46 protein-coding genes are annotated in these 57,671 nt (G+C 53.6%); 23 read left to right on the forward strand and 23 right to left on the reverse strand.

Translation table 11 applies throughout. From position 1 onward, the window contains the following. The first annotated feature begins 209 nt into the window (after nt 1-209). Entirely contained in the window at nt 210-5,081 is a 4,872-nt protein-coding gene (locus FH603_RS04930) for a CheR family methyltransferase (RefSeq protein WP_186736353.1), read from the forward strand. Nucleotides 5,082-5,253: 172 nt separating this feature from the next. Further along, nucleotides 5,254-5,688, forward strand: a complete 435-nt coding sequence (locus FH603_RS04935) for a response regulator (RefSeq protein WP_186736354.1) — start codon at nt 5,254-5,256, stop codon at nt 5,686-5,688. A 90-nt stretch (nt 5,689-5,778) separates the two neighbouring features. Here the strand turns inward: FH603_RS04935 and FH603_RS04940 are convergent, their stop codons facing one another. Next, a complete protein-coding gene (locus FH603_RS04940; protein ID WP_186736355.1) occupies nt 5,779-6,267 on the reverse strand; it encodes a response regulator in 489 nt (162 codons plus the stop codon). A gap of 205 nt (nt 6,268-6,472) precedes the next feature. Between FH603_RS04940 and FH603_RS04945 the strand changes: the two genes are divergently transcribed. From FH603_RS04945 to FH603_RS04965, 5 genes are all read left to right on the forward strand, one after another. Continuing rightward, nucleotides 6,473-7,744 carry a glycosyltransferase family 1 protein gene (locus FH603_RS04945; RefSeq protein WP_235985347.1) on the forward strand — a complete coding sequence of 424 codons (1,272 nt, stop codon included), beginning with the start codon at nt 6,473-6,475 and terminating at the stop codon, nt 7,742-7,744. A gap of 174 nt (nt 7,745-7,918) precedes the next feature. Next, entirely contained in the window at nt 7,919-8,662 is a 744-nt protein-coding gene (locus FH603_RS04950) for an OmpA family protein (RefSeq protein WP_186736356.1), read from the forward strand. A 122-nt stretch (nt 8,663-8,784) separates the two neighbouring features. After that, nucleotides 8,785-9,546, forward strand: a complete 762-nt coding sequence (locus tag FH603_RS04955; RefSeq protein ID WP_186736357.1) for an oxygenase MpaB family protein — start codon at nt 8,785-8,787, stop codon at nt 9,544-9,546. A gap of 24 nt (nt 9,547-9,570) precedes the next feature. Further along, entirely contained in the window at nt 9,571-10,953 is a 1,383-nt protein-coding gene (locus FH603_RS04960) for an L-serine ammonia-lyase (RefSeq protein ID WP_186736358.1), read from the forward strand. A 387-nt stretch (nt 10,954-11,340) separates the two neighbouring features. Continuing rightward, a complete protein-coding gene (locus FH603_RS04965) occupies nt 11,341-12,408 on the forward strand; it encodes an AI-2E family transporter (RefSeq protein WP_186736359.1) in 1,068 nt (355 codons plus the stop codon). Between the two features lie 167 nt (nt 12,409-12,575). Here the strand turns inward: FH603_RS04965 and FH603_RS04970 are convergent, their stop codons facing one another. Together FH603_RS04970 and FH603_RS04975 are read right to left on the reverse strand one after the other, a co-directional pair. Further along, nucleotides 12,576-15,116 carry a GIN domain-containing protein gene (locus FH603_RS04970; RefSeq protein ID WP_186736360.1) on the reverse strand — a complete coding sequence of 847 codons (2,541 nt, stop codon included), beginning with the start codon at nt 15,114-15,116 and terminating at the stop codon, nt 12,576-12,578. Nucleotides 15,117-15,141: 25 nt separating this feature from the next. Next, a complete protein-coding gene (locus FH603_RS04975; protein WP_186736361.1) occupies nt 15,142-15,549 on the reverse strand; it encodes a PadR family transcriptional regulator in 408 nt (135 codons plus the stop codon). Between the two features lie 139 nt (nt 15,550-15,688). Between FH603_RS04975 and porU2 the strand changes: the two genes are divergently transcribed. Next, a complete protein-coding gene (gene porU2 / locus FH603_RS04980) occupies nt 15,689-19,108 on the forward strand; it encodes a putative type IX secretion system sortase PorU2 (RefSeq protein ID WP_186736362.1) in 3,420 nt (1,139 codons plus the stop codon). Further along, nucleotides 19,105-20,346, forward strand: a complete 1,242-nt coding sequence (locus FH603_RS04985) for a hypothetical protein (RefSeq protein WP_186736363.1) — start codon at nt 19,105-19,107, stop codon at nt 20,344-20,346. The genes porU2 and FH603_RS04985 overlap by 4 nt, the downstream gene beginning before the upstream one ends. 7 nt (nt 20,347-20,353) lie before the next feature. On the opposite strand, the gene FH603_RS04990 is transcribed toward FH603_RS04985, so the two are convergent. The 5 genes from FH603_RS04990 to moaC all read right to left on the reverse strand — a co-directional run bounded on the left by FH603_RS04990 (nt 20,354) and on the right by moaC (nt 23,455). After that, nucleotides 20,354-21,016 (reverse strand): thiamine diphosphokinase, encoded by a 663-nt coding sequence (locus FH603_RS04990; protein WP_186736364.1) that lies wholly within the window; start codon nt 21,014-21,016, stop codon nt 20,354-20,356. 156 nt (nt 21,017-21,172) lie between these two features. Further along, the gene (locus FH603_RS04995; RefSeq protein WP_186736365.1) at nt 21,173-21,646 is read right to left on the reverse strand and encodes a nucleoside deaminase; all 474 of its coding nucleotides are present in this window, start codon (nt 21,644-21,646) and stop codon (nt 21,173-21,175) included. 131 nt (nt 21,647-21,777) lie between these two features. Further along, on the reverse strand, nt 21,778-22,386 hold the full coding sequence (locus tag FH603_RS05000; RefSeq protein WP_186736366.1) for a DUF6992 family protein: 609 nt from the start codon (nt 22,384-22,386) through the stop codon (nt 21,778-21,780). 33 nt (nt 22,387-22,419) lie between these two features. Continuing rightward, complete coding sequence (locus tag FH603_RS05005) at nt 22,420-22,992, reverse strand: NTP transferase domain-containing protein (protein ID WP_186736367.1); 573 nt, start codon at nt 22,990-22,992, stop codon at nt 22,420-22,422. Then, a complete protein-coding gene (gene moaC, locus FH603_RS05010; RefSeq protein WP_186736368.1) occupies nt 22,985-23,455 on the reverse strand; it encodes a cyclic pyranopterin monophosphate synthase MoaC in 471 nt (156 codons plus the stop codon). Before moaC ends, FH603_RS05005 begins: the two co-directional genes overlap by 8 nt. An 83-nt stretch (nt 23,456-23,538) precedes the next feature. Here moaC and FH603_RS05015 point away from each other — a divergent pair, with 83 nt between their 5' ends. Then, complete coding sequence (locus tag FH603_RS05015; protein WP_186736369.1) at nt 23,539-24,738, forward strand: molybdopterin molybdotransferase MoeA; 1,200 nt, start codon at nt 23,539-23,541, stop codon at nt 24,736-24,738. A 112-nt stretch (nt 24,739-24,850) separates the two neighbouring features. Next, complete coding sequence (gene trxA, locus FH603_RS05020) at nt 24,851-25,195, forward strand: thioredoxin (RefSeq protein ID WP_186736370.1); 345 nt, start codon at nt 24,851-24,853, stop codon at nt 25,193-25,195. A 167-nt stretch (nt 25,196-25,362) separates the two neighbouring features. On the opposite strand, the gene FH603_RS05025 is transcribed toward trxA, so the two are convergent. Both FH603_RS05025 and FH603_RS05030 read right to left on the reverse strand, forming a co-directional pair. After that, nucleotides 25,363-27,114 (reverse strand): pyruvate dehydrogenase complex dihydrolipoamide acetyltransferase, encoded by a 1,752-nt coding sequence (locus tag FH603_RS05025; RefSeq protein WP_186736371.1) that lies wholly within the window; start codon nt 27,112-27,114, stop codon nt 25,363-25,365. A 291-nt stretch (nt 27,115-27,405) separates the two neighbouring features. After that, entirely contained in the window at nt 27,406-28,623 is a 1,218-nt protein-coding gene (locus FH603_RS05030) for a class I SAM-dependent rRNA methyltransferase (RefSeq protein WP_186736372.1), read from the reverse strand. 126 nt (nt 28,624-28,749) lie between these two features. Here FH603_RS05030 and FH603_RS05035 point away from each other — a divergent pair, with 126 nt between their 5' ends. Continuing rightward, nucleotides 28,750-29,601 (forward strand): sugar phosphate isomerase/epimerase family protein, encoded by an 852-nt coding sequence (locus tag FH603_RS05035; protein WP_186736373.1) that lies wholly within the window; start codon nt 28,750-28,752, stop codon nt 29,599-29,601. Between the two features lie 76 nt (nt 29,602-29,677). On the opposite strand, the gene FH603_RS05040 is transcribed toward FH603_RS05035, so the two are convergent. Next, a complete protein-coding gene (locus FH603_RS05040; protein WP_394366371.1) occupies nt 29,678-30,637 on the reverse strand; it encodes a zinc dependent phospholipase C family protein in 960 nt (319 codons plus the stop codon). A gap of 192 nt (nt 30,638-30,829) precedes the next feature. Between FH603_RS05040 and FH603_RS05045 the strand changes: the two genes are divergently transcribed. From FH603_RS05045 to radC, 3 genes are all read left to right on the forward strand, one after another. Further along, nucleotides 30,830-31,228, forward strand: coding sequence for a Dabb family protein (locus FH603_RS05045; RefSeq protein ID WP_186736375.1), 399 nt, complete (start codon nt 30,830-30,832; stop codon nt 31,226-31,228). A 104-nt stretch (nt 31,229-31,332) separates the two neighbouring features. Beyond that, on the forward strand, nt 31,333-31,599 hold the full coding sequence (rpsT, locus tag FH603_RS05050; protein ID WP_186736376.1) for a 30S ribosomal protein S20: 267 nt from the start codon (nt 31,333-31,335) through the stop codon (nt 31,597-31,599). Nucleotides 31,600-31,714: 115 nt separating this feature from the next. Then, entirely contained in the window at nt 31,715-32,410 is a 696-nt protein-coding gene (radC, locus tag FH603_RS05055) for a RadC family protein (protein WP_186736377.1), read from the forward strand. 47 nt (nt 32,411-32,457) lie between these two features. On the opposite strand, the gene FH603_RS05060 is transcribed toward radC, so the two are convergent. The 3 genes from FH603_RS05060 to FH603_RS05070 form a co-directional block, all read right to left on the reverse strand. Then, nucleotides 32,458-33,042, reverse strand: coding sequence for a pseudouridine synthase (locus FH603_RS05060; RefSeq protein ID WP_186736378.1), 585 nt, complete (start codon nt 33,040-33,042; stop codon nt 32,458-32,460). A gap of 4 nt (nt 33,043-33,046) precedes the next feature. Then, entirely contained in the window at nt 33,047-33,811 is a 765-nt protein-coding gene (locus tag FH603_RS05065) for an exodeoxyribonuclease III (protein WP_186736379.1), read from the reverse strand. Nucleotides 33,812-34,025: 214 nt separating this feature from the next. Next, complete coding sequence (locus tag FH603_RS05070; RefSeq protein WP_186736380.1) at nt 34,026-35,249, reverse strand: nucleoside permease; 1,224 nt, start codon at nt 35,247-35,249, stop codon at nt 34,026-34,028. Between the two features lie 418 nt (nt 35,250-35,667). On the opposite strand from FH603_RS05070, the gene FH603_RS05075 reads away from it, so the two are divergent. The 4 genes from FH603_RS05075 to FH603_RS05090 all read left to right on the forward strand — a co-directional run bounded on the left by FH603_RS05075 (nt 35,668) and on the right by FH603_RS05090 (nt 41,405). Further along, nucleotides 35,668-36,387, forward strand: a complete 720-nt coding sequence (locus FH603_RS05075; RefSeq protein WP_186736381.1) for a LolA-like protein — start codon at nt 35,668-35,670, stop codon at nt 36,385-36,387. A 125-nt stretch (nt 36,388-36,512) separates the two neighbouring features. Continuing rightward, the gene (locus FH603_RS05080) at nt 36,513-38,711 is read left to right on the forward strand and encodes a M28 family peptidase (protein ID WP_186736382.1); all 2,199 of its coding nucleotides are present in this window, start codon (nt 36,513-36,515) and stop codon (nt 38,709-38,711) included. Nucleotides 38,712-38,847: 136 nt separating this feature from the next. Next, nucleotides 38,848-41,127 (forward strand): heavy metal translocating P-type ATPase, encoded by a 2,280-nt coding sequence (locus FH603_RS05085; protein WP_186736383.1) that lies wholly within the window; start codon nt 38,848-38,850, stop codon nt 41,125-41,127. 68 nt (nt 41,128-41,195) lie between these two features. Continuing rightward, entirely contained in the window at nt 41,196-41,405 is a 210-nt protein-coding gene (locus tag FH603_RS05090) for a heavy-metal-associated domain-containing protein (RefSeq protein ID WP_186736384.1), read from the forward strand. Nucleotides 41,406-41,523: 118 nt separating this feature from the next. Here the strand turns inward: FH603_RS05090 and FH603_RS05095 are convergent, their stop codons facing one another. From FH603_RS05095 to mutS, 4 genes are read right to left on the reverse strand one after another with little or no spacing between them, the layout of a single operon-like run. Continuing rightward, nucleotides 41,524-42,027 carry a Rad52/Rad22 family DNA repair protein gene (locus FH603_RS05095; RefSeq protein WP_186736385.1) on the reverse strand — a complete coding sequence of 168 codons (504 nt, stop codon included), beginning with the start codon at nt 42,025-42,027 and terminating at the stop codon, nt 41,524-41,526. A 59-nt stretch (nt 42,028-42,086) separates the two neighbouring features. After that, a complete protein-coding gene (locus FH603_RS05100) occupies nt 42,087-42,401 on the reverse strand; it encodes a DUF2442 domain-containing protein (RefSeq protein ID WP_186736386.1) in 315 nt (104 codons plus the stop codon). After that, a complete protein-coding gene (locus tag FH603_RS29215; RefSeq protein ID WP_186736387.1) occupies nt 42,343-42,630 on the reverse strand; it encodes a DUF4160 domain-containing protein in 288 nt (95 codons plus the stop codon). The genes FH603_RS05100 and FH603_RS29215 overlap by 59 nt, the downstream gene beginning before the upstream one ends. Nucleotides 42,631-42,648: 18 nt before the next feature. Next, complete coding sequence (mutS, locus tag FH603_RS05110) at nt 42,649-45,294, reverse strand: DNA mismatch repair protein MutS (RefSeq protein ID WP_186736388.1); 2,646 nt, start codon at nt 45,292-45,294, stop codon at nt 42,649-42,651. A 453-nt stretch (nt 45,295-45,747) separates the two neighbouring features. Between mutS and FH603_RS05115 the strand changes: the two genes are divergently transcribed. The 3 genes from FH603_RS05115 to FH603_RS05125 all read left to right on the forward strand — a co-directional run bounded on the left by FH603_RS05115 (nt 45,748) and on the right by FH603_RS05125 (nt 47,908). Next, on the forward strand, nt 45,748-46,287 hold the full coding sequence (locus FH603_RS05115; RefSeq protein WP_186736389.1) for an RNA methyltransferase: 540 nt from the start codon (nt 45,748-45,750) through the stop codon (nt 46,285-46,287). 67 nt (nt 46,288-46,354) lie between these two features. Next, on the forward strand, nt 46,355-46,816 hold the full coding sequence (locus tag FH603_RS05120; protein ID WP_186736390.1) for a hypothetical protein: 462 nt from the start codon (nt 46,355-46,357) through the stop codon (nt 46,814-46,816). A 234-nt stretch (nt 46,817-47,050) separates the two neighbouring features. Beyond that, complete coding sequence (locus FH603_RS05125) at nt 47,051-47,908, forward strand: sensor histidine kinase (RefSeq protein WP_235985346.1); 858 nt, start codon at nt 47,051-47,053, stop codon at nt 47,906-47,908. A 120-nt stretch (nt 47,909-48,028) separates the two neighbouring features. On the opposite strand, the gene FH603_RS05130 is transcribed toward FH603_RS05125, so the two are convergent. The 3 genes from FH603_RS05130 to FH603_RS05140 all read right to left on the reverse strand — a co-directional run bounded on the left by FH603_RS05130 (nt 48,029) and on the right by FH603_RS05140 (nt 54,060). After that, nucleotides 48,029-51,916, reverse strand: coding sequence for a PVC-type heme-binding CxxCH protein (locus FH603_RS05130; protein WP_186736392.1), 3,888 nt, complete (start codon nt 51,914-51,916; stop codon nt 48,029-48,031). Between the two features lie 100 nt (nt 51,917-52,016). Next, nucleotides 52,017-53,135, reverse strand: coding sequence for a Gfo/Idh/MocA family protein (locus tag FH603_RS05135; protein ID WP_186736393.1), 1,119 nt, complete (start codon nt 53,133-53,135; stop codon nt 52,017-52,019). Nucleotides 53,136-53,175: 40 nt separating this feature from the next. Continuing rightward, nucleotides 53,176-54,060 carry a sugar phosphate isomerase/epimerase family protein gene (locus FH603_RS05140; protein ID WP_186736394.1) on the reverse strand — a complete coding sequence of 295 codons (885 nt, stop codon included), beginning with the start codon at nt 54,058-54,060 and terminating at the stop codon, nt 53,176-53,178. Between the two features lie 134 nt (nt 54,061-54,194). Here FH603_RS05140 and FH603_RS05145 point away from each other — a divergent pair, with 134 nt between their 5' ends. Then, the gene (locus FH603_RS05145; protein WP_186736395.1) at nt 54,195-55,166 is read left to right on the forward strand and encodes an AraC family transcriptional regulator; all 972 of its coding nucleotides are present in this window, start codon (nt 54,195-54,197) and stop codon (nt 55,164-55,166) included. Between the two features lie 57 nt (nt 55,167-55,223). On the opposite strand, the gene FH603_RS05150 is transcribed toward FH603_RS05145, so the two are convergent. Continuing rightward, nucleotides 55,224-56,114 carry an alpha/beta fold hydrolase gene (locus FH603_RS05150; RefSeq protein ID WP_186736396.1) on the reverse strand — a complete coding sequence of 297 codons (891 nt, stop codon included), beginning with the start codon at nt 56,112-56,114 and terminating at the stop codon, nt 55,224-55,226. Between the two features lie 124 nt (nt 56,115-56,238). After that, on the reverse strand, nt 56,239-57,624 hold the full coding sequence (radA, locus tag FH603_RS05155; RefSeq protein ID WP_186736397.1) for a DNA repair protein RadA: 1,386 nt from the start codon (nt 57,622-57,624) through the stop codon (nt 56,239-56,241). Nucleotides 57,625-57,671: the final 47 nt, after the last annotated feature.

Genomic DNA, 57,671 nt, shown 5'->3' on the forward strand with positions numbered 1-57,671 from the left:
ATTCCGAGACGTAGACAAAACCATAGAAAGTTCGGAGGCTATGCTACGAATTGGCTTTATTTCAATCCTGCTCAATAGGCTGGCCAAATAATAGTCCCAAACATACTCTAACAACGTTAAAATTTGTTTAGTTTTTGTGTCTAAGCTAATTCACTACGGCAAGCTACAGCCAGTTCCTCATAACCTATCCTATTTACTACCTTTTTTTTATGGCATTAGAAACGTCCAAATCACCGACAGAACTTACGTCTGTTCAGGTTCCCGTTGTTGCTATTGGCGCATCGGCGGGTGGACTGGAAGCCTTTTCGGAACTACTGACCAACCTTCCGTCGACAACGGGCTTCGCCTACATTTATATTCATCATGATGATGGTGGGACGACTGATGGTTCCACCCGGGAGGGTACTATTTCCAGTAGCGATGCCTTATCCTTTCTTGCCCGCGCTACCCAAATGCCCGTAGCAGCGGTCGAAGAGAAGCTACCCGTACTGGCCAACCATGTATATGTGTACCAAGCCGGACCCCGTACCGTTGTCTCAGACCAGCGCGCGTGGAAGGAGTCGGAGTTTGGAATAAACCAGAAAGAACAAGACCCTGAGGTCATCGATGGTTTACTGACTTTTTTGCCCCGCCGACAATCCAGCCCGTCGTCCTCCAACCAGCCTATCGATCGGTTTTTCATGTCGCTCGCTTACCGGCAACGGAGTGGTGCTATTGGTATTTTGCTGTCGGGCGGAGTGTCGGACGGAACCCTCGGTATGCGTGCCATCCGGTCGGCCGGCGGTTTAACGTTTGCCCAGGATGAAACGGCCCGCTTTCGGAGTACACCCCAGTCAGCCATTTCTGAAGGAATGGTCGATCAGGTACTGTCGCCGGCTCAGATAGCGCAGGAGCTTGACCTGTTGAGCCGACAGCGGGAAGCGTTCCAGCAAGCGGCAGGTGCCGATGCGCCCGAGCATGCCCAACTGGCAACCGTGGAGGATGACGATTCTTCTCAGTTATCAGATCTAATGAGGGCCATAGACCAGGATAATACCGACCTGATCCAGGACGTAGCCTTATCGGAAAGCCTGGAAATAGGTAGCGAAGACGATCTGGGGCGAATAATCCAGATGGTTCGCAAAGCGACCGGTACAGATTTCAAGCACTACAAGATGACGACCATTCGCCGGCGGATAATTCGCCGGATGCTGCTCTTCAAACTCGACACCCTCAATGACTACGCCCATTACCTTCACCTGAACCCCGACGAAATTCGGTCGCTTTACGATGATCTGCTGATCAACGTAACCACGTTCTTCAGGGATACCGACACGATGGACTACCTCCAGAAAGTGCTGCTACCCCAGATGGTTCAAAATAAACCACCCTCCGAGTCGCTGCGTATATGGGTACCAGCCTGCTCGACGGGGCAGGAAGCGTATTCCATTGCTATGCTTTTGCTGGAGGTGCTGGGCGACCGGGCCAGTAGCCTGGCCATTCAACTGTTTGCAACGGACCTGAGTGAGCCAGCGGTAGCCAAAGCCCGGCTTGGCTCCTACACGCGGGGCGAAATTATGGATGTGTCGCCCTGGCGGCTAAGCCGTTTTTTCACTAAAGTGGATGATCATTACCGCATCAATAAAGCCGTTCGTGACCTGTGCGTGTTTGCGCCCCACAACCTGCTGAAAGATCCGCCTTTTTCGCGACTCGACTTTGTGAGTTGCCGTAACCTGCTCATTTATCTCGACACGCAGCTACAGCGCAAAGCCATCGCTACCTTTCATTATGCGCTCAACCCCAATGGTTTCCTGCTTCTGGGGAAATCAGAAACAGTAGGCTCTTCGCCAAGCTTTTTCTCGCCCGTAGAAACGAATTATAAACTGTATGCCCGTAAAAACGACATAGTAGGACGGGCGCTGTTCGAGATAAATGCCCGGTCTGGACTAACCCAGCCACGGTCTCCGGGAATCGGAAGCGGCTCAGCCGACGTCTCTAAACATACAGACACGACGGGAGAGCCACCCCGTTTTGATGAAGTGACGCGGCCCCGACTCGTATTCGGTTCCCGAACCCCGAGATCAGTACGGCCTACCAATGACCTGGATAAGGCCGTAGATAGTCTCCTGGGGCAGTATGTACCCGCCAGCGTGGTGGTCAATGCTGACCTCGATATCATCCAGTTCCGGGGATCTACGGGCCTTTATCTGGAACCATCACCTGGTCGGGCTAGCCTGAACCTGCTTAAAATGGCTCGTCCGGCTTTAACGTTCGAACTGCGGAACATCATTCATAAAGCCGGGCTGTCAAACCAGCCCGTACGCCGGAGTGGACTGGAGGTCAAAGTCAATGACCGGCTCCACTATGTTGCTATTGAAGCGGTACCGTTTACTACCAATGCCGATGAAGGGCTGTTCCTGATCCTGTTTGAAGAAGTAACGGCCATTGTAGCAACTGATAGTAACTCAACCGACGCACAGAGCCGACGGATTCGGCAACTGGAAGAAGAACTGGCCACGCTTCGTGAAGATATGCGCTCCGTGATCGATGAACAGGAAGCCGCCCACGAAGAATTGCAATCGGCCAACGAGGAGGTGATCAGTTCCAATGAGGAGCTGCAGAGCATCAACGAAGAACTCGAAACCAGCAAAGAGGAAATCGAGTCTACTAATGAAGAACTGCTGACGATCAACCAGGAGCTACAGATACGAAATGACCAGCTGTCGGAAGCTAACGCCTTCGCAGAAGCTATCTTCGGTACCATTCGTGAGGCAACCCTGATCTTAACACCCGATCTGCGGGTCAAGAGCGCCAACTCAGTTTTTTATTCCCTCTTTGGATTGAACGAAGTCGACACGGAAGCGCGGCTGATCTACGAGCTGGCCAACCGCCAGTGGGATATTCCACAGCTTCGTTCGCTACTGACAGACGTGGCCACGCGCGATGTGCAGGTAGAAGGGTTTGAACTTACCTACGAGTTTCCCGGAATTGGCGAGAAAGTGTTATCGCTCAACGCCCGCCGGGTTATGCGCCAGCAGGGAGCAATTCTGCTGGCTATTGAAGATATTACGGAGCATCGACGGTCGCAACGGCTGATTGAGGAGCGGGAAGCCTGGTTCCATCAGATTGCCGACAATGCACCGACGCTGATTTGGGTAGCCGGTACGGAGGGCCGATACAGCTTCCTTAATAGAGTATGGCTGGAGTACACGGGTCTCTCGCAGACCGACGTTGTAGCGAGTGAATGGGCACAGCTCATCCATCCTGATGACCGGGCCGCGTATGAGCAAACCTACCAGACCAACCTGCTTCAACAGCATCCGTTTAAAATCGAGTACCGCCTGCGCCGACAGGATGGGGTTTACCGCTGGATGCTCGAAAACGCTGAACCAACCTTCACGTCCGATGGTCAGTTCAGCGGTTTTATCGGTACGGCTGCCGATGTCAATGGGCAGAAAGAACTGAACTCGGAACTGGATCGGCTCGTGGCCGAACGAACCTCGGAGCTGACCCAGACCAACGATCGACTCCAGCAATCTAAAGATCAGCTGCAAAGTGTTCTCAACGGGGTACCCGCTTTTATTACCCTGATGGAAGCCATTTTGCCGCCAAATACCTCGCCCGCCGATGATCCGATCGATTTCAGAACGGTCACCTTCAACCGGCAGGCCAGGGAACTCATCGGCGAAAACATCGATGCTGAACGCAACGGTTCTCTCGTGGAGATAATGCCGTTCGTCAGGGAGAACGGCCTGCTCGATGCCTATATCGACGTGTACAAAAGTGGTAAGTCGGCTTATCGGGAAGTAGGTCTCGCTGTCCACGGTGAAGACCGGTGTTTCGTCTTCTACATTACCCGCCAGATCGATCAGCGGGGCGTAGTTGTAACCGCCCTCGATATTACCGACCGGAAGCAGGCCGAGGAAGCGGTGAGGAAAACGGCCGAAGCCCTACAGGTAGTGCTCGACAGTTCACCCGCTTCGATTGGCCTGCTGAAAGTCATTCGTTCAACAGAAGGCCTTATTGTCGACTTCCGGGTAGCGGCCGGCAACCAGCGGTTTGCGGAGTTGGTTGGTCAGCCGGTAGAGCAGTTGCTCCTGTTGCAGGTCGAACAACTTGCCCGTGTCTTATGGAACGAAATGACATTGCCAAATCTGAAGCATGTTGTCGAAACCGGCGAACCATTTTACATAGAACAGACCCATCCGAAATTCGGCTGGATAGCGCTGTCGGTTATGAAGCAGGACGATGGCGTAGTACTGACGGGACTCGACATCACCGATCTCAGGCAGATGCAGCAGCAGCAGGAGAATCTTCTGGCTCAGGCTAAAGTTTCGGGAGAAACGGTGATGCAGCTGACAGCCCTGCAACAGCAGGTGCGGGCGCGGGGCGAATTGCTGCGTGCCTCATCCCACGATTTGCGGGGTAGTCTGGGCATTATTCAGGGTGCCGCCGACATGCTGTCCTATACCGATTCTGACGAAGAACGGGCCCAGATGCTGAGTATGATTCAACGGAACGTGCAGGAAACTACCCGCCTGGTTACCGAACTCCTGGATTTTTCGCGCCTGGAAGCAGGCCAGCATCAGGTAATCTTCGCTTCTTTCAATGCCGCCGAGCTGCTGAAAAAACTCGGCGAAAACGTCAGACCGCTGGTGGAAGGAAAAGGGCTGCACCTAGACCTGGTAGGACAGGCGCATTTACTCATCAACAGCGATGCCCTCAACGTGTTGCGCATAGCCCAGAATCTGGTGCTCAATGCGCTCAAATACACACAGCAGGGAAGCATTACGGTACGCTGGGGAAGTATCGGGCAAGACGAATGGTTTTTCAGTGTGGAAGATACCGGGCCGGGGATGGATCAGGTCCTGGCCGATAAACTCTCCCTGGTACCCAAACTGACTACTGGCTCCGGTGCATCCACTACGGCCGTACCAGATACGTTGCTGGGCGACGAGGTCGTGCTGAATTCAGCGCATGGTGAGGGAATAGGGCTCGTTATTGTCCGACAGCTGTGCAGCCTGTTACAGGGGCGGCTGCTAGTCGAAAGCCAGCCGAATGTAGGGTCCACCTTCCGGGTGCTGCTGCCCCAGCGCTATTGAACCCCCGCAATAAGCAGTTACTTTATCAGGCAAATTTCACGTTAATTAAGTAACAGCAACAACCCTTAATCTATATTTTAGTTAACATAGAATCCAGTGTCTATCTATTTTCCGTAAATAGGTTCTGTAACTGCGATGACTACAGGCAGATCGACGTTTAATCATAAGCAATATGAACCAGGAACCGGCACGGGCTATAGCTACGGTCTATGTGGTAGATGATGAAGCCGATTACCGGTTTCTGGTGCAGCAAGTGTTTACGCGCTTTTTACCGCACTACTCGGTGTCTTTATTTGCGGGTGGTGAAGCGCTGCTGGAGCATATGCAGTCAACTACAGCGCACCCGGCCCTTATTTTAATTGACATACATATGCCCGGAATGAGCGGTCAGCAAACACTCCTGAAGCTCAAGCAGGCGTCGCACCTGAAATCGATTCCTGTAGTGGTAATGACCAGTTCAACATCAGCCCTGGAAATTCAGGCTTGCTACGAAGCCGGTGCGAACTCATGCCTGGCCAAACCTATTGGTCTCAACCCGCTCCGGCAACGGCTGACCCTTACCTGCGATTACTGGATACACGCCCATCGTTCAATGACGTACGTGTAAGATCAGACCAGCGTCTGCCAGCCGTTCTTTTTGTATGCACTTTTTTTCCTGGTCAGGCCTTTCGATAGCCTGCGAAAGGGCCCCGGCTATTCATAACTGGGACACCCCTGGCTTGGGCAACGTGACAGTTTCCCACCAGTAATTGCGAAGCATCTGAAAATAGACGATCCATTCATCGAACCCACCTGGTTTGACCAGATACGAAGCACAACCCCGGTCGTAGGCCGCCGTAATGTCGCAGCGGCTGTTGGAGGAACTGAGCAGCACCACGGGAATTTTGGTCAGGACCGGCGAACCGTTTTTGATATGCTCCAGAATTCGCCAGCCATTGGCGGAGTCAGGCAGGTACAGATCCAGCAGAACAAGCCTGGGCACCTCCCATTCTTCGGCCTCGCACTGATCCAGATACGCATGGGCATCGTCTTCAGTGGTAATGATTATGAGCTTCACTTCCGGTAAACACTGGCGAGCAGCATTCGTAATCACCACGCCGTGGTCGGCATTGTCTTCGATGACAAGCAGACGGGCATTACGAAAATTTTCCTGATTTGCTGAGTTTATATAACTGGAAGGTGTCATTCATCCATCTTGTTAAAAGTAGATAACAAAAGTATTGCCTATCAATTTAATAGAGAAACAACCAGCTGAAATATCCGGGGCCGTTTCCTCATTATCGATCAGCTTTCTTCTACGTATATACCCATGATTCGTGTTGGATGAAGCAATGACGGTTTATTGACGGGACGCGGTAGCGACCGGATAAGCCGTTAGTAACGACTCAACTATGGATGATCTTCGGGAAATATTCGTATCACCTAACAAACAGCGAACGGAAACCATCAACGTAACCAGTCAGCTAGCTACACCAGCCCGGCCTACGGCAACTCAATCGCCTTCATCGGCAACCAACGAGTTCGACGATTTGATCTGCTTTTCGCACCTGCGCTGGAATTTTGTGTATCAGCGTCCGCAACACTTGCTTAGCCGCGCTGCCCAGCGCTGGCGAGTCTGGTATATCGAAGAACCGGAATGGAGCGATGCGCCTGGCCTATCGATTCGTTCGGTAAGTCCGCGCCTGTCGGTGGTCGTTCCCCAGCTGCCCCACGGCACTAGTCCCGAGCAGGCCATTGAGCTACAACGGACCCTGATCGATACCCTGCTGGCCGAGCAGCATATCCAGCAGTATGCACTCTGGTATTACACGCCCATGGCCCTTCCGTTCAGCCATCATCTGCGGCCCCAGCTCACGGTCTACGACTGCATGGATGAACTATCTGCGTTTCTGGGTGCCCCCAAGCCGCTGCTGGATCAGGAGCGGCAATTGATGAGCCGGGCCGACCTTGTTTTCACGGGTGGCTATAGCCTTTACGAGGCTAAGCAGCAACGGCATCCGCAGGTATTTGCCTTTCCCAGCTGCATCGACTATAACCACTTTTCCAAGGCCAGAACCAGCGCAACAGCCAGCGGTTTACCGGACCCCGCCGATCAGCAGGCCATCCCCGGGCCGCGCATCGGCTACAGCGGAGTTATCGACGAACGACTCGATCTGGTCCTGCTGGGCGAACTGGCCCGCCGTAATCCTAACTGGCAGTTTGTGTTACTGGGCCCCATTGTTAAAATCAACCCCGATCACTTGCCTAAGGGACCCAACCTGCACTATCTGGGAATGAAGGCTTACGACGAACTACCTACTTATTTCAGCAACTGGCAGGCCGCCATGATGCCGTTTGCTATCAATGAAGCCACCCGCTACATTAGCCCAACCAAGACCCCTGAGTATCTGGCAGCGGGTCTGCCGGTCGTATCGACCCCCATCCGGGATGTGTTACGGACCTACGGTGCCTGGGAACAGGTAGTCATTGCAGACTCCGTTTCGGCTTTCGAGAGCGGCCTGTCAGCGATGTTGACCGGGAGCGCTAACCAGGACGCTGAACCGGCAGAACTGGATCGCTTCTTACGGGATCAGTCCTGGGACAATACCTGGCAGCAGATGCAGCGTATTTTGCGTAGTCAGCTCAACTCCTCAGCCCGTCAGCGCACATCGTCTACGGTATAATTGTAGCCAGTAGGCCAGCAACAATCAGCTTTAGCCAACGCATCCGTTGCCCTGCTACCAACCCGGTAACAGGGCAACGGATGAAAAAACAGCGCAGGGTTAGCTGGTCTGATTTGCCGGCTAAACCCGGCACCTTATTTGCAGACGGCAGGGGTAACTCCACCGTTGTCTGCCATGCGATTCTTACTAATATCACTCTTCTGCCTGCTGACGGTTACGGGTCTGTACGGCCAGAAAATCGTACCCAACCCGCCCACCCGCACTTTTTTTTCCATTCGGGCAGTCGATGATGAGTCGTCGGCTGAGGTAGCGGCTCAATTTACGATCAAAGCGCTAACGGCAAAAAGAAGCGTCAACGGACAGAGTAAGGCCGGAGGAGCCTTCGTTTTTTTGCTCACCCAAACCGATACGCTTACCGTGGTAGCCAGTGCACCGGGCTATTATGAATCGGAGGAAACGATGGTTATCTCCTGCGACACCTGCCCCGATTATGCGTATGTCATCCGGCTAGAAAAAGAGGAAAAGCGGCTGGACGAGACAAAGCCCGACAGCATATTCAGAAATCTGGCCGTAAACCAGGTATTCCGGTTAGACAATGTCTACTTCGACCAAAGCAGCTACGTCCTTCGAGCCGAATCCTATCCACAACTCAGGAAACTGGCCGCAACCCTGAAGTCGATGCCCGGGTTACAGATCGAAATTGCGGGCCATACCGACAATGTGGGTGACCGGCGACTCAATCAGGCACTGTCGGAAAATAGAGCCCGGGTTATCCGTAACTACCTGATTCGTAACGGCATTTCTGAAAACCGTCTACGACCAAATGGCTACGGCGATTCACGTCCTGCCGCTCCGAACGATTCAGAAGAAAATAAACGAAAGAACCGGCGGGTCGAATTCGTTGTACTAGCGTTGTAACGGATTACCAGCAACGGTCATTGGCGGTGTATCTCCTTTGGGTAAGCGTAACAGGCTGACAGAGAGAAAAGCCCAGCCAGGGACGCGTTGAGCTGCTTGTCCAAAGATACGCTACTGATCAAATGCCTGATTTCACTCGTTCCGGCTCTATCGCTCGCCAGATTTGGGGCGACGCCGACGTTATTTTATTGGTCTTCGCCGGATCGGCGGCTGAGTTCGCCCTCAATCGGGCGGTGGACTGGTTATTTTTCACCGGCAAGCTCCCCGCCGACCCCATTGCCCGTCTGTTCTCGACGGTGCGCTATGCCCAGGAGATCGTATTTGCATCGGAAGACCAGGCCAATCAGGCTATTGCCCGAATGGAAGCCATCCATGCGGGTGTCGAAGGAAAACGGGGCTACTCGATTCCTGACTGGGCCTACCGCGACGTGCTCTACATGCTCATCGACTACTCCGAGCGGTCCTTTGAAACACTGCATCGACCGCTGACGGCACCCGAACGCGAAGAGTTGTTCCGTACGTTTCGGGCGGTGGGAGCGGGCATGCATGTTCCTGACCTGCCGACCTCCTATGCCGACTGGAAAGTGGACCGGCAAACTCACCTCGATCAGGATCTGGTCCGCAGTGAATTTACCGACAAACTGTTCCGGCGTTACCGGGAGCAGCTGGGCAGCTGGCGCTATGGTCTGCTACGGCAGGCACAGGCGGTGCTGGTGCCGGAACAGGTCAGGCAACAACTCGGTCTTCCCCGAAAGCCCCTTCTGGCCTACTCTATTGGCTTATACAAACTACTGAATGCCCTCAAGCTCCGCTCTGCGGTGCAGCGGGTACTGCTGCCAACCGAATATTTAGGGCAGATCAGACGTTTGGACGTACCTTATTGACGCTTTTGCCGAAGACGCATCGACATGCCATCAACTCCGATCATCACCTCTGTCTTCGACCTGTTCAAAATGGGTCCGGGGCCGTCGAGTTCACATACGATTGGCCCCATGAAGGCGGCCTTCGATTTCCGGCAACGCCTTGCCAGCTTACCGGCCGATGTGCAGCACCAGGCCGAAGCCATCCACATTTATCTTTATGGGTCGCTGAGCGCTACGGGTAAAGGCCACGGTACCGACCGCGCCGTAATAGCCGGACTGCTGGGCTGGCAACCCGAAACAACCGACCCGGTTGCCCTCATGGCCCTCCTGCGCGACCCGGCTCTGGTGTATACCGTAGCCGTTGGGGCAGAAACAATTGGCCTTGGCCCTCAGCACATTCACTTTGAGCGAAAGCGGTATGAGTCGCCCTATGCCAACACGATGGTGCTGCAGCTCAGGGCTGGCGATGAACTACTGCATAGCGAAGAATATTACTCCATCGGGGGTGGTTTTATTCTCCGAAAAGGAGAACCCGAAACAGACCCGGCTTCAGTTGCCGTACCCTATCCCTACAGCACCATGACGGAACTGAAGGCGCAGTTGACCACCCATGCGCTCACCCTCGATGAGTTGATGATGGCCAATGAAATGGGCATTACCGGCCGGTCCCGTACAGAGGTAAACGCCCGCATCGATCAGTTGCTGGATTTCATGCACAAAGCTGTTCGGCGTGGGCTGCGGCATACGGGCGTACTGCCCGGCTCCATCAAGCTAAGTCGAAAAGCGCCCATCCTCTTCCGGAAAGCCAAAGGCATGAGCCACTCGTCGGACAGCTTTCTTATTTTCCTGAATGCGTACTGCCTGGCGGCTTCCGAAGAAAATGCAGCCGGGGGTATTGTCGTTACGGCCCCTACCTCGGGCGCATCGGGCGTGATTCCGGGGCTGACCTACCTGGCCAAGAAGCACTTTCATTATGACCGGGCTACCTTGCGGGCGGGTCTGCTGGCGGCAGCCGCCGTTGGTTTTCTGGTGAAGCACAATGCCAGTATTTCCGGGGCCGAAATGGGTTGCATGGGTGAAATAGGTACGGCGTCGGCCATGGGCGCGGCTTTCCTGACCCGCTGTGCTCAAACCAGTGACGACATTGGTGCCATCGAAGCAGCCGCCGAGATCGGCATTGAGCATCACCTCGGCATGACCTGCGACCCCATTGGCGGGTATGTGCAGATCCCGTGCATTGAGCGCAACGCGATGGGGGCTGTCAAGGCTTACAACGCCTTTCTGCTGGCTACCTCGGGAGCCGCATCGTTCCAGAAAATATCGCTCGATGCCGTCATCAAAGTAATGAAAGCCACCGGCCGCGACATGTCGACCAAGTACAAGGAGACCTCAGAAGCGGGCCTGGCGCTGAGCGCTACAGAATGTTAACGGGGGAAAGGAGGAGGAAAGGGAGGATGGAGGAAAGGGAGGAAGGGGATTGCTGACGCCCGCCCTCCATCCTCTCTTCCCCCTCCTCCCTTTCCTCCCTCCTCCCTCTCCTCCCTCTCCTCCCTCTCCTCCCTCTCCTCCCTCTCCTCCCTCTCCTCCCTCTCCTCCCTTTCCTCCCTTTCCTCCCTTTCCTCCCTTTCCTCCCTTTCCTCCCTCTCCTCCCTTTCCTCCCTTTCCTCCCTTTCCTCCCTTTCCTCCCTTTCCCCCCTTTCCCCCCTTTCCCCCCTTTCCCCCTTCTTCCCCCTAATTCAAACATTTCAGACTGGCTGGTGTATTTATGACGTACGTGTTTATACTCAACGAAACAACAAGACCTCAACTCAAAGAATGGCAACCATTTATACACCAAAGCAGCAACGCGTTCTGCTCATCACGAGCCTGATCATCATTGCAGGCTTCATCATTGCGGGTTTACGCGGTTATGCGTCGGCGTTTCTGGGCGCGGGTATCCTGTACGTTATTTTCAAACCCTGGTTCACAGCCCTGGTCCATAAGCACCACTGGAATCGTACCCTTGTTACATCCCTTTTGATCGTTTTCGCGCTGGTCGTTATCGTGATGCCGTTCCTGACACTGAGCCTGATGCTCGCCGGCCGTATCCAGTACTACAGCCAGCACTCCGACGACATCCTGAACCTGATCAAGAAGGGAGAGGAATTGACCGGCATTCAGATTACCAGCCCACAAAATATCCGCTCCATGACGCAGCAGGGGGCCAGCTTTGCCAGCCGTTTGCTGCCATCACTGGCGGGTGGTGCGCTCGACTTCATCGTCATCATCGGTCTGATGTTCTTTACGTTCTACTTCATGTTCGTACAGCAGGAAGCCTTCCAGAAAGGGTTGCAAAAGTACTTACCCTTCAAACGGGAAACGCAGGAGGAGCTGGGTGAGTCGCTGAAGAACAACGTCAATGCCAACGTACTGGGACAGGCTCTGGTCTGTCTGGTTCAGGGTATCCTGACAGGCCTTACGCTATGGATCTTCGGTGTGCCGGATGCCCCGTTCTGGGGAACGGTTGCGTTTTTTATGGCTTTCATTCCCGTATTGGGAACACCACTGGTGTGGGCTCCGGCAGCACTTATTCAGCTCTCACAGGGCAATACAGGTCAGGGTATCGGTATTCTGGTCGTTGGTGCGGTCGTTATCATAAACATCGATAACCTCCTGCGGATTGCGCTAGCCAAACGCATGGGCGACATTCACCCACTCGTGACCCTTGCTGGTATCGTGCTGGGCGTTCCCATCTTCGGCATTCTAGGACTGGTTATGGGACCCCTGCTTCTCTCCTACTTCATCGTGCTGATGCAGGTTTTCGAACGGGAAAACCGCAAACAGGAAAAGGAAGTTGCCGTTGAAAAAGCCAAAGTAATAGAGCAGGCAGCGAAAGAGGTATGAAAAGGGAGTAGAGGGAGGAAAGGAGGAAAGGGAGGAAGGAGAAAGGGGAGGAAAGGAGGAGAGGGAGGAAGGAGGAAAGGACGAAGGAAGTGCTGGCGTCAGCAATCCCTTTCCTCCCCTTCCTCCCTCCTCCCTTTCCTCCTTCCTCCCTTTCCTCCTTCCTCCCCTTATTGCCTTGTCACTTTACTGGCACCGGATGTTTCGGAGTCTAGTTTGTTGACCTGGCCCAGGTTGGCGTGGCTGGCTCCACTGGCATCTACTTCAGCCTGATCGACCGACAGGCCGGTGGCTTCTATCTTGCTGGCCCCGCTCAGGTCGGCGTTCAGCCGGTCAGCGTGACCACGCAGAACAGCGTTCGACGCGCCCGACAAGCCAATCGTCAGATTTTTCACCTCACCGTCGAACACCGTCCGGCAGGCTCCACTCATGTCGAGGTTAAGCTCGTTGAAGTTGCCAAAGCCAGCCAGACTCGCTTTCGACGCACCCGACAGCTTCACTTCATCGACAGCGGGCAGAGTAATAGTCAGACCAATACGTTTGCGGTTGCTCCAATCGAAGAGGCCGTTCCGTTCCATGGAGACTTCCAGCTTATTGCCGTCGACATCGACTTTGATATCGTCCAGGTCCTTTTCCCGACCGTCGGCTACTACCTTATAGACGTCGCCTTTGCGGAAGCGAACAACGAAAGCGCCCGATACCTCTACTTTCGAGAAATTGGTGGCGGTAAACTGACGGGTATGATCACCCATCTCGTCAAAATCTTCCCCTAATTCACTGGCAACCGCACTTTGAACGTCGTCGGTAAGGTCGGTCACATCATTGTCGTCGTTATAATCACGATCTCTTTCGCGGGGGAAGTTGATACACACCAGACCATCGTTGGCGGTGAACTTCCAGATACTGGCCGTCATCCGGTCGATCTCTTTTTCGCCAAACTCATTGCGGATATGACGGGCAAAAGCGGGCGTCATACGAAACGGCTTCTCATAGGGAATCTTCAGGAACATGTCCATATCCTGCATCCGAAAGCGGGCCTTCGGCATCAGTTCGATGCTGTTATCGAATCGAACAACCGAATCTTTCTGCACGTAGCGGTATTTGATGGTGCGGGCGTTGGCCTGGGCATCGGCCCGGTTGCGACCCTGAGCTTCAAAGCGCTGCTCCAGGTTGATATCGGTTCCCTCATAACCCTGCAGTTCGATGTCGGTTCCTTTATCGTAATCACTATCGATGTCGACCAGATCGAACGTTGGTGTACCTGCCACCCGGATTACCTTCGTTTCTTCCACCACGCCTTTGCGCTGGAAGCTGTTAATAAGGGGCGTTGCCGTTCCGGCAAAGACCACCATACTCACGAGCCATACCCCGGCGGCTGTCAGGGCCGTCCGGCTGCTGATAACGTTGCGGGTTGTGATGAGCATGACACCCAGAATGGCGAGTCCGAAGGCAGGGATTATCCCGGTCAGAAATCCCGCCACCACCATAGGCAGCGTAACGTCAGACCGGAGCAGGTTAACGGCAACGTCGCCATCACCAAAGTGTACCCCCGATTCAAGTCCGATGGCGGCACCCAGCATGGCCAGGCAGGCAACCATGAACGCAAAGGCGACAACCAGCATCATGATACCGGCAAACACCCGGATAACAGCGACTACGCCGTTCAGCAAGGGGCCAAGCGCGCTGCCCAGCCCGCCAATGATCGTGGCAATAGCCCGGAACGGGAACAGCAGCACCCGCGTCAGACCGCTTTCATTATTGGGCGATTCGTTGATGTTCAGATTCTGTTTGATGCTGCTTTCAATATTCGAAAGCGTAATGGGACGGCCCTGCATTTCCATTTTCTCCGTGAGGGTATTGGCCGCGGGCGCAATCATCCACAAGACAAGGTAGAGCAGAAAGCCAACGCCGAAGAACACGATACCCAGCACGAACAGTAACCGGACAAGACCCGTGTCGATACCGAAATAAGCGGCAATACCCGACGCAACGCCCCCCATCACTTTATCTTCGGGATTCCGGAAGAACTTCTTGATCGTTTTATCTTCCTCAATAGTGGCAACACCCGGCAGGGCAATCCACATGGCGATATAAACGATGACCGTGAAGCCACTCAGCCCGCCGAAGAATTCGCCCGAGTTACTGTTTGATGCACCCATCAGGGCAGGCAGGCCAACTACCAGGGCTACGAAAATCAACCGCACCCATACTACGTCCATGTTGAAATAGTGGGCCAGACCGGCGGCTACACCACCCAGCGTTTTCCGACGCATATCCCGAACGAGTCGACGGGGTGCCGTATAGGCTCCACGGCTACCCGTTGGTTCAGACCCGTAGGCACCAGAACCGGGAACAGGCCCTGTTTGCTGGCTACCCGGACGGGCATTTCCAGCGCCGGTTGCCGAGTTACGGCCGCCCGTGGTGACCAGAACCTCTTCCTCTTCGACTGCTTCGAAGTCGGCAACGGTACCCATAGCCGCTATCAGTTCGTTGACATCCTCAAGCGAAACGGCCTGCCGGTCGGCCGCTTTCAGTTTGGCAAGTAGTTTCTCGGCGATACGGTTTTCAATATCGGTTACGATTTCCTGGCTGTCTTCGTAGGTCGAGAAATACTGCTGGACAGTTGTCAGGTACCCTTTTAGTTTATCGTAGCCGTCTTCCTCAATGTGGAATATGACCCCACTGATGTTGATGCTGATTGTTTTTTTCATGGCTTTAGATAGAAAAGAGAATAGGTTAAGCGTTGGTTGAGGAACTGGACTGGTCGGTCATGGTCATGGGTGCATCCGTACCGTTAGCGGGTTTTTTATGCTGCTCCGTCCGACCTATGATGTGGTTGACGGATTCGGCCAGTTCCTGCCAGGTTTCGGTCAGGGCTTCCAGCGAGTTTCGGCCCAGATCCGTCAAAATATAGTACTTGCGCGGGGGCCCTGACGTGGACTCTACCCATTTGTAGTCAAGTAGTCCGGCGTTTTTCAACCGCGTCAAGAGGGGATAAAGGGTGCCTTCTACAACCATGATACGGGCCGAAGTGAGTTCATCAAGCATATCGGACGCGTAAATCTCGCCCCGCGATATAATGTGCAGAATGCAGAACTCTAAAATCCCCTTTCGCATCTGCACCTGAGCGTTTTCTATATTCATTGGTGTAGCGTGTTTCGTAAATTAATGAATCAAAGGTACCAAAAGGTACTATGCAATGCAAGGTACTTTATAAAAAAGTTTGCCTTTGCCGGATCAGCGGTCCGAAAAAAAGGATGAACGGTGCGATTTATGTACAGGAATGAACACATCGATGCACCTGTATATTTACCCCCTGATTGAGACCCGTATGGACCGTACTTATCCGCTAATCTGGTGGGCAATACTTTGGCTGAACGTACCCGCTTGGGCGCAGACTGGCCCCTTCGGTAACGAGTGGATTAACCACCAGCAAACGTATCTGAAAATCCCGGTTATCCAGCCTGGTATTTACCGGATTACCGTAAGCGAACTTCAAAAAGCCGGCCTGCCCACCGCTACTCTCGACCCCAGTACTCTCCAACTCTTCCACCGGGGCATTGAACAGGCTATTTACGTGCCCGGTGAATCTGACAACCGCCTTGACCCGGCCGATTTTATAGAATTTTATGGCCAGGGTAACGACGGCGCTCCCGATTCAACGGGCTACAGTCCGCCTGCGGCACAGCCACACGCCTATTACAGCTTATACAGCGACACAACCGCTTATTTTCTCACCTGGCGACTCGATGGTAAACCGGGCAAACGCATGGCCTCTTATCTGGATACGAACCAGACGAGCCTGATGCCGGAGCCTTACCACTGGGCCAGTGAGTTGCGGGTATTTACAGACACCTACGCAGCCGGTGCGGTCTATCCCCGTGGAGCTGGGCCCAACGAAGGGTCAATCCTGTCGGGCTACGATACCGGCGAAGGCTGGACAGGGCCCCTGATAAAAGCAGGCAGCCGCCATGATCAGCCTTTTTCCCTGACCAATTTTCTGGCGACAGCGGGCACATCGCCAACTGTAACCTGGCTGGTGGTCGGGCGCAATGCCAATGACCATCAGGTTAGGTTTTCGGCCGGATCATCGGTTTCCAGCCAGCGCCCACTCGGTCAGGCATCGTTTCAATCCTACGAGCCGGCTCGTTTCGGAAGCACCCTGACGGCGGCAGACATCAGTGAGGCAAGTACCCTGGTCGTTAGCCTGACGCCTTCACAACCCAACGAGGAAGTAGCTCTCTCGTACCTGGAACTTCGCTATCCACAACGGACAGACCTCGGTGGTTCTCGCAATAAACTCGTCCAGCTACGGAGCAACCCCAGCGGGCGGTCGTACCTGGACCTGAGCAACGTACCGGCGGAGACGCGCCTGTTCGACATAACCGATCCAAACCACGTTGAACGGGTAGACGGTAAGCGGCCTGTCAACCGGTGGCAGGGCGTCATACACCATACACAAACCGCCCGAACCTTACTGGCCACGAGCCAGCCACGATCGGTGTCAGCCCTTAAACCCGTCCGATTTCGTCCTATCGACCCCGATCGGCATAACTACCTGATCATAACCCATCCACTCCTGCAGCAGCCGACTGGTGACGTATCCGATCCGGTTCAGGCGTATGCCGCCTACCGGGCCTCGGAAGCGGGCGGGCAATACGACACGCTGACAGTACCAATCGACCAGCTTTTCGATCAGTTCAGTTATGGTGAACGTCACCCGCTGGCGATCCGTCGGTTTGCCGATTTAATGGGCAGGAACAAACGGGAAGGACCGGTATTTCTGTTCCTGATCGGCCAGTCGCGCGACCCGCAGGGCGTTCGTAATATTCCTGACGGACCGCTGCTCGACTTGATTCCCAACGCTGGCTGGCCCGGTTCTGACCTGGGTCTGGTAGCCGGGCTGCATGGCGAACCGGCCAACGTCCCGGCCCTACCCATCGGCCGCCTGAATGCCCGGCACCCGCAACAGGTGCTGGACTACCTTCGTAAAGTGAAGCAACAGGAAGATACGACAGAGCCAGCCCTGTGGCGCAAAAACATCCTGCACCTGAGCGGAGGCCGCTCGGCGTTCGAGCTTCGGCTGTTTCGGGACTATACCAATGATTTCGGGGCGGTAGCGGAGAAATCATATGCAGGGGCCCGCGTAACGACCCTGTCCAAGCAGACCGATAATGCCGTCGAAACGCTGCCGGTGGCCCCACTGATCAACGAGGGTTTTGGGTTGATTACACTATTTGGCCATTCCAGCCTCGATGTGGCCGATATCGACATTGGCTTTGTCAGCAACGACCGGCTGGGCTACCGCAACAAGGGTCGGTATCCGTGTATGCTCGTCAACGGATGCGCAGCCGGGAATTTCTTCTTCGGTCGGCCCACCTTCGGCAGCGACTGGATTCTAACGCCCGAGCGGGGTGCCATTGCTTTTATCGCCCATACGCACAACGGATTACCATCGACGCTTAAAGCCTATACCGATACGTTTTACGCCCTGCTCACCGACAGCAACTTCGTAGCTCAGCCGATAGCGGTTCTCCAGCGTGAGACCATCCGTCGGTTTCTGAAAACGAACTCATCGGTCTATGCCATCACCACAGCCCAGCAGATGACCCTCCAGGGTGACCCCGCAGTGCGTATCTTTCCGTTTGCCAACCCGGATTTCGCGTTTGAACCGAACACGCTGGCCCTCCATGACGCCAAGGGAAACGCGTTCACCACCGCTTCCGACACGATACAGGTATCAGCTGTCGTGATCAATTACGGCCGGGTAAGTAATAAACCGTTACCCATCCGGATCAGGCACTATGCCGCCGATGGGCGCTTGGTCCAGGAAAAACGCATAGTCCAACCGGCACCAGCGTATGCCGACACCCTGTACTGGACACTCCCGCACGACCGTACAACCGCTGGCGAGACCTATATCGACGTAACGCTCGATCCCGACAACCAGCTTACGGAGGGTAACGAAACCAATAACCAAGCCGGAATCAGTACCGACGGGAAACAAACCGGACCGCCCGTACCGACCGACCAGACGCCCCCGTTCATCGAAGTGGCGTTCGATGGAAGGCGTATCGGGGATGGAGATATAATAGCACCCCAACCGGTTATCGACGTATGGTTGCACGACGAGAACCTCCGCTTACCGCTTACCGACACCACCGGGCTGGACTTGTATCTACAGCGGCCCTGCCTACCTGAACCCTGCCCCTACGAGCGAATAAGTCTACAGGAAAACAGCGCTCGCTGGATACCCGCCGGAGTTAATAACACCTTCCAACTCCGCTACCAGCCCCCTGCTCCCCTACCCGATGGCCGATACACGTTCCTGGCCCTTGGCCGCGACCTCAGTGGCAATCAGGCGGCACCCTATCAGATTCGCGTACGGGTTCGAACGACGCCCGAATTGATCGATGCGGGTGTTTACCCCAACCCATTCACCGGACAAACCCGCTTCTTTGTAACACTGACGGGTCAGACGCCCCCAACCGACTTATCTATCCGCATTACCGACCCAACCGGGCAGCTTGTTCGCAGCCTGCACAGCCCGGCACGGATAGGGCTGAACGAGTGGAGCTGGGATGGAACGACCGATACGGGCGTACGGCTGCCCACCGGCATTTACACGTACACGATCCTGGGTATCGACCGTCCGCTGGCCGATAACGTCCTGTTGACAGGGCATATCCTGTTCAGTCGATGACCGCATCCGTATACCTGTTGCGCCTTGGTTGGGGACTGACCGGAATTGCAGTGGTCGCGCTGGTATGGGTCAACCCAACCCACTTCACCAGTATCGATTCGGGCTATTACCTGCAGTCGGCAAGCAGTCTGCTGGCGGGCCGGGGGTATGTGATTACCGAAGACGGACAACAGGTGTGGAACGGGGTGTTTCCAATTGGTTATTCCGCCTTGATTGCCTTGTTCGCTGGCCTCACGGGCCTGCCTGTTTTGTGGGCCTCAAAGGCGGTCAATTTACTGGCCGTTAGCCTGTCGGTCGTTCTGTGGCAGCGTCGGCTTGGCACAAACCGGACCCTGTGGATACTGTCGATCTGGTGGCTCGGTAGCTTTCTGCGTCTTCTGGCTTATACCTGGTCAGAAACCGTTTTTCTGGTGCTGCTGGCCGAGTGGGTGTGGTCATTGAACATCCTTTTACGAACGCCCGCCCGGCACCGGATTGTCAGGCTGGCGTTACTGAGTATCGGGTTGTTTCTGCTGCGGTACATCGGCGGCTATATCGTTGGCGTTCTGGCCTTTCTGGCGCTGGCACTTTACCTGACTCCTCACCGTGTTCAATCCCTGCTGCGGGTACCCATCCCGCCCGGAACCCACAAAGCATTGGCGCGTGTTGCCGGGCTGAGCGTTGCAGCCATAAGCACCTATGGCTGGCTGAACCTTCACCATACAGATTCACTATATGGCGGAGAACGGTTTTTGCCGACAGAACCCATGTCGACCCTGCTCAGGCTGTTCGCCCGGTCGATTGGCAATGAATTGCTGCTGATCCGGGACTTTTTGCCTGCGGTATCGAACCAGCTGGCCTGGGTCGGAGCCGGGATTCAGGTGCTCTGGCTCTGGCTGGTCAGTCGGCGCGTACACCAACAACCGATCCCCTGGACACACCATCCCGATCTATCCTTTCGGTCCTTAAACCGACTTTTCATCCTCACAGGCGGCCTGTATATAGTGGTGCTGTTCGCGTTGCGGACGGTTAGTCCATTCAGTGGCCCCAACGCCCGGCTGATGGCCCCGGCTACCTTTTGCTTCCTGATGGCGTTCCTGCTGCGGGTGGGCAATGCCCATCCTGTGTGGCAGCGGAAGCTGCGCCCTTTCTGGATTGGCCTGCTACTCTGTTCGTGGCTTCAATTAATACCGCAGGGGGCTAAACCGGCAAAGATCCGCCTACCCGATTCATGGATCAGCGCACTACGTGGGTTTTGATTGTGTCTCAATCCCAGCACTCCATAACCAGCAGATCACCCGTTTTGGCTTCGATACGCACGAAACCATCCTGAGCAGCTTCGTTGCTGCTGCCCGTTCGGTAACCCAGTGTCAGGGTTTCGTCGTGAAGGTTATACTTTAGCCCGGACGTGAGGATACCAGTCACGGTTCCAACCGGGATTAACGAGAGGGGTGTTCCGGCTTCGTACCACTTTTCGTAGCGGCCAACGAGTGGGAAAATCCGCGAGTGATCATCGATCATCACAACACGGATCTGGTCTTTGTAGCGAACGATATTAGTCATGTTCGTCAGGCTGTGATCGGCCCGCCGGCCCGTTGCCCAAACGATGTTTACCGCCGGAAAGCCCCGGGCGATGAGGTATTCGATTCCTTTTTCCAGGTCTGTTTTATCCTGATCGGGCGTATGGACAATGTCCAGCGGGTACTGCTGCGCCCGGATGACATCCAGATCAAGCGAACGGTCGAAGTCGCCAAGCAGCACGTCTATTTTTATACCAAGGTCCAGCACCCGCCAGATCGCGCTATCGAGCACGACAACAATCGGACTCCATTCGAGCAGTTGGCCCAGGAGTTCGGGGTGGCAGGCTTCGCCGTTGGCAATCAGCAGCGCGGGTTCCTGCTCGTCGCGTACAATGTGGTGGGAGGACATGGGGAAGAGGGAGGAAAGGGAGGAGAGGGAGGAGAGGGAGGAGAGGGAGGAAAGGAGGAGAGGGAGGAAAGGAGGAGGGAGGAAAGGGAGGAAGGAGGAAAGGCTGGCGTCAGCAATCCCTTTCCTCCTTCCTCCCTTTCCTCCCTCCTCCTTTTTTCAATATTTCTTTCTATTTTCCAGGACGTTCCATTCCTGGAAAACGGCGTCGGCTTCGGCGCGCAGGAGTTGCTGCATCGGAATGTGGCGCTGCTCGCGGGGCTTATCCAGTTCTTCGTAAATGAACTGATCATCGAAACCCGCACTGGCCGCGTCGGAATGGAACGCACCGTATACGATCCGGCTCGGCCGTGCCCAGTAAATAGCACCGAGACACATAGGACACGGTTCGCAGGAAGCATATAACGTGCAATCTTCCAGCTGAAATGTATTCAGCGTCCGGCAGGCATCGCGGATAGCGACAACTTCGGCATGAGCCGTTGGGTCGTTCGTCGACGTGACCTGGTTACAGCCGCGCCCAACAACCTGTCCATCTTTGACAATAACGGAGCCAAACGGCCCGCCCTGTCCGGTGGTCATCCCTTCACGCGCCAGTTGTATAGCCTCGCGCAAAAATTTTTCGTCCTGATTCATGTACTATACTGTGTAATTGACTCTTGTTTTTGAGTTGTTTAGTTTGGTCTTGAACTAGGGTTGGAACTTTGCCAGAGTTTAGAACTCTGGCAAAGTTCCAACCCTAGTTCAAGACCAGACCACAGCAGACTTTATTTAATCGATACGGCCAGACCGATGCCCATGGGTCCGGCCGACACGAGTCGAAGCTGTTGCTTGTCACCCCGGTTTTTGAAAATCAAGTAGTTTACGGCGTCGAAGGCCAGTAAAAAACCTCCCTGTAGCATCACTGATTTACCGTACCCCCGGAGCTGATCGGCTTTGTCGGGGCGGCTCGTTGCCCGCTCGCGCAGGTAAGCCCCACCCACGATATAGGCCACGTCCAGACCAGCGTTGAACAGCAGAACCTGCTTCATGTTCTGGTGCTGGCGAATGGCCTCACCCAGCGTTTCGTCCTCGGCCCGTTTCTTCCGCGACCCCAGCAAACCCGCCCCGGCGATACCCAGGTTGAACAGATTCCAGTATACGTTCATCTGGTGGAAATACTTCGTTTCGCCGGATGTTTGCCCGGCGGCCAGGCTCCCGACCGCAATGTTAGCCAGCGCATACCCACCAAGCGCAAGACCCAGTGTTTTTTGATGCCGGATGCGTTGCTCACTGAACTCGCGCAGTTCGGCCGGGGGCGTTGCTCGTTGGGCCGAAACCGCCGTCCCTACAAGGAGCGAACCCGCCGTGTAAAGCAGCTTTTGGAATAGATGCATACAAAATCAAACCGGTACGACCGGCGGTATGTTTCAGAAACCCAGCCTGGTTCGGGCGGCTGGATCGTTTACGTTCGTCAGTTCGCGACGATCAGGTACGCTCAGGAGTTGAACGTCATAGTGTTGCAGAAGCCGCCGGGGCGAAAACTCCCCTCCCTGAACCGCCCGGTCTATGATCGGACCAAAAGCGGGTTCATAAATACCCAGCAAGGGTTCGGGTAACAAACCATCTGAATCGAAAAATACCGTCGCTGGCTTTGCCGGGTCACGCCCATTTATCAGGGCATCGAACGACCGGGTCGTCAGCAACGGCATGTCACAGGCCACCACGAACCAGGCCGCGGCAGGCTCTTGGCGAAACGCCGACAGGATTCCGTTCAGCGGCCCTGGCCAGTCGAAAGCATCCAGAATCAATAACTGATCGGTACCAGCCAAATCAGCTGCCTGATCAGCGTTGACCGACCAGAACACATCCTGGCAATACGGCCGGAGCAGATCGGTGAGGTGCTCCCGCTGGGGTTTACCGTGATAGGCCAGCTGCGATTTATCCTGCCCCATGCGGGTGCTCCGGCCACCGGTCAGAAGTAAGCCATTCAGCTTATTCACGCTTGAAATCCCGTTTGCCACCGGTTTTCTCCATCAGCTTCGTCTCCCGAATGACAATGTCATGTGACAGCGCTTTACACATATCATAGATGGTCAGCGCGGCTACCGACGCCCCCACGAGGGCTTCCATCTCCACGCCCGTTTTTCCTTCTGTCGACACCAGGCAGTCAATAATGGCATCGCTGCCCTGAGCCGTTATCGTGATCTGACAATTGTCCAGGCCCAGTGAATGACAAAGCGGAATAAGGTCATCGGTGCGTTTGGCCGCCATCGTGCCAGCGATAATTGCCGTTTGAAAGACAGGACCTTTGCGGGTCTGTATGTCAGCCCCGGTCAGGTGTTGCATGATATCGGGACCGAGGGCAACAACGCTCCGGGCCAGCGCCGTCCGGCGACTGATGGCTTTCGCGCCAACGTCGACCATAGCGGGATTGCCATCGGAAGTAAGGTGAGATAAATTCATTTTTAACGATGAATGATAAATTATGAGTGATGAATGTACTAAAAAGTCGTTATCATTCATCACTCATAACTTTCATTCGACCGATGCTTTCTGTTTCCGACGCTTTTTCCATTACCCAGGATCATACACTGACACTACCCACTGAACGCGTTTCGCTGGACGATGCGCTGGGGCGCATCCTGCGGGAGCCAGTACGGGCCGACCGCGATTTTCCCCCTTTCGACCGGGTGGCGATGGATGGCATTGGGATTCGCTATGCTGACTTTTCTTCGGGTACGCTATCATTTTCAGTCGCAGGCATGCAACGGGCCGGACAGCCTCAACAGAACCTCACCGAAGCAGGTACCTGCCTGGAAGTGATGACCGGTGCCATGCTGCCCATTGGGGCCGACACGGTGATCCGGTACGAAGACATCACCGTGGCAGATGGTTCGGCTACCATCGCGATTGAGGCTATTCAACCCGGCCAGAACGTTCACCACCGCGCCACCGACCGCCAGGCGGGCGAGGAGTTGCTATCGGCCGGAACACGACTGGGTCCTGCCGAACTGGCCGTAGCCGCATCGGTAGGTCATATAACGTTAACCGTTACAGCCCTCCCCCGCGTCGCGCTGATCTCGACGGGCGATGAACTGGTCGACGTGGGTGATACACCCCTGCCCCACCAGATTCGGCGCTCAAACACGTACATGCTTCGGGCCGCACTGGCAACGCTGGGCATCCGGGCCACACTCCATCACATCATCGACGATGAAGCCGTACTGGCCGATCGTCTGTCGACCTTGCTGGCCGAAAACGACGTCCTGATCCTGAGCGGGGGCGTTTCAGCGGGGAAAGCCGACTTCGTGCCTGAAGTCCTGGCAGGACTTGGCGTCCGTAAGGCGTTTCATAAAGTGAACCAGCGGCCCGGAAAACCGCTCTGGTTTGGGACAACGTCGGCCAAAACCGTTTTTGCCTTGCCGGGCAATCCGGTTTCCACGGTCTTATGTGCTCACCGCTATGTGCTGCCTTACCTGCGGGCCTCCCTCGGCCTGGCACCGGCTCTGCCCACGTATGCTCAGCTGACGGCACCGGTCACGTTTCGCCCTGATATCACCTATTTTCTGCCCGTACAACTCAGTTCGGCACCCGACGGGCGCAGGCTGGCCCAACCCCTACCCGGCTCAGGTTCGGCCGACTTTGCCAATCTGCTCGCTACCAGCGGCTTTATGGAACTACCTGCCGACCGGTCTGATTTTGGCGAAGGAGAAGCCTTTCCGGTCTGGTTATCGGGGGGTATTTAGCGAACGGTCTGACAGTAGACGTTACGTCCCGCTGGCGCGAATAGTGGAACTAATACCCCCCGAAACCGTTTATGTCTGTGAAACAAGTTCAACTAATAAACAGATTTCACTCATGGCAGCAGGATCACATGCCGTTGAAGCAACCGACGCTAATTTCGAAGCATTAATTCAATCAGATAAGCCGGTTTTAGTCGATTTCTGGGCCGAATGGTGCGGTCCCTGTAAGATGATTGGTCCCGTTGTGGAGCAACTTGCCGGCGAATACGAAGGCAAAGCTATCATCGCCAAGATGGACGTTGACCAGAACGCACAGATACCCGCTAAATTTGGTATCCGTAGCATTCCGACGCTGATGGTTTTCAAAAACGGTCAGTTAGTCGATAAAGTAATTGGTGCTGTCCCCAAGAATGTACTGGAGCAGAAACTGCAGGCCGCTATGGAGCCAGCGGTATTGTAATACGATACGACATAAAAAAGCCGATCCTGATGATTCAGGATCGGCTTTTTTGTTTGCAGTGGTGTCGGTTTTTCAAACCCGACACCCTCGTATCAGCAACAGTGTCGGTTTTACAGATCGTATCAGCTTTGGCAACGTTCCAAACGTTGCCAAAGCCTGACCAATCCTTATACCAGCATCCGCATTGGATTTTCCAGCAGTTCTTTCACCGCCTGCAGGAAAGCGGCCCCGGTAGCACCATCGACGGCACGGTGGTCGCAGGAGAGCGTTACCTTCATGACGTTGGTTGGTTTCACTTCCCCATCTTCCACTTTCACCGTTTGCTTGATAGCACCTACGGCCAGGATACAGGCATCGGGTGGGTTGATAATAGCCGTGAACTCATCGATACCGAACATACCCAGGTTCGAGATCGAGAAGGTACTACCCTCCCAATCTTTCGGCTGTAGTTTCTTGTCTTTGGCTTTTCCGGCCAGGTCCTTCACCTCGCCCGAAATCGTCGACAGTGTTTTCTGATCGGCATTCCGTACTACCGGCACCAGCAAGCCATCTTCGACCGCTACGGCTACGCCAATATTGACATACTTATACTTCCGGATCTTGTCGCCGAGCCACGACGCATTGACATTCGGATGTTGCTTAAGCGCCAGCGCACAGGCTTTGATCACGAAATCGTTGAATGAAATCTTGACCGGGCTGACACCGTTTACCGTTCCGCGCAGTTCCATAGCCTTATCCATGTTGATTTCCATGGTCAGGTAGAAATGCGGAGCCGAGAACATGCTCTCGCCTAACCGGCGGGCAATGGTTTTACGCATCTGGCTCACCGGAATGTCCTCGAAATCGCCGGCAGCTACCGGAGCAGGCGACGGAGCGGGGGCAGCAGGGGCGGGTTTGTCAGCGGGTGCCGGAGCAGCAGGCTGGGCTGCGGGTTGCGCAGGTTTTGCCTGAGGTGCCGCCGTACCCGGAACGAACGACTCCACGTCGCTCTTCACAATGCGTCCTTCGGGACCGGTACCCTGCACCTGAGCCAGATTGATACCTTTCTCTTCGGCAATGCGTTTGGCCAGGGGCGATGCTTTCACCCGTCCGTTCGATTCGGCATTATCGCCTTCGCCACCACCATACGATAAATCCGTTGCTGCGTTGGCAGGAACATCGGCTTCGGGGTTTTGTTCGGCAGTGCTGTTACCGCTATCAGTCGAAGCAGCCGGTGCAGCCGTAGAACCACTACCATCGACGAGTACCTTGAAGTTGGCACCTTTTTCGCCCACAACGGCAATGATCTCATCGACAGCAACGACGGAGCCTTCTTTGACACCGATGTACAGCAACGTACCTTCCTCGTACGCTTCGAGGTCCATAGTCGCCTTGTCGGTTTCGACCTCGGCCAGTACATCGCCCGCTTTTACCGTATCACCTTCTTTTTTGTGCCAAGTAACCAGCGTACCCTCGGTCATGGTATCGCTCATCTTCGGCATCCGAATGACTGACGCATTGACGTTTTCGGCCGGAGCGGCCGAAATTGCTTTCTGGTCGGGCAGATTCGTTGCCACCTCGGCTTTGTTCGCATCGCCACTCGGAGCGGGTGCGTCGGCTGGGGCTGGCTTCGGCGTTTCGGCAGCCGGGGCTTCCTGACTACCGCCACTCGACCCATTCAGCAGCGCTTTATAATCTTCACCATCGGCACCAATGATAGCCAAAACGCCATCGACGGGTACCGACGAGCCTTTCTCAACGCCGATATAGAGCAATGTACCTTCCTCGTACGCTTCAAGGTCCATAGTCGCCTTGTCGGTTTCGACCTCGGCCAGTACGTCGCCGGACTTTACTTTGTCGCCCACTTTCTTGTGCCACTCCGCAATGACCCCTTCGGTCATGGTGTCGCTCATCTTGGGCATTCGAATCAATTCTGCCATATCCAGCTATATGTGTATCGAGTTATACAAAGAGACAGGTTTAAAACCATTTGTTGCTGGATGATATCGTCCATAGCCAACAACTGCCGGAGAACCGGCCCAAAATTAGCGCAAAGCCATCAAGGTTGTATCTTTTCAAGGCAGGAAAAAGGAGCTTAAGGGAGTAAAGGGAGGAGGGAGGAAAGGGAGGAGGGATGAAGGGGAGCTGACGCCAGCCTTTTCGACCACCTCATTCCTCCATTCAACTTCCTCCCCTTACTCCTTTCCTCCTTCCTCCCTCCTCCTCCCCTTTTATTCCACCCACAACACCAGCCCTTTCAGATAACCGCCTTCGGGGTGGAACAGACTGACGGGGTGATCGGCTGGCTGGCTGAGGTGGTGCAGCACCCGCACCTGGCGGCCCGCTTCGATGGCAGCTGCGACGATGGTGTTGTAGAACAACTCCCGGTCTACCACCTGCGAGCACGAGAACGTGAACAGGATGCCGCCACTGGCTACCCGGCGCAGACCCTCGGCGTTCAGTCGCTTGTAGCCCTGTACGGCCCGGTGCCGCGCCGACAAGCTTTTGGCATAGGCAGGGGGGTCGAGCACGACGACATCATACTGGTGATCGTGTTTTTTCAGAAACGCCATCACGTCGTCAGTGTAGGCTTCGTGACGCCCGGCCAGTATCTCATCGCTGAAATTGGCCGCTACGTTGCGGTTGGTCAGGTCGATGGCTTTCTGCGACGAATCGACGGAATGGACCAGACTGGCTCCTGCCTGTAAGGCATACACCGAAAATCCACCCGAATAACAGAACGCATTCAGTACTCGTTTGTCGTGAGCGTACTTGGCCAACAGGTCGCGGTTATCACGCTGGTCGAGGAAAAAGCCCGTTTTCTGACCCGTAATCCAGTCGATCATGAAGGTATGTCCGTTTTCCTGAGCCGCATGGGGCACGGGGGTCCGGCCAAACAGGTAACCGTTTGTGACGGTGTTGCCGTATTCGTCGGGTAATGTTTCTGCGCTCTTGTCGTATACAGCCGTAAGTTGATCGCCGAATACGTTTTTGAGCGCTTCGGTGATGAGTTCCCGCTCGCGGTGCATGCCGATCGAGTGCGCCTGCAACACTGCTACGCCGTTATACATGTCGATGATCAGACCGGTGCAGCCGTCTCCTTCGCCATGCACGAGCCGGTAGCAGTTCGTAGCATCGGTGGCCGGGTTGGTAGCAATAATGGCTTTCCGAAGCGTGTAGATCTGTTTCAGTTTGTGGGTCCAGTACGTTACGTCGGGCGTTACCGGGCCACCCGCCGTAGCGTTGAACGAAAAGAGCCGTACGGCAATACTGCCATCGTGGTAGTGCCCCGTAGCGAGGTACTTGCTTTTGTTATCGAACACTTCGACTACATCACCATCGTTCAGATCACCTTCGTAACGGCTAATAGCCCGCGAGAAAACCCAGGGGTGAAACCGCCGGACAGCTTCGTCACGCCCGGTTTGCAGATATATTTTGGAAAATGTCATTCGTATCAAGGAAAGAGGGCAAAGATACGGTTTATCGGCCGGAAACATTTTTTGCTCTCGTTGCGTAGAACCACCCCACCTTTACGTTTTAGTTACGAAAACCTTTTTCACTTACTTACCTTAGTTATGCAACGACGCAGTTTTTTAAAGCAATCAGGTCTGTTAACAGCGGGTGCCCTTTCGCTCAGCCAGCTCGACGTGTTTGCCGGTGCCCCTCAAAAAGCCATCAATCCGTTCGGCGTTCAGCTGTATAGCACGCGCGATATCCTGCCTAAAGATCCGAAAGGAGTGATGACTCAGTTGGCTCAGATGGGCTACAAACAGTTTGAAAGTTATAGTGGCCCCCAGGGTTTTCTATGGGGAATGGAGCCTAAAGAAATAAAGTCGTTTCTGGACGATATGGGCGTGAAGATGATCAGCACCCACTTCGACATAAACAAAGATCTGGACAAGAGCATCGACATGGCTAACGGCGCAGGATTGAGCTACCTGCTGTGCCCCTACATTGGCCCTCAGAAAACGTTCGACGACTGGAAGAAAATCGCCGATAAATTCAACAGCGTTGGGGAACAGGTGACGAAAGGAGGACTGAAGTTCGGTTACCACAACCACGACTATTCGTTCAAACCCCTTGAGGGTAAAATTCCGCAGGAGTACCTGCTGGCCAACACCGACCCTAAGAATGTTATGTTCGAACTGGACCTTTGCTGGATCGACGTAGCTGGTCAGGACCCTGTCGCTCACCTGCAGAAGTACGGCAAACGCTACGAACTATGCCATATCAAAGATTACAAAAAAGAAAACGGCAAGCCTGTACAGAACGATCTGGGTAAAGGCAATGTCGATTTCAAGAAAACACTGCGCACAGCCATGGACAACGGCATGAAATACTTCATCGTCGAGCAGGAAGAATACCCGGAATCGGTTATGGGCAGCATGAAGAACGATGCTGAATACATGAAGAAATTAACTGTATAAGCCTGCCGTACCTAGTAGAAGGGACCGCTTTTGAAGCGGCCCTTTTTTTTGTAGCTAATTTTTCTGCTACATGGACTCAATCTTCGCTGCGGACTGAGAATAAACGTTTCAGCCAACTCTTTTTCTCCTCAACCTCTTCGTTTTGTTCGCGTTCGTCAAGCGCGTAACGAGCCAGCGCCCGCATGTCTGGCTGACCGGCATCGACCCAGCAGGTGTACCAGAAATTACCAACCATCTTCACCGATGCCCGCATTTGACGCTCTACCTGGCCCTTCAGCCGTTCATGGTACTGCCGGGAAAACTCGACGGCATAGGTTTTGACCGTAATGCCGTTACGTTCTTCAAATCCGAACTTACGGCCATCCCCCACTTCATTGGTAAGGATCTTTTCGAACCGCAGTACCGAGTCCAGGGCCGCATGGGCATTGAACACAGCCCGCCAGGCCGCACGCTGGGGCGAATAAATGTATTCGGCCTGACCCACCAGAAAATCGTAGTCGGTACTGAACAGTTCCGGTAACCGCGACTCCCAGAAACCATGAATACCCTGCTGGCTGGTTAATTGCCCGTTGTAGTTACGGGTCGTATGAAGGGGCACGTTGGCATCTGCAATATAATGCCCCAGATCGGCCGCTACCCGCAGAATCCGTCGAACGTCACGTTGCTTAAACGCTTCTGTCAGTTGGTACTTGGTTAGCTGAATCTGCCAGGGAACCACGCCGTGCAGCGCCAGCGTGTCTTCACCATACCGGTCTGCCGCATCCTTGTAAAACCGGGGCAACGTAGCCGAAGACGTATCGGCATAGGCATCGAGGTCGATAAAATGGCGGGGCGCTTCACCCGCTACGGCATACCGACGCTTATCGGGGTTGACCGCATTATCGCTCAGGAAGCCAATGTGCTTCTTAAAAAACGGGATCATCTCAACGGGTAATGTAAACACCGCCAGCCGATTAATCTGCTGATGTGCATAAAATCCCCAGGTTGGCTGGTTCGATCCTGGCACCGGAAAGAGGCCAGACGCCTGCTTTTTCACTGGCTCGCTGGCAGGAGTAACTCCATAGGCTATGTAACCACTAAAAAAAAGTTGCAATGAAACGAACAACCAAATAAAACCGTTGTACATTTGACACATCATGGTACTATTCAAGTAAATAGTTTAACTATTGAACTAAACTACCATGCAAATCGAAATATAATTCTGAATAAATACTAAAAGACAAACAACATGAATGCCAAGTCAAGAGGTTACACGCTGATTATAGTGCTAATGTGTGCATTTGCTTTAACAATCTATGGTGCTTACTCACCTGCCAGAAAAGCTCAGAAACAGCAAATTGTGTGCATAAAATTCAAAAAAGGGGTTGAAAGCACAGCTGTTGAACAGCATATGAATGGTTTTGCGAGCTTAAAGCACGAAATTCCACAGATAGTCGGTTACACGTCCGGCAAGACCATCCGACCTAATCAGGCTGTTGCAGAGTACGATGTGGTGCATTATCTAACGTTCCAGAGTGAAAATGACATTCACCTGTTCGAGAAAAGCGCAGCCTACAAAGAATTCATTGCGCAGAACGAAGGCGTTTGGCAAAAAACGTTAACTGTCAATGCCGATATTCGTCCATAAGGTACTGTACAGGTAAGAAATTCCACTGGAATCATTGGTAATTTCAACGGAATTTCTTACTTTTGCGCCTTCATATCGAGACAACGATTTCCGATTATATACCGATGGCAAACCATAAATCAGCAAAAAAAGCAATCCGGTCGAGCGCCAAGAAGCGCCTGTTGAACCGTTACCAGCACGTAACGACCCGAAACATGGTAAAAAAACTGCGCACCACCACCGACCATGCAATGGCCGTTGAACTGTTCAAGACCGTAGCATCGGCGCTGGACAAACTCGCCAAGCGTAACATCATTCACAAGAACAAAGCATCGAACAACAAGTCGAAACTGGCTCGTTTGGTAAATGGCCTGAAGCCTGCCGCTGCTTAGTTTCTGATACATAAGCCCTACTAAACCTTGCCTTTTATAGGGTGAGGTTTTTTTATGGGGTAAAATGTTGAATATTGGCGATTTACCAGTCAACAGTCAACATTTCCCCACCGTCATGACCTACGAAACGTCCGGAACCATTCAAAGCTGGGCCGAAGAGGACCGCCCCCGCGAAAAACTTATGCTTAAGGGCAAAGCTGCCCTGTCAGAAGCGGAGCTGATTGCCATCCTGATCAACTCAGGCACTGTCGATCTAACGGCCGTCGATGTAGCCAAAATCATTCTGAAAAGCGTCAATAACAACCTGAACGACCTGGCCCGGCTAAGTATCAAAGACCTGTCGAAGTTCCGGGGCATCGGCGAAGCCAAAGCCATTAGTATCATTGCCGCGCTGGAACTGGGCCGTCGACGTAAAGAGCAGGACCGGCCACAACGGGCACGGGTCACCTGTTCGCGTGATGCTTACAACGAAATGATTCCGCATCTGATCGATAAGCCGCATGAAGAATTCTGGATTTTGCTGATGAACCGCGCCAACGAAATTCTACGGCCGGTACAGATCAGTGCCGGGGGCGTATCAGGTACCGTCGCCGACCCAAAAATCATTTTCAAACAAGCCATCGAATATCTGGCATCGTCAATGATCCTGATGCACAACCATCCATCGGGCAACCTGACTCCGTCACAAGCCGACAAAGACCTGACCCGCAAACTCAAAGATGCCGGTCGCCTGCTGGATATCCCCGTTCTGGACCACCTGATCTTCACCGATAAAGCGTACTACAGCTTTGCCGATGAAGGTATTCTTTGAGTCGTATGAGCGGGCTGGCGTTTCAGAACCCGATACCACACCCTGCACTAGCCCAATTGTAGCCCCTTCATCAGTTCGGCCCGGCTTACTTCGCGCACCGCACCGGGCTCCATACCCTCGGCGGTGAAGCCCTCGATAGCCCAGCGCACCAGCCGGAGTGTGGGAAAACCGACAGCGGCCGTCATTTTACGGACCTGCCGATTTTTACCTTCGTGCAGCGCAATCGACAGCCAGGAGGTTGGAATACTGGCCCGGTACCGGATGGGTGGATTGCGGGCGGGCACCGCAGGCTCGGGTACCAGTGGTCGGGCTAGGGCCGGTAACGAATGGTACGGCTTTCCGTCGACCGTGATCGTAACACCCTGGGCCAGTTTTTGACAAGCGTCGTCGGTCAAGGCTCCTTCGACCTGCACGTAATAGGTCCGGTTATGGCGAAACCTGGGGTTCAGCAAGCGGTGGTTCAGCTGCTTATCGTTCGTCAGCAACAGCAGTCCTTCACTGTCGGCATCGAGTCGCCCCACCGGATACACATCGCCGGGGAAATCGAACTCCAGATCCGCCAGCGTGGGTTTATCACCCTCCCTCGAAAACTGGGAAAGCATCAGGTAGGGTTTGTAGAGGAGGAAATACATGGTTTCAATCACTCAATGCTAATAGTACTGGACAATGGTCGGCGTGAACGGCGTCGGGTAGCATCTGGCAGTCGACGATACGGTCGCGCAGGGTATCTGTGACCGACGCATAGTCGATGCGCCAGCCTTTGTTGCTGGTTCGGGCACCGGCGCGGTAGCTCCACCAACTGTAAGCGACATCGCTGGGGTGCTTATGTCGGAAACTATCGATCATACCGCTGGCAAGCCAGCGATCCATCCAGGCCCGTTCGTCGGGCAGGAAACCGGTGGTGTTTTTGTTCCGGACAGGATCGTGGATGTCGATGGCGTTGTGGGCAATGTTATAATCACCAACAACGATCACGTTCGGGCGGGTTTGTCGGAGGGTCTGTACGTAATCGTAGAAATCCCGCAGAAACTCCATCTTCACGCCCTGCCGCACCTCCCCCGTTGTACCAGACGGAAAATAACAGTTGAGCAGGGTTAAATCGCCAAAGTCGGTACGTAAAATCCTGCCTTCACAGTCGTATACCGCCAACCCACAGCCCAGCACAACATGGGTTGGCGCAATACGTGAGAATGTTGCAACGCCAGAATACCCTTTCTTTTCGGCTGCATGCCAGTGATAGGTGTACCCTAACTCCTCAAACGGCTTCAGGTCCACCACGTCATGGGTGGCTTTGACCTCCTGAAAGCACAGAATATCAAAGTCGTTTTGGGCAAGCCAGTCGGCCAGACCGTTGCGGAGAGCCGCCCGGATGCCGTTGATGTTGTATGAAATGAGTTGCATTTAAAAGGAGGAAAGGGAGGAAAGGGAGGAAGGAGGGAAGGAGGAAAGGAGGAAAGGAGGAAAGGAGGAAAGGAGGAAGGGAGGAAGGGAGGAAAGGAGGAAAGAAAGGAAAGAAAGGGAAATGGCAAACATTTGCGCCAGCTCCTTTCCTCCTTCCTCCCTTTCCTCCTTCCTCCCTTTCCTCCCTCCTCCCTTTCCTCCTACAATATCCTCCTTACAAAGGCCCCGTTACCAGTTCGCCTTCGGTGGGGATGGATTTCTTTTTATCGGTGAACAGGAGCACGAACAACACCAGTACGATAGCTGCAATAGCAGCCGGAACCAGCCAGACCGATAACCAGTCTTTAGTGCCATCAGGATTCGTATACATGTCGAGGACAATACCCGACAGCTTAGAACCAATGCCCATACCAATGCCGTAGGTCGCGAGCGAAATCAGGCCCTGCGCCGATGACTTGATCTGGTCACCCGCCTTGTTATCCGTGTAAATCTGACCTGTTACGAAGAAGAAGTCGTAGCAAACGCCGTGCAGTACAATGGCCAGGTATAGCATCCACTCGCCCGACCCTCCATCACCGTACCCGAAGCAAATGAACCGTATGATCCAGGCGATCAGGCCCACGATGAGCATTTTTTTGACGCCCAGACGCGTATAGGCCACAGGAATAAGCAGCATAAAAATCACCTCAGAAGCCTGGCCCAGCGACATCTTGTTCTCCACGTTCAGCATACCACCATCCGTCAGGGACGGGTTGGCCATAGCGTAGTAGAACGAGAGCGGAATACAGATCAGGACCGATGACAGGAAGAAAATAGCAAACGACCGGTCTTTGAACAGTTTAAATGCATCCAGCCCCATGATTTGCGAAAACGATGTCGATGTTGACGGTTTTGGCGGTGTGTCGGGCAGGAAGAAAGCAAAGACGCCCAGCACGGCGGATGAGTACATAGAAAGCTGGAAGATGGTCACCTTGTCGCCAAAACCATAATAACCGACAATGTTTGTTACAATAATCCAGGCTACCGTTCCCAGCACCCGGATGCCGGGGAATTCCTTTTCGGGACTGCTCATCTGCTGCATGGCAATGGAGGCCGTTAGCGCCAGCGTAGGGGCAAACGTGATGCAGTATGCCAGAATGAGGTAGAAAAAATTGTCGGGATTGGTATTTTGCGTAATGAAATACAGCACCACAGCCCCCAGCAAATTAAGGACGCCCAACACTTTCTGAGCGGCAAAATACCGGTCGGCAATCATACCAACGAAAAACGGAGCCACAAGCATGGCTAACGAAAAGGCAGCATACGCATTACCAACCTGATCGCCAGACGCTTTAAGGTCAGTTAACAGATATTTACTCATCTGTCCATACCAGGCTCCCCACACGAAGAACTGGAGGAACATCATGGCAGATAGTTTAACACGGGTTGTTGTCAGCATTCGGGGATGGGCAGTTAAAAAGTTTTTGCGTATGAAGGTATAAAACCCCTGTCAGCCGTGCAAGCTGGCCGTAAAATCCATATCGTTCGCGTGTACCGCCCTTGAATACGGTCCAGCTCGCTTTGTATTAAAACAGGGGGCCTTACGTAGTCATCCACGGAAACCAACATGAGCACGATCCCCTAAACCAAGCCTTTCCTTGCCAACAGCTGTATCAATGAACAACAAGTCCTGTATCGAACGGGCTGACGATCTGAACCAACTGCCCGGCACCGATAAAATGGAAAGCCTCACCGTACAATACAGGCCGTGAAAACCCAGGTTTGGTAAGCTGGCGACAGGATAGGTTTATCCTATTTATCCAATAGAATGATTATTGATTTCGTTAACTTTGATATCGTATTGTTCGACACAATTAATGAAAAAACAACTCATCACGCTGGTCGCCCTGGTGGTATTACCAGCATTCTCGTTTGCCCAGACAGCCGACGAAGTACTAGACAAACACGTAGCTGCCCTGGGCGGTGCCGATAAGATTGCCGCTATCAAAACCATGGAATATGAGCAGACAATGTCGGTTCAGGGGATGGACTTAACGGCGAAGGCGGCTTATGTGGTCGGGAAATCCGTCCGGAGCGACATCTCTGTCATGGGTCAGCAGATCACCAACGTTATCGACGGCGACAAAGGCTGGATGATCAATCCCATGGCCGGTGGCACAACCGCCCAGGACATTCCCGCCGATGCGATGAAACAGGCAAAAGGTACTACCGAGCCAAACATGTTCCAGTTAGCCTACCTTAAAGCCAACAAGTACCCGTATGAGCTGGTTGGCAAGGAAAAGCAGAACGGCAAGGACGTTTTCAATTTGAAAGTGACGCGGCCCGAAGGCACGTTCAACTACTACCTTGATGCAGCTACTTACCAGCTTCTCAGCTACAAGGGAGCCGTTGACGTACAGGGACAGAAAGGCGAAACGACGGGTACCTATTCGGATTACAAGCAGGTTGAAGGCATTACCGTGCCCTTTACCAGTGATATAACCGCCCCCGGTATGCCCGGCACGATCACGGCGAAAATGACCAAGCTTACCCTGAACCCTACGGTAGACCCAAAGATCTTCGCAAAACCCAACTAAGAATACTATTTTAGTCGAGTAAAAGAGACGCTTCATCGGCGTCTCTTTTTTTGTACCCACCCGAATCGTGAATTCAGTTTTGTGGTTAACTTAACCCGCTAATAACCAGCAACAACCTGACTATCATGAAGAATCATTCCTTGCTACGTACGGCATTCGGTTTGTTTGTCGGCCTCACAACGGCGCAGGCACAGACGAGCCCGGCCCCAACGCTCACCGGTTTCATCCCCGCCCGGCAGGCGGCACAGACCAAACTCGAAACAGAGTTTAAGACGAAACAATCGTCGGCGGCATTCAAAAACCACCTCGAACGGCTCAGCAGTGTACCTCATATTACCGGTTCGAAAGAGAACGAACAGGTACGCGACTATATCGCCGAAACGATGCGCAAGGCTGGCTGGCAGGTCGACATCTACCCCCATGATGTGCTGCTGCCCAAAGGTCCCGGCGAGATTGCCGTCGAGGTGGTTGAGCCAGTACGCCAGCCGCTCAATATCAAAGAGTTTATGTACAAGGAAGACAAATACGCCAGCGACCCCCGCCTTACACCCGGCTATAATGCCTGGTCAGGATCGGGCGACGTCACGGCCGAAGTCGTCTATGCCAATTACGGGCGAAAAGAAGATTTCGAGCAGCTAAAGGCCATGGGTATTAGCGTAAAGGGTAAAATTGTGATGGCTCGCTACGGAGGTAACTTCCGGGGGTACAAAGCGCAGTTTGCGCAGGCTGCCGGAGCCGCCGGTGTCATCATCTACACCGACCCATCTGACGCAGGCTATGTGCGGGGGCTTACCTTTCCCGAAGGACCATTTTACAGCGAGAGTACCATTCAGCGCGGGTCATTACTGACTGTACCCTATACCGGCGATCCCCTTACGCCCGGTGAGGCAGCTATCCCGATGGATGCGAAAGGTACACCCAAGCGACTCGATCAGAAAGACGTAGCGCTACACAAAATCCCGGTTACGCCCCTCCCCTATGGTTCTGCCACCGAAATCCTCAAGCGCATGACCGGTATGAGGTCTGTACCGGCAGGGTGGCAGGGTGGCTTGCCCTACACGTACCGGCTCGAAGGCGGCCCTGCGCTGAAGGTGCGGCTGATGGTGAAGCAGGAGCTGGCCATTCAGCGGATTTATCAGGTTGTCGGAACGCTGACGGGTAGCGAATTTCCCGACGAATGGATCATTGCCGGTTGCCACTACGATGCCTGGTCTTACGGGGCTACCGATCCAAACTCCGGCACAGCCATGCTGCTGAGTATGACCGAATCGCTGGGAAAACTGGCGAAAGCCGGACAACGCCCCCGACGCACGATCAAGGTGGCGCACTGGGATGCTGAAGAGCCGGGTGTTATCGGGTCCGCCGAATGGAGCGAGCAGTTTCGCGATGAGCTGACGCAGAAGGCTGTTGCCTATATGAACTATGACGCAGCCGTATCGGGCCGGACATTTGGCGCATCAGCATCACCGAGTATGAAGCGGCTTATCATTGAGGCCACGCAGGCCGTGCAGTATCCGGACTCCAACAAAACCGTTTATCAGCACTGGATGAGCCATACGGCAGGCGGCAACCCAACCCGCGTAACCGGTTCATCAGCACCCGCCCTTGTCCAGGGCGAACCCACCATTGGCAACCTGGGTGGCGGGTCTGACCATATCGCTCCGTATATGCATATTGGCATTCCGGCCCTGAGCGCGGGTATGGAAGGACCAACGCTCTACCATTCGCAGTATGACGATCTGTATTTCTACGACAAGTTTGCCGACCCGACGTATAAAATGGGACCCATGATGGAACAGGTCGTTGGTACGATGACGCTCCGGCTCGCTAACGCCGACCTTGTCCCCTATGATGTGGCCCGCTACCCAACTGACCTCGCCATACATTTGAAAGCAGCGGAGAAAGCCATACAGTCCTATGCACCAACGTACTCTATAAAGCCATTACTCGATGCCGTTGCCGAGATGAAAACGAACGCCGATGCCTGTGAAACCGCCCGGCAGACCTACCTCAAAATGGGGCGTACCGATAAGCTGGTAGCCCTGAACCGCGAGTTACGGCTTCTCGAACGCTCGTTCATTGATCCGAAGGGCAATGCCTTCGGTGCCTGGTACCGGTCACTTTATGCCTCCTCCGATCCCAACAGCGGCTACGCATCCTGGATGCTGCCGGGTCTGCTCTACGAAGCATCACTGAAATCGACGGCCAATCTACCCGATCTGGAGGCCCGGTATAAAAAAGCAATTACCACGCTAAGCGAAAAAATGCGGGATCTATCTCAGGGAATGGAAGCACCAGCGGCTGTCGGTGGTGGGAATAAATAACGGCCATCCTGCCCGACACGGTGTCTGGGGCTAAATGCTGCACAACCCCAACAGAATTCTGTAACGCCGTTGCACCCCAACGGCGTTACTTTTGTTAAACAGACAGAGGCCCGCATACAGCCTTTGTTTGTAGCCTATGGAAGCAACTAAAACCGCTCAGGTGCGTGATAAAAACGCCGGTGCGAAGACAATAAAGAAGACATTTCCCGTGCTGGAAATGAGTTGCGCGGCCTGCGCCGTCAGCGTCGAGTCGATGCTCAAAGAGACGGCGGGGGTGCAGGATGCGGGCGTGAATTATGCCAATCAGTCGGCTTGGGTCGTCTACGATCCGGCCGTCACGAAACCCGAGTTACTCCGCCAGACGGTCCAGTCGATTGGGTACGACCTCGTCATCGAGGACGAAGAAGAAGCCCGTCGCCAACAGGAGGCATCGCAGCAACGACGCTACGAAACCCTGAAACGGCAGACGATTGGTGCATCCATTCTGGCCGGTATTGTCATGCTGCTTGGCATGGTCGTTATGGAACTGTTCAGCGTTAATCACACGGCCTTGAACTGGGTCATGCTGGCCCTTTCGGCACCTGTTGTCTTCGGCTTTGGCCGTCAGTTCTTCGTCAACGCCTACAAACAGGGACGTCACGGTCGGGCCAACATGGACACGCTCGTTGCCCTCTCGACGGGTATCGCGTTTATCTTCAGCACCTTCAACACGATCTACCCGGAGTACTGGACCCGGCAGGGGCTCGAAGCGCATGTATATTTTGAAGCGTCGGCCGTTGTTATCGCGTTTATCCTGCTCGGGAAATTCCTCGAAGAACGGGCCAAATCGAACACAGGCTCTGCCATTAAAAAGCTGATGGGCCTCCAACCCAAACTAGTACGGGTGCTGGTCGACGGGCAGGAGCAGGACATCCCCACCGCAGCAGTGTCGATAGGCCAAACAATCGTTGTCCGGCCGGGTGAACGAATCCCGGTGGATGGACGAGTCCTGAACGGGCAATCGTTCGTGGACGAAAGCATGATCTCGGGCGAACCCGTAGCGGTTGGCAAGCAAACCGGCGACCGTGTCTTCGCGGGTACCGTTAACCAGAAGGGTAGTTTCCAGTTTACCGCCGAGCAGGTCGGTAGCCAGACGGTACTGGCGCAGATCATCCGTCGGGTGCAGGAGGCTCAGGGCAGCAAAGCGCCCATTCAGAAACTGGTCGACCGGATTGCTGGCGTGTTTGTTCCTGTCGTCCTTGGCATTGCGGTGCTGACGATGGTCGTCTGGCTTGTAGCAGGTGGCGAGAACGCCTTTTCGCAGGGTTTGCTGGCGGCCGTAACGGTATTGGTCATTGCCTGTCCCTGTGCGCTCGGTCTGGCTACACCAACCGCTATTATGGTAGGTGTTGGCAAGGGGGCGGAGAACAATATCCTCATCAAAGACGCCGAAAGTCTGGAGCGCGGTCGGCAGGTAACCGTCGTTGTGCTCGACAAAACCGGCACCATCACTGAAGGTAAACCCGATGTGACAGACTGGTTCTGGACGCTTGAGCCAGCGCAGCAAAACCTGTATAAGTCTATCCTGTTGTCGATGGAAGCCCAGTCGGAGCACCCGCTGGCCGAAGCCGTTGTCCGCTCCCTGTCGGCCCAGGCCATCGAGCGCGTTTCACTCAACTCATTCGACAGCCTGACCGGGCGGGGGATTACCGCGTTGTACAAGGGTGATCAATTCTGGGTTGGTAACCGAACTGTAATTGACCAGCGCGGGATATCGGTTCCCGACGTGGTAGATCAGCAAGTGCAGCAATGGCAGTCCGACGCCAAAACGGTCATTTACTTCGTGAACGAAACCCATGTACTGGCCGCGCTGGCTATTGCCGACCGGGTTAAAGAAACCTCAAGGCAAGCGGTTGCGGCATTGCTGAAGCAGGGTATTGCCGTGCATATGCTGACCGGCGACAATGCGCATACGGCCCAGGCAATTGCCCGGCAGGTGGGGATTACAGACGTCAAATCGGACGTAATGCCAACTGATAAAGCCGAATTCATTAAACAGTTACAGGCCAGTGGTCAGATCGTCGCCATGGTTGGCGACGGCATCAACGACGCACAGGCCCTGGCTCAGGCCGACCTGAGTATTGCGATGGGGCGCGGCTCCGACATCGCTATCGATGTAGCTCAGCTAACCCTCATCACCTCAGATTTAACGGCCGTTCCCCGTGCCTTCGAGCTCTCCCGTCGTACCGTGCAAACGATCCGGCAGAATCTGTTCTGGGCCTTTATCTACAACCTGATCGGCATTCCCATTGCCGCCGGTGTGCTTTATCCGGCATTTGGCTTTATGCTTAATCCAATGATTGCTGGAGCAGCTATGGCGCTCAGTTCCGTTTCTGTCGTAACCAACAGTTTGCGGCTACGATCGGTTAAACTATGACGATTGGCTGCCCGTATCGGTTGTGAACAATCATCAAATCATTTACCAACAGAAAATATCCGTTCCGTATGAGTGCGCTCAAATTCAAAACCAATATAAAATGCGGCAACTGTGTGGCTGCCGTGACGCCCCACCTCAACGCCGTTTCAGGCATTGATAGCTGGGTCGTTGACCTGAAAGACCCGAACCGGACGCTGACGGTACAGACTGATGTAGCTGATTCTGAAACCGTAAAAAAAGCCATCGAAACGGCTGGCTACAAGGCAGAGGCTATTTAGTGATAACCCTGCCAGTGGCCCATAGGCCCTGGTAGTGGTTGAGCGTAGTTGAGTTTGCTAATCTGTTCAACTACGCTCAACCACTACCAGGGCCTATGGGCCACTGGCAGGGTTTCGATTACACCGCTTTGGCGGCTGGTTTGGCATGTTCGGGCTTCAGCACGACTACGTCGCGGACTATGCCACCCGAATTGATCTTATCGACCATTTTATCGAGCAAGGGCATTGCCCATTCGGGGATGTACTTGTAGGTGGTCTGGATGAATACCCTTGGGAAATCATAAAGGGCACGACCCAGCCCGAATTGCACGGCGCACCGCTTCATGGCGTCGCTGATGCCGCCTTTTACGGGTTCTACATTGGTACGGCTGGCCCCATCGGTTTTTCTGACAATTTCACCTCCCGGCAAGACTGCCGTGATGGTGCAGAGAAACCCACCGTCAATTTCCTTGATTTCATTTTGCCAGCCCGCCCAGCCGAACTGATCGTCAAACCGCTGCATGACGCTACGGTTGGTGATGTACGGCACAACGATCATCTTCTGACCATCTTTGGTTTGGCTTTGTACCCGCCACTCGATCTCGTGGGGAGTCAGGGGTGCGATTAATGCGGTTAAATCCATTGACTAGTTGTTGTTGTTTACTTGTTTATTAGTACTAAAGACGCGGTTAAGCAATCCGTTTACAGGTAAAGTTTATTTCCGTAAAGGACATTTTCGACACCGATAATTTCGTCAATCTCATCCCAGAATACGTTCAGAGGGCTAACTATAAAAGCTTGTCGTTGATCAGGTGTTGCCCGTTGAAGTCGCTCCGACCAAATAAGCGGTATAGTAACCATCCTTCCGTCTGTAAGGCTAAATTCAATCTGATCAACATTTACCCGAACCGCTGAAAACTCAGGGAGGTCTTTCAAGCCTGGCCGTTGCCGAATGGTTTTAACTTTTTTTAGCCTTGTAGTTTGGCGAGGTGTTATTTGTGATGCAATCGTGCTCATATGTCTGACATATCGTATCTATATGTTCGAGTAGTACCTTTTCAATACGTTTAAGTTCACGTTTGGAGAAGCCGACAAAATCAGCCAGTTCAACTGTTTTATCCCGGAATATCCAAAACTTGCAAAGCTTCCTTTTATCATCACCAACGTGAATGTGACACGGTTCACTAACAAGATCAAACAGTCTATAAAAGAAACGAAAACCAAGTAGTCTGAATAAAGTGGGCATAGCGCAAAGCTACTATCTTCACTCCATCATTTTCAGTAACTCGTTCAGCTTCAGCAGGGCTTCGATGGGCGTTAGCCGGTTCACGTCGATAGCCCGTAATTTCTCCTTGATGGCTTCCGTTTTAGGGTCGCCGGACTCGATGATCCGCAGCGCCAGTTCGCGCTCCTGCGGCACCGCCTGACGAATCTTTTCCTGGTTGGCTTCGCGCCCGTGCGACGACTCCAGCTGTTTCAGGATCTCACCCGCCCGAGCCACGATCTGAGCGGGCATACCGGCCATTTGCGCCACGTGAATACCGAAACTGTGCTCCGAGCCGCCTTCCTTCAGCTTGCGCAGGAAGATCACCTTATTGCCAAGCTCCTTGACGGACACGTTGTAGTTCCTGATCCGATGGTTGTCGACGGCAAGATCGTTCAGTTCGTGGTAGTGCGTAGCAAACAGGGTTTTTGGGCGGCAGTCGGTCTTGTTATGCAGATACTCCGTAATGGACCAGGCAATAGAGACACCATCGTAGGTGCTGGTGCCCCGCCCGATTTCGTCCATCAGCACCAGGCTCCGTTCGCTGAGGTTGTTGAGGATACTCGCCGTTTCGGTCATCTCGACCATGAATGTGCTTTCGCCCCGCGACAGGTTATCGCTGGCCCCAACCCGGGTAAAGATTTTGTCGACCAGCCCGATCTCGGCCGATGAGGCCGGTACGAAGCTGCCCGACTGCGCCATCAGCACAATCAGAGCCGTCTGGCGCAGCAACGCCGATTTACCCGCCATGTTTGGCCCCGTGATGATGATGATCTGCTGGGTTTCGTCGTCCAGGTAGATGTCATTGGGAATATAGGGTTCGCCGGGAGGCAGCTGCTGTTCGATTACCGGATGCCGACCATCTTTGATACTGAGCACTTTGCTTTCGTTGATCTGCGGCCGAACGTACTTATTTTTGATCGCCACCCGCGCAAACGACGAGAGCACATCCAGCACCGACAAGACGCGGGCATTCTGCTGAATAGCGCTCACATACTCGGCAGCGGCAATAACCATATCGTTGAACATCCGGGCTTCGATCTGAAAAATCTGCTCCTCGGCGTTCAGGATTTTCTCTTCGTAAACTTTCAGTTCGGGCGTGATATAGCGCTCAGCGTTAACCAGCGTCTGTTTCCTGATCCAGTCTTCAGGAACACGGTTTTTATGGGCATGCGTGACCTCCAGGTAGTAGCCGAACACCTTGTTATACGCTACTTTCAGCGATGTAATACCTGTTTGCTGTACCTCGCGCTCCTGCAACTGAATCAGGTAATCTTTACCCGAATAGGCAATTGCCGTAAGTTCGTCCAGCTCAGCATCGATACCAGCCTTAATCATACCCCCCTGGTTAGAAAGTGCGGGGGCATCTTCGCGCAATTCGGCCTCGATCCGATCGATCAGAAACGAAACCGGGTTAAGCTGATCGGCGTATTTTTTCAATGAAGGAGATTCGACCTGACTCAACGCCGTTATCAGCGACTCTTTGATGGGCAGGATATGTTGCAGCGACCGCTTCAATTGTAACAACTCGCGCGGACTGATGCGCCGAACGGCTACTTTGGAAACCAGTCGTTCCAGGTCACCAATCTGCCGCAAATGACCCACCATTGCTTCGGCCAGGTCAGCGTCTGCCGTGAGCAGACTGACCATATTGAGTCGCTCGTCGATCAGGGCCTTTTCTTTAAGCGGCAGGCTAAGCCACTTCCGCAGCAGCCGGGCTCCCATCGGCGTTACGGTCTGGTCGAGAATCTGAATCAGCGGCACGCCCCCCTCCTGCTGAGCAGCCGTCAGTTCGAGGTTTCGGATCGTGAAGCGGTCGAGCCAGACGTAGCGATCTTCTTCGAGCCGCGTGACACGGGTAATATGCTGAAGGTCTTTGTGTTCGGTTTCGTTGAGGTAGTGCAAGATCACCCCGGCCGCAATGATACCATCCGGCATACCATCGATGCCAAACCCTTTCAGCGACGTTGTCTGAAAATGCTGCTTCAGAAAATTGTAGCCGAAGTCGTAGGTGAACGCCCAGTCTTCGAGGGTATAGGTGTGAAACTTATCACCGAAAAGCACCCCGAATTCCTGCCGGTTACGCTTGCAGTACAGCACTTCTGAGGGATTGAAACTCTGCAGTAGTTTATCGACATAGGCACCGTTACCCTGTGAAGCCAGGAACTCACCCGTCGAAATATCAAGGAATGATATGCCATACGTATCCTCCACTTTGCCGAAATGAACGGCCGCCAGGTAGTTATTGCGCCGGGTGTCGAGTACGTTGTCGTTAAAGGAAACGCCGGGCGTTACCAGTTCCGTTACCCCCCGCCGAACGATACCTTTGGCCAGCGCGGGGTCTTCCAGCTGGTCGCATATGGCTACCCGTTCGCCCGCCCGGACAAGTTTGGGCAGGTGGGTGTCGAGGGAGTGGTGCGGAAAACCAGCGAGTTCTTCATTGGCCCCGCCGTTGTTGCGCTTCGTGAGCGTAATGCCCAGAATTTTGCTGGCCCTTACGGCATCTTCGCCAAAGGTTTCGTAAAAATCACCGACGCGAAAGAGGAGCAGCGCACCCGGATACTTGGCCTTGATTTGATTATACTGGCGGTTGAGGGGCGTTTCTGTTCTCTTCGGTTGAGGTTTCGCTGCGGTGACTGTCTTCACTGGTTGTAGGCGGATTGTACTAAACAAAAATAGTCATTTTCACCCGTAAAACCGCGTTTTTAAGCGTCTATCATGAACGGGAATCACTGTCGGCTGGGATGGCGTGCTGAGGCAGTTCGACACGAAAGACCCGCAAAAACTGGCACTGATTCCTTACAATTCATTTGATTCAGGCAGGTCGGCCCGCCTACACGCCCTCGACACAAAGGGCAACCTGTGAGTACAGGTCGATTCCAGCAAATACGTTTACACCGCCGGCGGGAAATAGACAATTCCCAGCCTCTCCACCCTGACGGGTAGCCGGCCAATGCAGGTATTGTTTGATGCGTCAGGTAATCTACTGGCCGCTGATGGCAAAAAACTTTACGCTGTAAACTTGTAGAGACAAGATACATCCTGAATTTTGTAGTTCGTCCGCACCTGTAGCGGGTGAGCTTTTTTTTGATAGTCACTATGCCGCCCCGCAAACTAGCCCTCGACGAACTCAACCGGTTGTCCGTCGACGATTTCAAAGACGCCGAAAAATTTCCGTACTGTCTAATTCTGGACGATATCCGCAGCCTCAACAATGTTGGATCTGTTTTCCGGACAGCCGATGCCTTCCGGGCGGAGCGACTCTACCTGTGCGGCATAACCGGCACCCCACCCCACCGCGATATTACCAAAACAGCCCTCGGTGCTACGGAGTCGGTTCAATGGGAATACGTAGCTGATGTGATGACACTGGCCAGGGAGTTACAAACAGAGGGCTGGATCATTGCAACCGTTGAACAGGCAGAAGGAAGCACACTTTTAAGTAATTTTCAGCCTGAGTCAAACAAACGCTATGCGTTCGTGTTGGGTAACGAGGTGTCCGGCGTTCGAAATGAGGTCGTGCAACTGGCCGACCTGGTGCTTGAAATCCCGCAGTTTGGCACTAAACACTCACTCAACATTGCCGTTACAACCGGTATTGTGTGCTGGGATTTCATTCAAAAGACAACAAAAACTTAATATTGGGCTTGCAATTATCACAAATAATTCGTATTCCTTTGTAGGTTTTTTTATTCCAAAATTTCCAATGGCAAACAAGACTATAAAAACGAAACAGAAATCACTGGCGTCAGACATCGTCAGCTCGATTGAAGCTAAACTGGGCGAGGCTGGTGATGCTAGTAAAAAAATAAAGAAGTCCATCGAGAAATCGGCGGGTAAACTAGCGAAAAAGCTGGTGAAGCTGATGGACAAGACCGAGAAAAAACAGACAAAACCAGCTAAGTCAGTTGATAAAAAGGCGAAAAAGAACGCAGCAAAAGCACAAAAAAATGCGTTGAAAGCGGAGAAGAACGCCAAACGAGCCACGAATACCAAGGCTCAGGAAGTAGCTAAAGCCGCCCTGATCATAGCCGACACCAGCAAACCCGTTCCCCGCCCAACACCGAACCGCAATACCCGTACGGTGCCCGTATCGACGCGTAAGACTCGTTCGACTACCGCTAACCCGACTGCGGAACCAGTTGAGTCGACTACAGATATCGACTAGTTCTACCAATAATGTGTACTACATTATCCTTGCCCGCTCAAAACGGGCATTTTTTGTTTACTACTATTGACTTTTGTTAAGTTTAGCAAGATATTTACATACCTCTCTTCCTCAACTACTTTCAGTTTATCGATGAAACAACATCAGCTCTCTCTGTAATCTGTAAAGACTGGCTATATGGCCTATCGTTCTGTTATCCTTCGTTTAATTACGATTGTACTTCTGTTACTGACTATGGCTGCGCTTTTCTACGTCAGTCAGTCCTCGCAGATCGATATACCTTCGTCAATGCGGTGGTTTACGCTCATCTTATTTGCCCTCACGTCGCAGGTGCTCGTTGGTTATTCACTCTGGTGGATTCTGAACCGGCGGCAGCGTACCATTGGCCATACCGAAGCGCTCCATTCGATCATCCACGAATTCCAAACGCCCATTGCGGCCATTCGAATGTCGGTCGATATTCTGGATTCGCCCATTGTACACAATCAGCCGAATCGCTCCCAGAAATACGTCCGCATCATTCGTGAAGAGACCGAACGACTTCAACATCAGGTCGAAACGATGCTGACCCTGGCCCGTGCCGACCGCAACACCTTATTACTCAATCAGGAACCAATCTCTATCCATCAACTACTGCAGTCGGTAGCCGAACGCCATGGCGACTACCTGTGTCTGCACACATCGGGTGTAGAGCCCATGCTGCTCGCCGACCGGCTCCACCTTACCAATGTGTTGCACAACCTGCTCGACAATGCCGTAAAATACAGTATGGGCGAGCCAGTCATTACCGTACGTGCCGAGATGGAGAGCAAGGGCCTGTTCATATCCGTTTGTGATCGGGGTGTTGGTATTCCCAACCAGTTAATTACACAGATATTCCAGCCTTTCTTTCGCGTTCATGATCGCAACCAACCCAGTGTTAAAGGGTTCGGGCTGGGGCTTAGTTATGTCCAGCGAATTGTTCGGGCACATAAATGGACAATCAAAGTAACAAGCAAACTGGGCGAAGGCAGCGAATTCAAGATCTGCATACCATCAACCGCTTTGTTACCCGCCCAATCCGTACTTATCGCCGACAGACAGATAGCCTGACTCAGTTGACATAAGGAAGCCGGTTAATACAGAAAGTCTGTATTAACCGGCTTCCTTACGTTATCAGGCTTATTATACCAGTCTACATCAACCAGCTTACGCTTTTAAAAAACGAATGCTTTACTTGGCACTAACGGCTGTGCTGGCTTTCACTACCTTCATGACACCGTTCATAATACGCCAGTGGCCGGGGAAGGTACAAACGAAGGGGTAATCTCCGGGCGCTGCTGGTGCGGTAAACCGGAGCCGGTATGTCTGGTCAGGATTCACCAGTGGCGTAGCCGCGACGATTTGCGGCAGCGTTGGCACATAGCCTTTCTCAGCGCCATCTTTAGCCGTAATCAGCTTATCGGCAGCAGTACCAATGATATCCATACTTTTTGGCCGGCCAATCACGAGGTTGTGTTGCATGGCGTCGGGATTGGCCAGTACGATCTCAATAGACTTTCCCGCCGTGACGGTAAATTCTTTTTTATCAAACCGCATCTCTTCGCGCACTGTTTTTAACTGCACTATTTCTACGTTCGGATCGGCAGGCTGCTCTTTCACGAGCCCCCAGGCTTCATAAAGCCGGTTCAGCCGGTCGCGATTGTCGGGCGAAACGGAGCTTGTCAGGCTGGCCAGAAACGATTTGTCGGCCTCGCGAAGCGTTGGCTTCTGTTTCATATCCCACCCTTCGGCAACGCCTTTGACAACAGCCGAGCGCTGGGCTTCGTCCATCGTTTTCGCCTGACGCAACAAGGCCACAACCGAGTCTACCGGTGCTACGGAAGTATAACTGCGAATGGCCCGTTCGAGCACGTAAGCGCTCATGCTTTGCGGAGACCGGTATGTCAGCAACTGGGTTTTGTTGTTGTTCTGCTCGTTAGACTCAGCGATTTTGTTCTCCCGATCCAGCATCACCGTAATGGTATACTGACCAGCCCGGTCGAAATTAACGTTGAAGTCGGTGCTCCAGGGGCCATTGTTCCCTTTGCTGATCGTGACCGTTTCGCCTGCTTTGATACCGGTAGTGTGTGCAACACTCACAAAATCGATTTTGGCGCGGTCCGATACGTTGTTCGGCCCTTCGATCCGTACCGTCAGCGGGATTGGTGTCCCCGCCGGTATAGCCTCTCCACCTGCATTCGTAACGTCGATATGAATGCGCGTACCTTCGCGCACAGCAGGCGACTCGGGGGTGGTGCGAATGGCGGCAATGAGCAGATCGGGCTGCGTAGCAACGGGACTGGCTGTCGGCTCGTTTTTCACTACCGGCATACCGGGTTCCTCCTGATACACGCCAGAACGGGTCGACTGCAGCTCGGCCGGATTTGGCCCGCCTTTCCCCGTTTTCGAGGGCTTATGCATGTTCATGTCGTGAGCAGGCGGTGTTGCGGGCGTATTTGCCGATACCTTTTTCAGGTATGTTTTCATCAACTGTCCATCCTGTCCAGCCAGCGCACAGGCAAACGCTTCGGGCAACCAGCGGTCATTGACTTCGTTCCCCCCAGCCGATGCGGTATTCGTTTCGGCCAGTCGGCTCAGAATGGCTTGTTGAATAGCTGGGCTTTGCGGCATTTCAGAGAAGGCCAGCAGCGTATTTAACACAACCAGTGGCTCTTTGTCCGACAGCATGGCCGCTTTCAGCAGGGCATCGGCCGACTGCTGGTTACGGGGCAACACCTGCACGACGGTTTTGCGAACATGAGCGTCGGTATTCCCCAGCGCGGCCTGCATGACCGGAATCACGGCTGGATCGTTCAGCGCGTTTAGCCCTTCGATCACCCGTAACGCATGGATTGCGGTTGGATTGATACCTGCTTTATCGGTCGACGGGGCGTTTACCAGCTGTAGTAGCTGTGGGATAACATCTTTGTTGCCCCGTTCAACCAGTAGCCGGTGGGCAGTCATGCGCCAGAACATATTATCGTTTTTCAGCGCAGCTACCAGCTCAGCCGGACGGTCTTTACTAAGCGCCAGTGGCGAATAGGCGGGTGCCTTGCTGTAACCAACGCGGTAGATACGCCCGTGGGTAAAATCACGCAGGGGGGTTTCATAGGCGTTTCCCGATCCATTCGTGGTCCCGGCCGGAGTTGGATTATGCTGAATGATATAACTATACCAATCGACTACCCATACGGCCCCATCCGGTCCCACTTCAGCAAACACAGGCGCAAACCACTCATCGGCACCCGCAATCAGGTTAAAACCAATACCGGTCGTTTCGGTATCTTCATAATCGGTGCCATTCTTACGCATCAGGTTCTGGTGCAGGATATGGCCCGTTGGTTCAGCGACGAAAGCGATTTTATTCCAGTAGGCAGGTGGAAAAGCGCGGGCTGTATAGAAGTTGTGACCGGCGGCTGCGGTGAAACCGCCAAACACGTCGACCTGACGAACGCGCTCCGTGATTGGCTTCATATCCTTATGGGTATCGGTACCCCGACTACCATTCTCGCGCAGGTGTGCCCCACCATGGAAGTAGCGGTTCGGGATGGCCATATACCACCCGTGTGAATTATTGGCTGTGCTACCGAATACGTCGCCCGTCTCGTTGAAGGCCATACCCCAGGTGTTGTTCGACGTACCGGTTACGTGCTCCAGTTTGGAACCGTCCGGTTTGAAGCGAAAAAAGCCCTGACTGAACTTCACACTATCGGCCCCGATTTTTCCTTTGAAGCCAGCGTAGCCAACACTACCCCAAATCCAGTTGTCGAACCCATAATGCAGGTTGCTGGGCCCGGCATGAGTATCGAAGGTACCAAAACCGGTGAAGACAACTTTCTTCACATCGGCTTTGTCGTCGCCATTGGTATCCTGCAAAAACAGCATGTGCGGAGCCTGCGAAATATATAAACCCCCGTTGGCGAAGACCATGCCGGTTGGGATGCTCAGCCCTTCGGCGAAGTTGGTAAACTTGTCTGCTTTGCCGTCTTTATTGGTATCCTCACAAATCACGATCACATCAGAACCCCCTTCAGGCTTGCGCTCGTTGGGATAGTCCTTGGTAATGAGCGCATACATACGGCCACGTTCATCCCAGGCCAGCGCAATAGGGTGCATTACATTGGGCTCATGCGCAAACAGATCGAGTGTAAAATCGACCGGCACCTGCAGGTGCTTCATTGACTCCTGGGGCGATAGCGGTTCCTGCTGCAATTGTGCACCAGGGCGCTTCTCGTAGTTGGGCAGTTTGGCTTCGTGGTAGGCGAATGGCTGCGGATTCAACGCATCGTGCTTCTTTTTCACCTCGTCACCAACGGCCCACAAAATACCCCGCTCCAGCATCTGCTGAAAACCGGGTTGGCTCCAAGTACGCTCATCGTGGCCGTATGCTGTATAAAAAACCCGTCCCTTACCGTACTGCCGGGTCCAGGTGTAGGGCTCTTCTTTTGCATCAGGCCGGTCAGATGCCTGATCGGCTTTGATGTCGCGAACCGCCAGCACATTGTTATCGGCCTGCAAATGGGAGTGCAGGTAGGTTTCGTCATAGGCTTTAATCAGGGGCAAACCCGCCGTTAGCGGACTGTTAGCCTGGGTGTAGCGTGTCTGGATCGTATCCATCTTGTGCCGCCAGAACTGACCGCCAACCACCTTGTCGACGTACTCGGGTGAGTTACGAAAACAATAGGACGCGCAGTGTACAGGAATCACCCCCTTGCCCGACGCGACATAGTCCAACAAGGCTTTCTCCTGCGGTTTGGGGATACTATCCCAGTTGGCATAAATTAGCAGCCCGTCATACTTGTTGAGCGTCTCGGCGTTGAGATCCTCAAGTTTGTCGGTATACGTAATATTAATGCCTTTGTTCCCCAGGGCGGCCATCAGCTGAGGCACCCGTTCAATGGGTTTGTGATGCCCATTGTCGCCCAGAAACAAAATTTCGGTCCGGCGTGCGCTTCCGACGCCAGACTTACCGCCCTCGTACGATGACATATCGCGCGGGCTTTTTACCGGCTGGTGACGCACACACTGACCCAGCAGTATGCCGACGCTGGCAAATACGAATAGAAGTGGTTTTTTCATGGTAAACCGTATTGATAGACCGACAGAGAAATGGAGGCATTACGCGGGGAAAGAACCACACCAGGTTGTTCAGTCCCTACCTAACTCCCGGGTTTATACCCTATTCATTAGTAAAATCAGGCAGCTTTATAATCTCCCCGCCCCGCAGCGCCGACTCATGAGCCAGAATCCCCACGCTCGTCCAGTTGGCAGACTGAGCCGCATTCGGGAATGGCTCGCGATCCTCAACAATAGCGCTCACAAATTCATTGACCATATGGGGGTGGGAACCACCATGCCCCCCTCCCTGCGTAAATGACAGATGCTGTTGTTCATCGGCATCATATACGCCTTTGGTTGTGAAGCGCTGGATAGGCTCCGGCAGGTAATGAGCGTAATCGGGCACCGTCACTTTTTCCGGAATTTCCGGTTCCGGCTTCTTCGCCGTGTGAATCACCGGCTGCTCGTCTTCGATCAACTGCCATTCGAACGATTTTTTGTCGCCGTACACTTCGAAGCTCTCCCGGTATTGCCGCGCTACATCGAACAGTGACCGGTATACATACGCCGACAGATCGCTGTCTTTGAATTTGATATGAGCCGATTCAACCGCAAAAGGCGAGTTGTGAATGTCGGCCAGTTCCTTCCGAATCGTACCCGACCCGAAACACGATACGTAATCGGCTTCGAGCTTGAGCAGGCCCGCAACGGGTCCAACGCAGTGTGTAGCATAATGCATGGGCGGCAAACCGGGCCAGTAGTCAGGCCATCCATCCATATCCTGTTGATGAGAAGCCTTAAGGAACTGAACTTTACCCAGTTCGCCCGTTTCGTACAGCTCTTTGACAAACAGAAACTCACGGCTATAGACTACCGTTTCCATCATCATGTACTTTTTACCGCTCTCCTTGCAGGCCTTCACAATCGCCATGCACTCGTCGACGGTAGTAGCCATAGGAACCGTACAGGCCACGTGTTTACCGGCCCGCAGCGCCTTCAGGCTCTGCTCGGCGTGGTTTGGAATCGGAGAATTTATATGAACAGCGTCAACAGCCGGATCGGCCAGCAGATCGTCGTAGCTGGTATAGCGTTTCTCGATACCAAACTCATCGCCAATCTGGTTTAGCTTGTCGGGGTTGCGCTGGCATATCGCATACATGTTCGTATCAGGATGCCGTTGGTAAATCGGAATAAATTCGGCCCCGAATCCGAGGCCAACGATAGCAATGTTTAGCTTCATGGTAGTGCCGACCAGAACGGTCGGGCGTATGGTTAACGGTTTAGGCTTCGTTGCCGACCATTACGGCGGGCATGGTATGACTTTTAAGGAAGGCCAGTCCATCCGTTGCCAGTTGCTCAGGCGACTCGAACATAGGACGGAATATATGCGTAGCAGCTGCCAGGTCGGGTGGATTGGGTCCAAAGGCTTCGATGGCAATAGGGCCGGCATAGGCTACGTCAGCCAGGGCTTCGAACACGTCGTCGAAATTGATATGCCCACTTCCCGGTGTTGACCGATCGTTTTCCGAAATCTGAACATGCACCAGGTAAGGCGCTACTTTCCGGATGGCATCACCTACATTTTTTTCCTCCATGTTGGCATGGAATGTATCGAAGGCGGCCCGGCAGTTGGGGTGATCCACGGCCACCACATAGCGCACCAGATCGTCGGCGCAGGTGAGGAGGTAGATTTCGAAGCGGTTCAGGTATTCAATAGCCAGCGTAACGCCCTTCGTCTGGGCATATTCCGCTACCTCGCGCATACTCTTCACCGACCAGTCCCACTCCTGTTCTGTAGCGGGTTTACCCGTAAATGTTTTGAAACCGGCATACATAGGTCCCATCAATAGGGTAGCCCCTGCCGCTGCCGTACAATCGACAACGTGTTTCAGATAGTCGATACCCGCCCGACGGACCAACTCGTCCGGACTGATCAGGCTATACGCTGGTCCGCAGATCGTGCAGGTTTGAACACCCAGTTTCAAGTCACGCAGTTGCTGACCGATACGCTCCCATTTGGCCAGGTTTGCCCGGTCTGTATTGGGTTCGCTAATCGGCATTTCTACGAAGTCGAACCCGCTCGTTTTCAGAAACGCCAGCGTATCCGACAAATCTTCATCCATACCCGCTGTCCATACGAACAGGTTCATTCCCAGCTTAGTCATACTTAGTCCATAAAAAATTAAACAAAAATAGACAGTAGCCCGTCTAACAACACGGCTTTTATTGGTCAATACTAACTTTATTTTCACATAATTTTCAATACAGACTTATTGATCGTGTTAAAAAGCAGGAATAAATGAAGCAGCCTCTTCGCAAAGACCTTGAGCCGATAGCGGCATCGTTCATCGTAAAAGAACTGGTTGAGCCCCATTTCGACCCGAACTGGCATTTTCATCCCCATTATCAATTATTTCTGGTAGTAGAAGGTACGGGAACCCGCTTTATCGGTGATTCGATCAAGCCCTTCGGCCCCGGCGATCTGGTCTTTCTTGGGCCTAATCTACCTCACCTCTGGCGCAGCGATCAGGCTTATTTTACTAAAGTGGGTAGCTCAGTCCACCCTTTATCCTCCTCTCCTGAAAACCGGTCGCCTGCCAGCCAGCCACTCGTAGCCCGCGGCATCGTCGTTTATTTTTCCGGAAATTTTCTGGGTGAGCAGTTCTTCGCCAAACAGGAAATGATGGCGCTACGGCATCTGTTGGAGTTATCGCGTCAGGGACTAGAATGGACAGGGCCTAGCCGCGATATGGCTGAAGCGGGCCTTAGAAGTCTGGCGCAGCAACCAGTTGGCTTTGGGCGCATCCTGAATCTGCTCACGCTGCTGAACGACCTCTCCCATACGACCGATTACCGCCCCCTGACAAGCCCCGGCTATACGAATACCATGAAACCAGCCGAGAGCGACGAAGCTGGTCCATCGACTACCGACCGGCCAGAGCGGGCTTACCGCCGGATGCAGTTAGTGCATGACTACGTGCTGAGTCACTTCACCGACGATTTAAGTTTGGATACCGTGGCCGATCTGGCGGGTATGACCCCCCCGGCGTTTTGTCGATACTTCAAAGCCCATGCCAATAAAACGTTCTCCTGCTTCGTATCAGAGGTGCGCATTGGCCATGCCTGTAAGCTACTGATGAATGGTACACTGAGCATCACACAGGTTAGCTTCGATAGCGGATTTCGTACCCTGTCGAATTTTAACCGGCAGTTCAAAGATATTACCGGACAGACGCCATCGCGGTACGTTAAAACGTATCAGCAATTCTAAAACAAAAAAAGCCAGCCCTTTTCAGGACTGGCTTCCAGACGCCGGGATTCGGCCTTATCAATAAGTTGTCGTTGACGACGAGTTCGTTGCCAGCGTCTTATCCTGAACGAACGACAGCAGGTCATCAGTCAACCGGTCTTTTTCGGTAACGAACAGCCCGTGCGGAGCCCCATCATAAACCAGATAATGAGCATTTGGCAAGGCATTGGCGGTTAGCTCGCCCGATGATTCGATAGGAACCGTTTTGTCGGCATCGCCGTGAATAATTAATACCGGCACATGAATCTGCGTCAGGTCGTTGCGGAAATCTGTTTCCGAGAACGAGCGCACACAGTCGACCGTCGCCTTGTGAGACGCTACATAAGCCCGGGCAAAATCACCATCGAGGTGTGCCTGACTGACGGGGTGACTAACCAGACTAACCCCGTAAAAATGCTTTCCGAAGGTTTGTAGAAAATCGGCCCGATCTTTATTGATCGTCTCGACCATCGTGTCGAACGTATCTTTATCAACGCCATCCGGGTTGTTGTCGCCCTTAAGCAGGTACGGCGTTACGGCGCTTACAAAAGCCACTTTGGCTACGCGGGCGCCATTATGACGACTCATGTATCTAGCCACTTCACCACCACCCATCGAGAAACCAACCAGGGTAACATTGTGGAGGTCCAGCGTATCTAAAACCGCTTTCAGGTCGTCGGCAAGCGTATCATAGTCGTACCCATCCCAGGTTTGCGACGATTTCCCGAATCCACGGCGGTCATAAGCCACCACGCGCAGATTATGCTTGGGAAGTTCGGCCAGTTGGTAATCCCACATTTCGTGGCTCAGCGGCCAGCCATGGATAAGTACCACGGTAGGAAGGCTATTGCCCTTGGCCGGATTCTGATCGGTATAAAAAAGTTTAATGTCTTCGCCGGATGCGTCCGAACCTGCTTTGATATAGCTCATAACGGGAAAATGTCAAGTGCGTTGAGTTACTTTACTCCACCTGTTAACGGTATGTACGTCTATTAGTTTCTCGTGGATGTTAGTGACTCCCTTCTTTTAGCCGGGGCTAGTCAGGTTACTGACACTACATCAAGACCCCCTGAAAAACCTCATCTAACCGGGAAACAGGTCTGATAGTGATTCCGTAGTTCCTGGTGTCGAGTCCTTTCAGGTTATACTTCGAGATAAACATCTGCTTAAAGCCCAGCTTCTCTGCTTCGGCAATACGGGATTCGATCCGGCTCACGGCTCTTACTTCGCCCCCCAACCCAATTTCGGCCGCAAAAGCCACCGAAGGCGATATCGCGATATCCTCATAGCTCGACACAACGGCCGCACATACCGCCAGATCGATAGCTGGATCTTCAACGCGCAGTCCACCCGCGATATTCAGAAAAACGTCCTGCTGACCCAGGCGGAAACCGCCCCGCTTTTCCAGCACGGCCAGCAGCATATTCAGCCGCTTGGCATCAAAACCCGTGCTACTGCGCTGGGGTGTACCATAGGTAGCTACACTCACCAGCGCCTGCGACTCGATCAGGAGCGGGCGATTGCCTTCGAGCATCGACCCGATGGTGACTCCACTCAACGCTTCGTCACGCTGGGAAATCAGGATTTCGGAAGGGTTCGTGACCTGCCTCAGCCCGGAGCCGAGCATTTCATAAATGCCCAGTTCATCGGTGCTGCCAAACCGGTTTTTGTTCGTGCGCAATATCCGGTAGGTTGTATGTCGGTCGCCTTCAAAGGTAAGTACCGTGTCGACCATATGTTCCAGCACTTTAGGGCCGGCGAGTGTGCCTTCTTTCGTAATATGACCGATCATGAACACGGGCACACCTGATTCTTTCGCATATTTCATGAACTCAGCCGTGCATTCGCGCACCTGCGAAACACTCCCCGCCCCCGACTCGACCAGCGACGACTGCATGGTTTGAATGGAATCGATGATCAGGATTTCCGGCTCGAAATGCTCAACGACCCGAAAAATATTCTGGGTCGAGGTTTCGGTCATGACGTGGCAGTCGCTGGTAGGCGCATCAAGGCGCTCAGCCCGCATTTTTATCTGCTGCTCGCTCTCCTCACCTGATATATACAAGACCCGCATACCTGCCAGACTCAGCGCGATCTGCAGCATCAGTGTCGATTTACCGATGCCGGGTTCTCCACCGATCAGCACCAGCGAACCGGCCACGATACCGCCCCCCAGCACGCGGTTCAGCTCGCCATCGGTCGTATGAATCCGAGGTTGTTCTTCATAATTGATAGCATGAAGCGCCTTCGGTTTGGCTGCCACCTTCAGGTTGCCGGGACCAGCCGATGGGCTGCGCCAGCCTCCCTTTTCAGGTTCGTCTTTCTGGACAACTTCTTCAACAATTGTGTTCCATTCTCCACAGGTGGCACAACGGCCCATCCATTTAGCCGATTGCTGACCGCAATTCTGGCAGAAATAGGTAGTTTTTAATTTGGCCATGTTCTCAGTTATCAGCGAGCAATCCAATCAGGAAACCGCCGGGGTAG

The organism is Spirosoma utsteinense (assembly GCF_014282275.1).
GTDB classification, from domain to species: Bacteria; Bacteroidota; Bacteroidia; order Cytophagales; family Spirosomataceae; genus Spirosoma; species Spirosoma utsteinense.

Bases quoted from the DNA above. Each gene is read 5' to 3' on its own strand.
- FH603_RS04930 (WP_186736353.1), top strand. From the start codon at position 210: ATGGCATTAGAAACGTCCAAATCACCGACAGAACTTACGTCTGTTCAG.
- FH603_RS04935 (WP_186736354.1), top strand. From the start codon at position 5,254: ATGAACCAGGAACCGGCACGGGCTATAGCTACGGTCTATGTGGTAGAT.
- FH603_RS04940 (WP_186736355.1), bottom strand. From the start codon at position 6,267: ATGACACCTTCCAGTTATATAAACTCAGCAAATCAGGAAAATTTTCGT.
- FH603_RS04945 (WP_235985347.1), top strand. From the start codon at position 6,473: ATGGATGATCTTCGGGAAATATTCGTATCACCTAACAAACAGCGAACG.
- FH603_RS04950 (WP_186736356.1), top strand. From the start codon at position 7,919: ATGCGATTCTTACTAATATCACTCTTCTGCCTGCTGACGGTTACGGGT.
- FH603_RS04955 (WP_186736357.1), top strand. From the start codon at position 8,785: ATGCCTGATTTCACTCGTTCCGGCTCTATCGCTCGCCAGATTTGGGGC.
- FH603_RS04960 (WP_186736358.1), top strand. From the start codon at position 9,571: ATGCCATCAACTCCGATCATCACCTCTGTCTTCGACCTGTTCAAAATG.
- FH603_RS04965 (WP_186736359.1), top strand. From the start codon at position 11,341: ATGGCAACCATTTATACACCAAAGCAGCAACGCGTTCTGCTCATCACG.
- FH603_RS04970 (WP_186736360.1), bottom strand. From the start codon at position 15,116: ATGAAAAAAACAATCAGCATCAACATCAGTGGGGTCATATTCCACATT.
- FH603_RS04975 (WP_186736361.1), bottom strand. From the start codon at position 15,549: ATGAATATAGAAAACGCTCAGGTGCAGATGCGAAAGGGGATTTTAGAG.
- porU2 (WP_186736362.1), top strand. From the start codon at position 15,689: ATGAACACATCGATGCACCTGTATATTTACCCCCTGATTGAGACCCGT.
- FH603_RS04985 (WP_186736363.1), top strand. From the start codon at position 19,105: ATGACCGCATCCGTATACCTGTTGCGCCTTGGTTGGGGACTGACCGGA.
- FH603_RS04990 (WP_186736364.1), bottom strand. From the start codon at position 21,016: ATGTCCTCCCACCACATTGTACGCGACGAGCAGGAACCCGCGCTGCTG.
- FH603_RS04995 (WP_186736365.1), bottom strand. From the start codon at position 21,646: ATGAATCAGGACGAAAAATTTTTGCGCGAGGCTATACAACTGGCGCGT.
- FH603_RS05000 (WP_186736366.1), bottom strand. From the start codon at position 22,386: ATGCATCTATTCCAAAAGCTGCTTTACACGGCGGGTTCGCTCCTTGTA.
- moaC (WP_186736368.1), bottom strand. From the start codon at position 23,455: ATGAATTTATCTCACCTTACTTCCGATGGCAATCCCGCTATGGTCGAC.
- FH603_RS05015 (WP_186736369.1), top strand. From the start codon at position 23,539: ATGCTTTCTGTTTCCGACGCTTTTTCCATTACCCAGGATCATACACTG.
- trxA (WP_186736370.1), top strand. From the start codon at position 24,851: ATGGCAGCAGGATCACATGCCGTTGAAGCAACCGACGCTAATTTCGAA.
- FH603_RS05025 (WP_186736371.1), bottom strand. From the start codon at position 27,114: ATGGCAGAATTGATTCGAATGCCCAAGATGAGCGACACCATGACCGAA.
- FH603_RS05030 (WP_186736372.1), bottom strand. From the start codon at position 28,623: ATGACATTTTCCAAAATATATCTGCAAACCGGGCGTGACGAAGCTGTC.
- FH603_RS05035 (WP_186736373.1), top strand. From the start codon at position 28,750: ATGCAACGACGCAGTTTTTTAAAGCAATCAGGTCTGTTAACAGCGGGT.
- FH603_RS05045 (WP_186736375.1), top strand. From the start codon at position 30,830: ATGAATGCCAAGTCAAGAGGTTACACGCTGATTATAGTGCTAATGTGT.
- rpsT (WP_186736376.1), top strand. From the start codon at position 31,333: ATGGCAAACCATAAATCAGCAAAAAAAGCAATCCGGTCGAGCGCCAAG.
- radC (WP_186736377.1), top strand. From the start codon at position 31,715: ATGACCTACGAAACGTCCGGAACCATTCAAAGCTGGGCCGAAGAGGAC.
- FH603_RS05060 (WP_186736378.1), bottom strand. From the start codon at position 33,042: ATGTATTTCCTCCTCTACAAACCCTACCTGATGCTTTCCCAGTTTTCG.
- FH603_RS05065 (WP_186736379.1), bottom strand. From the start codon at position 33,811: ATGCAACTCATTTCATACAACATCAACGGCATCCGGGCGGCTCTCCGC.
- FH603_RS05070 (WP_186736380.1), bottom strand. From the start codon at position 35,249: ATGCTGACAACAACCCGTGTTAAACTATCTGCCATGATGTTCCTCCAG.
- FH603_RS05075 (WP_186736381.1), top strand. From the start codon at position 35,668: ATGAAAAAACAACTCATCACGCTGGTCGCCCTGGTGGTATTACCAGCA.
- FH603_RS05080 (WP_186736382.1), top strand. From the start codon at position 36,513: ATGAAGAATCATTCCTTGCTACGTACGGCATTCGGTTTGTTTGTCGGC.
- FH603_RS05085 (WP_186736383.1), top strand. From the start codon at position 38,848: ATGGAAGCAACTAAAACCGCTCAGGTGCGTGATAAAAACGCCGGTGCG.
- FH603_RS05090 (WP_186736384.1), top strand. From the start codon at position 41,196: ATGAGTGCGCTCAAATTCAAAACCAATATAAAATGCGGCAACTGTGTG.
- FH603_RS05095 (WP_186736385.1), bottom strand. From the start codon at position 42,027: ATGGATTTAACCGCATTAATCGCACCCCTGACTCCCCACGAGATCGAG.
- FH603_RS05100 (WP_186736386.1), bottom strand. From the start codon at position 42,401: ATGAGCACGATTGCATCACAAATAACACCTCGCCAAACTACAAGGCTA.
- FH603_RS29215 (WP_186736387.1), bottom strand. From the start codon at position 42,630: ATGCCCACTTTATTCAGACTACTTGGTTTTCGTTTCTTTTATAGACTG.
- FH603_RS05115 (WP_186736389.1), top strand. From the start codon at position 45,748: ATGCCGCCCCGCAAACTAGCCCTCGACGAACTCAACCGGTTGTCCGTC.
- FH603_RS05120 (WP_186736390.1), top strand. From the start codon at position 46,355: ATGGCAAACAAGACTATAAAAACGAAACAGAAATCACTGGCGTCAGAC.
- FH603_RS05125 (WP_235985346.1), top strand. From the start codon at position 47,051: ATGGCTGCGCTTTTCTACGTCAGTCAGTCCTCGCAGATCGATATACCT.
- FH603_RS05130 (WP_186736392.1), bottom strand. From the start codon at position 51,916: ATGAAAAAACCACTTCTATTCGTATTTGCCAGCGTCGGCATACTGCTG.
- FH603_RS05135 (WP_186736393.1), bottom strand. From the start codon at position 53,135: ATGAAGCTAAACATTGCTATCGTTGGCCTCGGATTCGGGGCCGAATTT.
- FH603_RS05140 (WP_186736394.1), bottom strand. From the start codon at position 54,060: ATGACTAAGCTGGGAATGAACCTGTTCGTATGGACAGCGGGTATGGAT.
- FH603_RS05145 (WP_186736395.1), top strand. From the start codon at position 54,195: ATGAAGCAGCCTCTTCGCAAAGACCTTGAGCCGATAGCGGCATCGTTC.
- FH603_RS05150 (WP_186736396.1), bottom strand. From the start codon at position 56,114: ATGAGCTATATCAAAGCAGGTTCGGACGCATCCGGCGAAGACATTAAA.
- radA (WP_186736397.1), bottom strand. From the start codon at position 57,624: ATGGCCAAATTAAAAACTACCTATTTCTGCCAGAATTGCGGTCAGCAA.